At 66.7% G+C, this 44,487-nt stretch carries 42 protein-coding genes; 12 read left to right on the top strand and 30 right to left on the bottom strand.

The window, feature by feature from the left end:
• Positions 1 to 136 precede the first annotated feature (136 nt).
• The 13 genes from V3B25_RS16275 to V3B25_RS16335 all read right to left on the bottom strand — a co-directional run bounded on the left by V3B25_RS16275 (position 137) and on the right by V3B25_RS16335 (position 14,657).
• Positions 137 to 856, bottom strand: a complete 720-nt coding sequence (locus V3B25_RS16275; RefSeq protein WP_012510388.1) for a GntR family transcriptional regulator — start codon at positions 854 to 856, stop codon at positions 137 to 139.
• Positions 857 to 961: 105 nt separating this feature from the next.
• Positions 962 to 2,329, bottom strand: coding sequence for an SLC13 family permease (locus tag V3B25_RS16280; protein ID WP_032127621.1), 1,368 nt, complete (start codon positions 2,327 to 2,329; stop codon positions 962 to 964).
• 104 nt (positions 2,330 to 2,433) lie between these two features.
• Positions 2,434 to 3,354 carry a malonate decarboxylase subunit epsilon gene (gene mdcH / locus V3B25_RS16285; protein ID WP_329810852.1) on the bottom strand — a complete coding sequence of 307 codons (921 nt, stop codon included), beginning with the start codon at positions 3,352 to 3,354 and terminating at the stop codon, positions 2,434 to 2,436.
• Positions 3,351 to 4,208, bottom strand: a complete 858-nt coding sequence (gene mdcB / locus V3B25_RS16290; protein ID WP_329810851.1) for a triphosphoribosyl-dephospho-CoA synthase MdcB — start codon at positions 4,206 to 4,208, stop codon at positions 3,351 to 3,353. The genes mdcH and mdcB overlap by 4 nt, the downstream gene beginning before the upstream one ends.
• The gene (gene mdcG, locus V3B25_RS16295; RefSeq protein ID WP_329810850.1) at positions 4,205 to 4,846 is read right to left on the bottom strand and encodes a malonate decarboxylase holo-[acyl-carrier-protein] synthase; all 642 of its coding nucleotides are present in this window, start codon (positions 4,844 to 4,846) and stop codon (positions 4,205 to 4,207) included. Before mdcG ends, mdcB begins: the two co-directional genes overlap by 4 nt.
• Positions 4,839 to 5,543, bottom strand: coding sequence for a biotin-independent malonate decarboxylase subunit gamma (gene mdcE / locus V3B25_RS16300; protein WP_329810853.1), 705 nt, complete (start codon positions 5,541 to 5,543; stop codon positions 4,839 to 4,841). Before mdcE ends, mdcG begins: the two co-directional genes overlap by 8 nt.
• Before the next feature lie 2 nt (positions 5,544 to 5,545).
• Positions 5,546 to 6,454 (bottom strand): biotin-independent malonate decarboxylase subunit beta, encoded by a 909-nt coding sequence (locus V3B25_RS16305; RefSeq protein WP_329810849.1) that lies wholly within the window; start codon positions 6,452 to 6,454, stop codon positions 5,546 to 5,548.
• Positions 6,451 to 6,771, bottom strand: a complete 321-nt coding sequence (gene mdcC, locus V3B25_RS16310; protein ID WP_049398883.1) for a malonate decarboxylase acyl carrier protein — start codon at positions 6,769 to 6,771, stop codon at positions 6,451 to 6,453. The genes V3B25_RS16305 and mdcC overlap by 4 nt, the downstream gene beginning before the upstream one ends.
• Before the next feature lie 10 nt (positions 6,772 to 6,781).
• Entirely contained in the window at positions 6,782 to 8,425 is a 1,644-nt protein-coding gene (gene mdcA, locus V3B25_RS16315) for a malonate decarboxylase subunit alpha (RefSeq protein ID WP_100437532.1), read from the bottom strand.
• A 303-nt stretch (positions 8,426 to 8,728) separates the two neighbouring features.
• Complete coding sequence (locus V3B25_RS16320) at positions 8,729 to 10,936, bottom strand: TonB-dependent siderophore receptor (RefSeq protein WP_329811004.1); 2,208 nt, start codon at positions 10,934 to 10,936, stop codon at positions 8,729 to 8,731.
• Between the two features lie 268 nt (positions 10,937 to 11,204).
• Positions 11,205 to 12,893, bottom strand: coding sequence for a malate dehydrogenase (quinone) (gene mqo / locus V3B25_RS16325; protein WP_329811005.1), 1,689 nt, complete (start codon positions 12,891 to 12,893; stop codon positions 11,205 to 11,207).
• Between the two features lie 228 nt (positions 12,894 to 13,121).
• Positions 13,122 to 13,568: a GNAT family N-acetyltransferase gene (locus V3B25_RS16330; protein ID WP_049398889.1), complete on the bottom strand. Its 447-nt coding sequence runs from the start codon at positions 13,566 to 13,568 to the stop codon at positions 13,122 to 13,124.
• A 183-nt stretch (positions 13,569 to 13,751) separates the two neighbouring features.
• Complete coding sequence (locus tag V3B25_RS16335) at positions 13,752 to 14,657, bottom strand: LysR family transcriptional regulator ArgP (RefSeq protein ID WP_329811006.1); 906 nt, start codon at positions 14,655 to 14,657, stop codon at positions 13,752 to 13,754.
• Between the two features lie 138 nt (positions 14,658 to 14,795).
• Between V3B25_RS16335 and V3B25_RS16340 the strand changes: the two genes are divergently transcribed.
• Positions 14,796 to 15,431 carry a LysE family transporter gene (locus tag V3B25_RS16340; RefSeq protein WP_005408523.1) on the top strand — a complete coding sequence of 212 codons (636 nt, stop codon included), beginning with the start codon at positions 14,796 to 14,798 and terminating at the stop codon, positions 15,429 to 15,431.
• A gap of 167 nt (positions 15,432 to 15,598) precedes the next feature.
• Positions 15,599 to 17,581: a S9 family peptidase gene (locus tag V3B25_RS16345; protein WP_329811007.1), complete on the top strand. Its 1,983-nt coding sequence runs from the start codon at positions 15,599 to 15,601 to the stop codon at positions 17,579 to 17,581.
• A 58-nt stretch (positions 17,582 to 17,639) separates the two neighbouring features.
• Here V3B25_RS16345 and V3B25_RS16350 read toward each other — a convergent pair whose 3' ends face one another.
• Both V3B25_RS16350 and V3B25_RS16355 read right to left on the bottom strand, forming a co-directional pair.
• Positions 17,640 to 19,394 (bottom strand): oligopeptide:H+ symporter, encoded by a 1,755-nt coding sequence (locus V3B25_RS16350; protein WP_019336990.1) that lies wholly within the window; start codon positions 19,392 to 19,394, stop codon positions 17,640 to 17,642.
• Between the two features lie 79 nt (positions 19,395 to 19,473).
• The gene (locus tag V3B25_RS16355; RefSeq protein ID WP_201118399.1) at positions 19,474 to 20,622 is read right to left on the bottom strand and encodes a heparan-alpha-glucosaminide N-acetyltransferase domain-containing protein; all 1,149 of its coding nucleotides are present in this window, start codon (positions 20,620 to 20,622) and stop codon (positions 19,474 to 19,476) included.
• 200 nt (positions 20,623 to 20,822) lie between these two features.
• Between V3B25_RS16355 and V3B25_RS16360 the strand changes: the two genes are divergently transcribed.
• From V3B25_RS16360 to V3B25_RS16370, 3 genes are all read left to right on the top strand, one after another.
• Positions 20,823 to 22,787 carry an oligopeptide transporter, OPT family gene (locus tag V3B25_RS16360; RefSeq protein WP_032127608.1) on the top strand — a complete coding sequence of 655 codons (1,965 nt, stop codon included), beginning with the start codon at positions 20,823 to 20,825 and terminating at the stop codon, positions 22,785 to 22,787.
• Between the two features lie 286 nt (positions 22,788 to 23,073).
• Positions 23,074 to 25,152, top strand: a complete 2,079-nt coding sequence (locus V3B25_RS16365; RefSeq protein ID WP_329811008.1) for a S9 family peptidase — start codon at positions 23,074 to 23,076, stop codon at positions 25,150 to 25,152.
• Between the two features lie 141 nt (positions 25,153 to 25,293).
• A complete protein-coding gene (locus V3B25_RS16370; protein WP_125893773.1) occupies positions 25,294 to 26,538 on the top strand; it encodes a DUF819 family protein in 1,245 nt (414 codons plus the stop codon).
• Between the two features lie 87 nt (positions 26,539 to 26,625).
• On the opposite strand, the gene V3B25_RS16375 is transcribed toward V3B25_RS16370, so the two are convergent.
• From V3B25_RS16375 to V3B25_RS16395, 5 genes are read right to left on the bottom strand one after another with little or no spacing between them, the layout of a single operon-like run.
• Entirely contained in the window at positions 26,626 to 27,105 is a 480-nt protein-coding gene (locus tag V3B25_RS16375; protein ID WP_049422782.1) for a hypothetical protein, read from the bottom strand.
• Positions 27,106 to 27,151: 46 nt separating this feature from the next.
• Entirely contained in the window at positions 27,152 to 27,412 is a 261-nt protein-coding gene (gene minE / locus V3B25_RS16380) for a cell division topological specificity factor MinE (RefSeq protein WP_004148073.1), read from the bottom strand.
• Positions 27,413 to 27,414: 2 nt separating this feature from the next.
• Positions 27,415 to 28,224, bottom strand: coding sequence for a septum site-determining protein MinD (minD, locus tag V3B25_RS16385; RefSeq protein WP_010483375.1), 810 nt, complete (start codon positions 28,222 to 28,224; stop codon positions 27,415 to 27,417).
• 35 nt (positions 28,225 to 28,259) lie between these two features.
• The gene (gene minC, locus V3B25_RS16390; protein ID WP_050509775.1) at positions 28,260 to 29,108 is read right to left on the bottom strand and encodes a septum site-determining protein MinC; all 849 of its coding nucleotides are present in this window, start codon (positions 29,106 to 29,108) and stop codon (positions 28,260 to 28,262) included.
• Positions 29,054 to 29,650, bottom strand: coding sequence for a GNAT family N-acetyltransferase (locus V3B25_RS16395; RefSeq protein WP_032127604.1), 597 nt, complete (start codon positions 29,648 to 29,650; stop codon positions 29,054 to 29,056). Before V3B25_RS16395 ends, minC begins: the two co-directional genes overlap by 55 nt.
• A gap of 153 nt (positions 29,651 to 29,803) precedes the next feature.
• Between V3B25_RS16395 and V3B25_RS16400 the strand changes: the two genes are divergently transcribed.
• The 4 genes from V3B25_RS16400 (at position 29,804) to V3B25_RS16415 (ending at position 33,430) form a co-directional block, all read left to right on the top strand.
• The gene (locus V3B25_RS16400) at positions 29,804 to 31,006 is read left to right on the top strand and encodes a sensor histidine kinase (RefSeq protein WP_049461775.1); all 1,203 of its coding nucleotides are present in this window, start codon (positions 29,804 to 29,806) and stop codon (positions 31,004 to 31,006) included.
• A complete protein-coding gene (locus V3B25_RS16405; RefSeq protein WP_006424175.1) occupies positions 31,006 to 31,647 on the top strand; it encodes a response regulator transcription factor in 642 nt (213 codons plus the stop codon). The genes V3B25_RS16400 and V3B25_RS16405 overlap by 1 nt, the downstream gene beginning before the upstream one ends.
• A gap of 234 nt (positions 31,648 to 31,881) precedes the next feature.
• Positions 31,882 to 32,955, top strand: coding sequence for an SRPBCC family protein (locus V3B25_RS16410; protein WP_032127602.1), 1,074 nt, complete (start codon positions 31,882 to 31,884; stop codon positions 32,953 to 32,955).
• 103 nt (positions 32,956 to 33,058) lie between these two features.
• Positions 33,059 to 33,430, top strand: coding sequence for a DUF423 domain-containing protein (locus V3B25_RS16415; RefSeq protein WP_019659313.1), 372 nt, complete (start codon positions 33,059 to 33,061; stop codon positions 33,428 to 33,430).
• A 497-nt stretch (positions 33,431 to 33,927) separates the two neighbouring features.
• Here the strand turns inward: V3B25_RS16415 and V3B25_RS16420 are convergent, their stop codons facing one another.
• From V3B25_RS16420 to V3B25_RS16440, 5 genes are read right to left on the bottom strand one after another with little or no spacing between them, the layout of a single operon-like run.
• Positions 33,928 to 34,737 carry a M15 family metallopeptidase gene (locus V3B25_RS16420; protein ID WP_329811009.1) on the bottom strand — a complete coding sequence of 270 codons (810 nt, stop codon included), beginning with the start codon at positions 34,735 to 34,737 and terminating at the stop codon, positions 33,928 to 33,930.
• Between the two features lie 9 nt (positions 34,738 to 34,746).
• Positions 34,747 to 35,340: a PH domain-containing protein gene (locus V3B25_RS16425; protein ID WP_032127599.1), complete on the bottom strand. Its 594-nt coding sequence runs from the start codon at positions 35,338 to 35,340 to the stop codon at positions 34,747 to 34,749.
• Positions 35,341 to 35,343: 3 nt separating this feature from the next.
• Positions 35,344 to 35,523 (bottom strand): DUF4177 domain-containing protein, encoded by a 180-nt coding sequence (locus tag V3B25_RS16430; RefSeq protein WP_032127598.1) that lies wholly within the window; start codon positions 35,521 to 35,523, stop codon positions 35,344 to 35,346.
• A complete protein-coding gene (locus V3B25_RS16435) occupies positions 35,520 to 35,699 on the bottom strand; it encodes a hypothetical protein (protein ID WP_049461502.1) in 180 nt (59 codons plus the stop codon). The genes V3B25_RS16430 and V3B25_RS16435 overlap by 4 nt, the downstream gene beginning before the upstream one ends.
• A 45-nt stretch (positions 35,700 to 35,744) precedes the next feature.
• Positions 35,745 to 36,626 carry an SPFH domain-containing protein gene (locus tag V3B25_RS16440; protein WP_107433609.1) on the bottom strand — a complete coding sequence of 294 codons (882 nt, stop codon included), beginning with the start codon at positions 36,624 to 36,626 and terminating at the stop codon, positions 35,745 to 35,747.
• A gap of 137 nt (positions 36,627 to 36,763) precedes the next feature.
• Between V3B25_RS16440 and purT the strand changes: the two genes are divergently transcribed.
• Together purT and V3B25_RS16450 are read left to right on the top strand one after the other, a co-directional pair.
• On the top strand, positions 36,764 to 37,951 hold the full coding sequence (gene purT, locus V3B25_RS16445) for a formate-dependent phosphoribosylglycinamide formyltransferase (protein ID WP_201118404.1): 1,188 nt from the start codon (positions 36,764 to 36,766) through the stop codon (positions 37,949 to 37,951).
• 328 nt (positions 37,952 to 38,279) lie between these two features.
• Positions 38,280 to 38,690, top strand: a complete 411-nt coding sequence (locus V3B25_RS16450; protein ID WP_049424335.1) for an immunity protein YezG family protein — start codon at positions 38,280 to 38,282, stop codon at positions 38,688 to 38,690.
• Positions 38,691 to 38,800: 110 nt separating this feature from the next.
• Here the strand turns inward: V3B25_RS16450 and V3B25_RS16455 are convergent, their stop codons facing one another.
• Entirely contained in the window at positions 38,801 to 40,009 is a 1,209-nt protein-coding gene (locus V3B25_RS16455; protein ID WP_329811010.1) for an endonuclease/exonuclease/phosphatase family protein, read from the bottom strand.
• A 38-nt stretch (positions 40,010 to 40,047) separates the two neighbouring features.
• A complete protein-coding gene (locus tag V3B25_RS16460; RefSeq protein WP_049447050.1) occupies positions 40,048 to 40,803 on the bottom strand; it encodes an arginyltransferase in 756 nt (251 codons plus the stop codon).
• A gap of 156 nt (positions 40,804 to 40,959) precedes the next feature.
• Between V3B25_RS16460 and V3B25_RS16465 the strand changes: the two genes are divergently transcribed.
• Positions 40,960 to 41,523, top strand: a complete 564-nt coding sequence (locus tag V3B25_RS16465) for an EF-hand domain-containing protein (protein WP_049461453.1) — start codon at positions 40,960 to 40,962, stop codon at positions 41,521 to 41,523.
• Between the two features lie 51 nt (positions 41,524 to 41,574).
• Here the strand turns inward: V3B25_RS16465 and V3B25_RS16470 are convergent, their stop codons facing one another.
• From V3B25_RS16470 to tesB, 3 genes are all read right to left on the bottom strand, one after another.
• Positions 41,575 to 42,792, bottom strand: coding sequence for a sigma-70 family RNA polymerase sigma factor (locus V3B25_RS16470; RefSeq protein WP_182267434.1), 1,218 nt, complete (start codon positions 42,790 to 42,792; stop codon positions 41,575 to 41,577).
• A 106-nt stretch (positions 42,793 to 42,898) separates the two neighbouring features.
• Complete coding sequence (locus V3B25_RS16475) at positions 42,899 to 43,408, bottom strand: pathogenicity-like protein (RefSeq protein ID WP_329811011.1); 510 nt, start codon at positions 43,406 to 43,408, stop codon at positions 42,899 to 42,901.
• 4 nt (positions 43,409 to 43,412) lie between these two features.
• Positions 43,413 to 44,321 (bottom strand): acyl-CoA thioesterase II, encoded by a 909-nt coding sequence (gene tesB / locus V3B25_RS16480; protein WP_008265305.1) that lies wholly within the window; start codon positions 44,319 to 44,321, stop codon positions 43,413 to 43,415.
• Between the last annotated feature and the right edge of the window lie 166 nt (positions 44,322 to 44,487).

Here is a 44,487-nt window from a genome sequence, read left to right on the forward strand (position 1 = left end):
GTCGAGCCATGCTCGACTGCACTTCGCTCCAACGCCGCGGTGCCTGATCGAAAGGCAGTCGAGCATGGCTCGACTCTACAGAACAGCGGTTGGCTGCGGCCGGTAGTGCCGGCCGCTGGCCGGCAACCTCAACAGCTCAGCCGCCGCCTTCGGTCGGCAACGGCGCTGGCACATTCAACAGCCCGCCCGCCGCGACATAGGCGGCCAGTGCCTGGCCCTGGCTCAGCAGATGGCGTTCCATGGTGCGTTCGGCGGCCTGCGCGTCGCGGCGGCGGAAGCATTCCATCAGCTCGCGGTGTTCGGCCAACGACTGCGCGGTGCGGCCCGGCGTCAACAGCTGGCGGCCACGGTGCATCTTCAGGATGCGGTGCAGGTCGTGGGTGATGCGGATCAGCCACGGGTTGCCCGCGTAGTGCTGCACGGTTTCGTGGATCAGGTAGTTGTTGCGGTAGTACTCGGCGATGTTGCCCTCGGCCGCCGCTGCTTCCATCGCTGCATGCAGGTCTTCCAGCTGCTGCACGCCGGCGTCGTCGATGTGCTTCACCGCCTCATGCGCGCAGCGGCCTTCCAGCATCGCCATCACCGGGAACAGCTGGTTGAGGTCTTCCAGCGTCAGTCGCGTGACCCGGCTGCCACGACCCGCATCGATCTGCACCAGGCCTTCGGCGGCCAGCAGCTTCAGCGCCTCGCGCAGGGGCGTGCGGCTGATGCCCAGTTCTTCGCACAGCGCGGGCTCGTCGATCCATTCTCCCGGCGGCAGCCGGTAATCGTAGATGCGCTCGCGCACGTGTTCGGCCACCTCTTCGTACAGAGGCGCGCGCTTCTTCGGTGACCGCGGGGCAGGGGCAATGGCCATGGTGGAAGTGTACCGCCAGGTAGTGCCGGCCGCTGGCCGGCAACCCATGATTGCTGGATGGCTTCATGAGAGTGCCGGCCAGCGGCCGGCACTACCGTTGGGTGGTTACATCCAGCCTGGCACCACGAACACCAGCCAGGCCAGCAGCGGCCCTAGCGCCACCACCAGTCCGCTGTAGACCAGGAAGCGGCGGAACAGGGTCTCGCGCTCTTCCTTCGCTGCCGAGGCCACCACCAGTGCGCCATTGGTCGAGAACGGGCTGACATCGACAATGGTGGATGACACCGCCAGCGCGCAGATCACGCCGGCGGCGCTGAGGTGGCCCTGCATCAGGAACGGCACCGCCAATGGGATCGTCGCACCGAGTACCGCTGCCGACGAAGCGAATGCGGAAACGATGCCGCCGACGTAGCAGACCAGCAGCGCACCGAGCAGCGGGATGCCGATGTCGGAGACACCGTTGCCGATGAAGTCCACCGCGCCGGCATGTTCCAGCACGCCGATGTAGGTCACCACGCCGCAGATCAGCAGCACGGTGGACCAGCTGATGCCATCGACCGCACCCTTCTGGCTCTGCGGGGACAACAGCGCCAGCGCCACCGCCACGGTGATCGAGACCAGGCCGACGTTGAGGTTGTAGATCAGCGCGGCCACGCCCAGGCCGAGCAGGCCGATCAGGGTGAACAACCGCTCGCGGGTCAGGTTCACCGCATCCAGTGCCACCGGATCATTGCTGAGCGTGCCGCCGCCTGCCGCGACCAGCGCGCCATGACCTTCGATCGCGAACTGGCGCGACGACGCCTGCGGGCCACCGGCCATCGCCAGCTCGGCATTGCCGAGTGTTCCTGCTGCGGTGATCGAGCCACGGCGCAGCAGGGCGATGCCACCAAAGGCGAAGAAGCAGATCGTCGCCATCATGAAGTTGAAGCCCAGACTGGTCAGGAACACCGCCATCTCGGTCACTTCCAGCCCGGCTTTCTGCACCACGCCATTGGTGATGCTGCCGTACACGCTGATCGGCGAGAAGCCGCCCGCCTGCGCACCATGGATGACCAGCAGGCCCATCATCAGTGGATTGATGTTGTACTGCTTGGCAAAGCGCAGCGCGACCGGGCCGATGATCGCGACCGCCGCCGGGCCCAGTGCACCGAACGCAGTGAGGACCGCGGTGATCACGAACATCACCCACGGAATGGCCACGATATGGCCGCGCACGGCTTTCACTGCCCAGTGCACCAGCAGGTCGATGGTGCCGTTCTTCTGCGCGATGGCGAACAGATAGGTGATGCCGACCAGGGTCAGGAACAGATCGCCGGGGAAGCCGGCCAGCACCTCTTTGCCGCCCATGTCGACCCACAGCCCGCCGATGATGAAGGCCAGCGCGAAGGCGACGGCGCCCATGTTGATCGGCATCGCGGTGGCAACGATGAACATGATCACCAGACCGATGATCGTTGCGATTTGTGGACTCATGCGCCCTCCCAGACACGTGACTCACGTACAGCGCGGATGGAGACCCGCCATCCCGGGGTAAGGCGACGTACTGCGTGTTGCGTGATACGTACTGCTCGAACCCGTTACTGCAGCCGCTCCAGCGCACTGCGAACCCATGCCGCCGCGCCTTCAAGGCTGTGGAACTCTTCCACCGCGCGCACCTCGCAGCACGGATAGGCCGGCGCGACCATGCGTGCCAATGCGTTGCCCGGGCCCAGCTGCAGGAACACCCGCGCGCCACGCTCGAAGGCCTGGCGCATCACCTGCGCCCATTCGATGGTCTGCGCGAGCTGCGCCGACAGCGTGTGGACTGCCGTTGCGCGGTCCCGCACCGGTCGCGCATCGATGCCGGCCAGCAGCGGCAGGCGTGGGACCTGCAGTGGCGAGGCGTCGAGTGCGGCAGCGAACGGTGCGACCGCCGCTGTCAGCAACGGTGTGTGTGCAGGCACGTGCACCGGCAGTGGACGGATGTCCGCACCCTGCGGCCGCGCGGCATCGGCCAGCCGCTGCAATGAGGCGTGCGTGCCGCCCACGATGAAATGGTCCTGCCCGTTGGCGATGGCCACGTGCGCTCCGTGCAGATCGCACAGCGGCTGCAGTACATGGCGTTCCAGGCCAAGCACTGCCTGCAGGCCTGCATCGGCGGGGCTGGCACTGTCCATCAACAGCGCGCGCTGCGCAGCCAGGGCAAGGCAGGTGGCCGCATCGACGCCGCCGGCGATGGCATGTGCGGCCAGCTCGCCGATGCTGTAACCCGCGATCACCGTCGGCGTTGGCAATACCTCGCGCAGGCCCTGCCAATGCGCCAGGCTTGCTGCGCACAGCAGTGGTTGCGCCCGCACATTGTCGAAGCGGTCGTCGGCCGCCGCAGCGGCGAATACATCGCGGCCGAGCAGTTCGCTCGTGGCATCGAGCACCGGCCGCGCGGCAGCTAGATCGCGCACGCGATCGAACATCGCCGCGTGCTGCGCGCCTTGGCCGGGGCAGAGCAGGGCCAGGCTCATGCCTGCTCCTGCTGCAGCAGGAACACGCTGCAGGCCAACAGGTCTGCGCTGCCGCCCGGGCTCAGCCGGCGCATGACGAAGCCGTCACCGATGCGACGCAGATGTACCTGCCAGTCCGGCGCGAAGGTGCCACCGGCGTCCAGGAAGGTGCGTGCCTGCCGCTGGGCCCAGCGCAGGCCGTCGGCGCCGCCGCGGTGCAGCAGGTTGAGGTCATCCACGCACGCGATCAGCTGCATCAGGGTCTGGCACATCGCGGCCTCGCGTGGCAGGCCGCTGGTCAGTGCGTGGCGCAGGGCAGGCAGTGCCACTTCGCGCAGCAGCGGGTAGCCGGCGGCCGCTTGTTCGCGCACACCTTGCACGCCGTGCCGTGCACGCGCGCGCTGGCCAGGGCTGTTCGCATCCAGAGGCGCGTCGGCGAGCTCGGCCGTCCAACGGCGCACTTCCTGGCAGACCTGCTCGGCTGCGGCGACACGGCCCGCGCGGCCCCAGCAGGCAGCGGACGCGGCCACCAGCAGGCCAAGGCTGAAGATCGCACCGCGATGGGTGTTGATGCCCGCAGTGGCGTGCAGCATCGATATCTCGGCAGCGATGCCATGCCGGCGCAGCGTCTGGAACGGCGCCGCGCTGGCACCGGCGTCGGCCACGGCGATGAAATAGTGGCGCAACGCGAACAGGCTGCGCAGGAAGGTGCCGGCATCCATGTCGTGGTGGCTGCCGCGATCGAACGGTGTAACCAGTCCCGGTTTGGGGGCAAGGGCCAGTTCGGCGTGCAGGCTGGCGATGGCAAGGCGCCCCAGGCGCGCGCTGTCCACCGCCGGGGTGGACCGGGCGACGCGCTTCACGACAGCGTTCATGCGACAACTCCAGTGGCGTTGAACAAGGCCTCGCGCAGTTCCAGAGCGGCACCATCAATGCGTTTGACCAGTACTTCGCGGCTGCGACCGGCGTATTCGCGCCAGTTCACCGCGCCACCATCCACCAGGCACAGTTCGCCATCTACGCGATGCCCGTAGGCGCTTTCCCAGTGCTGCAGGCGTTCGACCAGCAGGTCGGCCTGGCGCGCGTCATCCACCTGCCACAGCAGGTCGATGTCCGAGCGCGGGTGCACATAGGGCAGTCCGCTGAGGTGCTGCCATGCGAAGGCGCCGAATACGCGGGCTGGTGCAAGCCGCAGCATTGCCTGCAACGCCGCCTGCCAATCCGCCGGAACGCCGCCGGCGAGAACGTGATCCAAGGGAGGGGGAGGCTGCAGCTGCTGGACGTCCTGCAGGGCCACGCGCAGCGCCAGCCGTTGCTTGCCTTCGCTTGGCGGTAGCGGTACCCCCAGGCGCAGCCGAGGGTCGGGGTCGTCCGCCGCACAGCGCGCCACCATGGCCGGTAGGCCCTGCGCGAACCACGCTGCCAGGCGTGGTTCCTGTGCAGTCACGTCAGCCCGCCAGTCGGCATCGGCCGACAGCCAGGCCAGCGTGTGGCGGGCGGGCCGCTCAGGCATCGCCGTGGGCCACCGCAGTCGAAACCCCTGCCGCCAGGGTACGACCGCCGCGATGTGCGCCGCGTGCGGCACGCAGGTCGCCTTCGGCGGGCGTGCGCAGCGCCTGCAGCAGGTGCTGGGCAAGATCGCCCTCCCACAGCGATTCCACCGCACCCATCGCCACGTAGTTCTCCACGCCCGGCGCGAACACCGGCGAGGTCTGGCTGAGTGCCTGCAGTTTCTCCAGCGGTTGCTTGGTCACCCGCGCCATCGCGCGCAGGTCCATCACCCGCACCTGTGCATCGGGCAGGGCGTGGATGTGGTCGGCCATCAGGCCGAACGACAGAAAGCCGCCGCTGACCGACTCGCCATAGACCAGGGTCACCAGCCGCGCACCGCGTCGGCGTGCCAGATCCAGCGTCTGCGCCAAGTGAGCGAAGTAGCCGTTGATGCCAAGCAGTTCGTCACGCCGCGCCAGGCGCTGGCCAGCGGTGTCCACCAGCATCACGATCGGTCGCTGTGGAAGCGCGGCGGTGCTGGCAAGCACGGTTTCGGCCAGTGCCAATGCGTGGTCCACGCCGACTTCGAGTTTGTCGGCGGTACCGATCACGGTCACCTCGCCATCCTCGGTGGTGGCGCTACCGGTCAGCACCGAATCGTTCACCGCAATGGCATGCCCATGCGGGAACAGGGCATCGAGCAGGGTCTGCAGCGGCATGCTCATGGCAGGCTCCGGTCGGCGGTGGCGATGAGGAACGCATCGGTGTCGAGCAGCGGCAGTCGCTCGGGGGTAGTGATACCCAGCCGCGCCCAGATCTCCAGGCCATCGCGGCAATCGCCCCAGGCCTGCACGCGCGCCTTCAGTGCCGCATGGCGTTCCTGCAGCGCGGCCAGTGCAGTATCTGGATCGGTGCTGCTGGTATCGGGCTGCAGCGCATTGCTGGCAGCCTGCGCGAACGCCTCGATGGCATCGGGCACCAGCACCTGTGCCTGGTCGATCAGGTAGCGGTGCTTGCCTCCCGTTACGCGCCAGACCAGCGCGCGATCGCGGGAATCGAACTCTTCCACACCACGCACGGTCTCGATTACTTCCGGCCCGGACAGTGACAGCCGGCCTTCCTCGGACATGACCAGCGTGCTGCAGCAGCGGGCGACGATGCCCATGCCACCGAATGCGCCGTTGCCGCTGCCGATCAGCGCCACCACCGGCACGCCTGCAGCGCGCGCATCCAGCGTGGCGCGCATGATCTCGGAAATGGCGATGAGCCCTGCATTGGCTTCGTGCAGGCGCACGCCACCGGTATCGAGCAGCAGCAGCACACCGTCAGGTCGGGTTTCCGCTGCACGGTGCAGCAGCCCGGTCAACTTGGCGCCGTGCACCTCGCCCACGCCGCCGCCCATGAATTCACCCTGCTGTGCGGCCAGCAGCACGCGTCGGCCGCGCAGTGTGGCTTCGCCGACAACGATGCCGTCGTCGAACGCCGCGGGCTGGTCGAGCTGTGCCAGGTGCGGGCTCATCATCCGCCGCGCTGGGCCGAGGAATTCACGGAACGAGCCGGCGTCGATCAGCCCGGCGATGCGCTCGCGTGCATCGGCTTCGTAGTAACTGTGGCGCTGCGTCCGGTTCATCGTGGATCTCCAGCAAGCAGCGTTTCCACCGCCTGGTCCAGGCGCAGGCTGACCACCGCCGGGGTTGCGCCGGCGTCGTTGATCGAGACGCGTACATCGCGCAGTGGATGGCGCTGTGCGAAATCACCGATCACCGCCTCCCAGACGCGGCCAAAGCCCTGCGCGGCGGTGATGATGCGCACCGTCATCGCGCCGTCCAGTGCGGCCGGTTCCAGCAGGATTTCCAGATTGCCCGAGGCCAGTACGCCGACCAGCACTGCATCGCGCGGAAACTGCACCGCCGTGTGTCCTTCGAATCGATAGTCGAGGGTTTCCATGCTCAGCCCCTTACCAGTTGCGGAAGCGCTTGGGCGGGTCGTACAGGCCGCCGGACCAGCGCACCAGGTCCTTCACCGAACGCGCCGCAAGCAGGTCACGGCTGGCATCGCGCACGGAGATGCCGAGGTCATCGGGACGGCGGATCACGCCGCGGTCGCGCAGGTTCTCCACCATCGCGCGGTCGCGCCCCATGCCCACGGCGGTATAGCCGGACACGCCGCGGATCGCTTGTTCGCGTTCCTCAGGAGTGCGGCACAGCAGCAGGTTGGCGATGCCTTCCTCGGTCAGCACATGGCTGACGTCGTCGCCATAGATCATCACCGGTGGCAGCGGCATGTCCGCGCGCTCGGCCAGCTCCCAGGCGTCCAGCCGATCGACGAAGGCCGGTGCCATGTGTTCGCGGAAGGTTTCCACCATCTGCACCACCAGCTTGCGGCCACGCGGCATCTCACCGGGGCGTGCGGCCTGCTGGCCGGCCTTGATCCAGGCCTCGCTGGCATGGCGGCGGCCACGTGCATCGGAGCCCATGTTCGGTGCGCCACCGAAGCCGGCGATGCGGTCGCGCGTGGCGGTGGAGCTGTTGCCCTGCAGGTCGATCTGCAGGGTGGAACCGATGAACATGTCACACGCATACAGGCCCGCGGTCTGCGAGAACGCGCGGTTGGAGCGCATCGAGCCATCGGCGCCGGTGAAGAACACATCGCTGCGTGCGGCGATGTACTTCTCCATGCCCAGTTCGGAACCGAACGAATGCACCGATTTGACGAAGCCCGATTCGATCGCCGGAATCAGTGCGGGGTGTGGATTGAGCGCCCAGTGCTGGCAGATCTTTCCCTTCAGCCCGAGCGATTCGGCGTAGGTCGGCAGCAGCAGCTCGATGGCCGCGGTGTCGAAGCCGATGCCATGGTTGAGGCGGTTCACGCCGTACTCGGCGTAGATGCCCTTGATCGCCATCATCGCCATCAGCACCTGGATCTCGGAGATCTGCGCCGGGTCGCGGGTGAACAGCGGCTCGATGTGGTTCGGCTTCGGGGCCTGCACTACGAAGTTGACCCAGTCAGCAGGGATGTCGACGCGGGGCAGGGTGTCGACGATCTCGTTGACCTGGGCGATGACGATGCCGCCACCGAACGCGGTGGCCTCGACGATGACCGGGGTGTCTTCGGTGTTCGGGCCGGTGTAGAGATTGCCGTGGCGATCGGCGGCCTGCGCGGCGACCAGCGCTACGCGGGGCGTGAGGTCGATGAAGTAGCGGCCGAACAGTTCCAGGTAGGTGTGGATGGCACCGATCTGGATGCGCCCTTCGGCCACCAGGTTGGCCAGCCGCACCGATTGCGGGCCGGAGAACGAGAAGTCCAGTTTCGAGGCGATGCCGCGTTCGAACACATCCAGGTGCGAGGGCAGCGACAGCACCGACTGCACCATGTGCAGGTCATGCACCCGCGCGGGATCGAGGTCAGCCAGGCACTGGGCGAGGAAGTCGGCCTGCTTCTGGTTGTTGCCTTCCAGGCAGACCTTGTCGCCCGGCTCCAGCAGTGCGTGCAGCAGCTCGCCCACGTCGGTGGCGGCGACCTCACGTCCCCGGGCCCACGGCGCGGCACGTTCCAGGCGGGCCTGGCGGCTGCGTTCCAACGTATCCCAGCTCGGGTTCATCGACCGGCTTCCGATTGGTGTCGATGTAATTACGGCATAATTACAGTCGAGCATGCAACCCGCACTGCAGCAAAAAGCAGGGCCCGCGCGAAGGCGGGCCCATTCAGATTGAAATGGAGGATGACCCGCATCGATCGGGGTAGTGCCGGGGGGGGGGCGGGGGCGCCGGGGGGGGGGCGAGCGTGGGGGCGGGGCGCGGCCCGCCGGGACGGGTGTTGTGGCTGGCGCGCCCGGTGCCCGGCCCCCCGAAATCTTTGACTCGGCGGGCGCCGCCCCGCGCCCGGCATTACCGTTTCTGGTGGCTCAGAACTTCCAGCGCAGGCTGGCCGACACGAAGCGCGGTTCGCCGTAGTTGTTGTAGTCCAGATTCGCCCAGTAGGTCTTGTCCAGTGCGTTGCGCACGCTCAGGGTTGCCGTCCAGTTGTCGCTGATGCGGTAGTTGGCGTTGAACTGCACCAGCATGTAGGCCGGCTGGTTCACCGTCACCGTGCCGCCCAGCGGGTAGGCGATGTTGTAGCCCTGCACCCTGCTCTGCCACTGCACGCCACCGCCAACGCTCAGGCGTTCCAGCGCACCGCGCAGCTGCAGCTGGGTGTTGAGCTGCAACAGATCCTCCGGCGGGTTGGCGTACAGCAGATCGGTGGCGGCGCGGGTGACCTTGACGTGGGTATAGCCGGCATTGACCGTCCAGCCCGGCAGGATCTCGCCATTGACGTCCATCTCCCAACCGCGCGCCTTGGTGCCGTTGACGCCGACGTAGGCGGAGGTGCCATCGCTCAGCGAACCCTCCGGCACGCCCATGTCACGCACCGCGTAGTTGTCCTGCTTGGCTTCGAACACGGCGGCATTGGCGGTCAGGCGGCCATCGAACCACTGCGTCTTGATGCCCGCTTCCAGGTTCGAGCCCTGTACTGGCGCCAGCAGGTTCTCGTTGCGGTCCTTGAAGTTCTGCGGGTTGAAGATCTCGGTGTAGCTGGCATACGCCGAGACGTTCGGCGTGATGTCGTAGACCAGGCCCACGTACGGGGTGACTTCATCACTCACCTTGTACGCACCGCTGGTGCCGGTGTAGGCGCCTGCGGCGTTGTAGGAGCGGCTGAGGGTTTCCCAGCGGCTCAGGCGTGCGCCGGCAATCAGCGACAGCGGATCGGCCAGGCGCAGGCGGGTGGCCAGGTAGATGCCACTCTGTGTGGTCTTGGCCACGCGGCGCGCGCCGGTACGGCGGTAGGTGACCTCGGAGATGTCGCCGTTCCAGCTGTACACGTTGGGAATGTAGTAGCAGCGTTCGCGTGCACCCGTGGCGCTGACACACGTTGCCCAGTCGGCCGGGAAGTTCAGTGCCAGGGTATTCGTCGTGCCTTCCAGGTCCGACCACTGGGCCCCCACAGTGAGGTCGTGCTCACGGCCGAACAGGTCGAAGCTTCCGGTCAGGTAAGCATCGACGTTGCGCCGGGTGTCCTTCGAATCACCGGCGGCCGCACGCAGGAAGATGCCCGAGCCGGTCACCGGGTCCGGCTCGCCAGTGCCGTACAGGCGCACATTCTGCACGTTGCCGCGGGTGTAGGCGGTGTTGATCTTCAGCAGCCAGTTGTCGCCGAAGCGCTGTTCCAGGTTGGCGAAGGCAGTGTTGCTCTCGCGCTTCCAGTAGCTCCACTTCGGCGACAGGTTGGTCGAGCGCGGCAGGTGCGCGAAATTGCCCTGGTTGTCGAAGAACGGCACGGTGCCCCAGGTCGAGCCGGTCGGATTGTTGTCCTGGCTCTGGTAACCGAGGGTGATCGTGGTGCTGTCGGTGACGTCGCCTTCCAGCACCGCCATGCCGGCCATCTTGTTCTCGTCGTAGCGGTCGTAATACAGGCCACGATCGGTATAGGCGGCGACCACGCGGCTGCGGAAACGGCCGTCATCGGTCAGCGGCGCGGTCACGTCCGCCTCCATGCGCCGATAGTCCCAGCTGCCGGCGCTGACCGCGAACGAGGCATCGAACTCCTTGCCCGGCCGCTTGCGCAGCAGATTCACCGTGGCCGACGGCACGCCGGCGCCGCTGAGCAGGCCGTTGGCACCGCGGATCACTTCGATGCGGTCGTAGAAGGCGGTGTCGTATTCCTGGTTGGTGGAACCGCTGTAGGTGGGAATGCCATCGACCTGGAAGTCGGTGATGGCGAAGCCGCGTGCGTAGTACAGCGGGCGCTGGGTGTCATAGAAGGACACGCTGACGCCGGTGACGTTGCGCATCACGTCGTTGATGCTGAACAGCGATTCGTCCTGCAGGCGCTTCAGGCTGATCGCAGTGGCCGACTGCGGGGTTTCCTGCAGTGTGATCGGCAGGCGGGTGGTGCTGGATGGCGGAGCGGACTGCTCGGCACGGACGCTGACCCGGTCCAGGGTCTTGGCATCGGATGCATCGGCGGCGGCCTCGGCGAACGCCGGAGACGCGACCAGCGCGAGCGAAGAGAGCAGGGCAGCCGGCAGCAGCGCACGGCGGGGCAGGCGGTTACGGAACGTCAGGGACATGGTGGGTTCGAAGCTCGGAGACGGGAAGGGGGCGGCAACAGTCGTCCAGCACCCGGGGCGGCGGCTTCGGGCACATCAGGTCCATCTGGGAGGGGCGCGGTCACTGCGCAGGACGCAAATGTAAATAATTCGTAACAACATTACAATTCGCGTCATTGTGCATAGGATTCCCGGCGCCGGGCATCGCTTTCTGCAGCAGGGAGCGGCCCAAACGCGAACGGCCACCCGAAGGTGGCCATCCGTGTCTGCTGCAGGGAATCTGCCAGGCTTACAGCGCCTGCAGTTCCTCGTTGGCGTTGCGCTTTTCCTTGGCCGGCGCCGGAACGGCTGCCGGCACCGGAGCCGCCGCATTGGCGTCCACCGGCACCTCCAGGTACGGCAGGCGCAGGGTCTGGCTGGTCAGCGTGCGGATCTCGTTGACCAGCGCGGCGTTGTCGTTGAGCTTGCGCCCGTACGACGGCACGATCTCGCGCAGGCGGGTTTCCCAGCCGGCCTTCATCTGGTCCGGGAAGGCCTTGGCCATCAGGTCCAGCATGATCGGCGGCGAGGTCGATGCACCCGGCGAGGCACCGAGCAGGGCGGCGATGGTGTGGTCCTTGTCGGTCACGATCTCGGTACCGAACTGCAGCACCGGGCCCTTCAGCGGATCACGCTTGATGATCTGCACGCGCTGGCCGGCGGTGACCAGCTTCCAGTCGCCCGGCTTGGCATTGGGGAAGTACTTGACCAGTTCGGCCTGGCGATCGGCATCGTTCAGGCGTGCCTGGGCCATCAGGTACTGCACCAGGTCCAGGTTGTCCTTGCCCACTTCCAGCATCGGGCCAACGTTGTTGTGGGTGACCGAGGAGTACAGGTCCCACCACGAGCCGTGCTTGAGGAACTTGGTGCTGTACAGCGCGAACGGCCCGAACAGGACCACCGGCTTGCCGTCCAGCTTGCGCGCATCCAGGTGCGGCACCGACATCGGCGGCGAACCGGTTTCGGCCATGCCGTAGGCCTTCACACCGTGGCGCGAGGTCACGTCCTGGCCCTGGAAGGCGAGGAACTGGCCACCGACCGGGAAGCCGGCGTAGTCCTTCGATTCCGGAATGCCGGACATCTGCAGCAGCTTCAGCGCGGCGCCACCGGCACCGATGAACACGAAGCGGGCGTGGGTGGTGGACTCGGTTCCGGCCTTGAGGTCCTTCACCGTCACGTTCCAGCTCTTGTCAGCGTTCTGCCGCAGTGCGCTCACTTCGTGGTTCAGGTGCAGGCTGAAGTTCGGGCTGCGCTGCAGGCCGGTGGTCAGCTGGCGGGTGATCACACCGAAGTTGACGTCGGTGCCCAGCGGCATCCAGGTCGCGGCGACCTTCTGCTTCGGGTCACGGCCTTCCATCAGCAGCGGTGCCCACTGCTTGATCTGTGCCGGATCCTCGGAGTACTGCATGCCGTAGAACAGCGGGTTCTTCACCAGGGCCTGCTGGCGCTTGTGCAGGTAGGCGATGTTGTCATCGCCCCAGACGAAGCTCATGTGCGGGGTCGGGTTGATGAAGTCGCTGGGCTGGCTCAGGCGGCCTTCCTTCACCTGGTGCGACCAGAACTGGCGCGAGACCTCGAACGATTCGGCGATGCCGACCGCGCGCTTGGTCTCGATGCTGCCGTCGGGCAGTTCGGGGGTGTAGTTCAGTTCGGCGAAGGCCGAGTGGCCCGTGCCGGCGTTGTTCCAGCCGTCGGAGCTTTCACCGGCGACGCCGTCGAGGCGTTCGTAGACCTGGATGTTCCAGTCCGGCTGCAGTTCCTGCAGGTAGGTGGCCAGGGTGATGCTCATGATGCCGGCGCCGACCAGCACAACGTCGACGGGCTTGTCGTTGCTGGCGGCGGGCACCGAGCGCTGGGTCAGCGGCCAGTACAGGAACAGCGCGGCGGCCAGCAACAGCAGCACGAGCAGGGCGAGCAGGGCCTTGCCAAATTTCTTCATGGGGGCGGGATCGTTGGCGGAGGGGAAGGGGTCAGGATGCGCGTGGGGCAGGGAAAGGGCGTGAAGAAACAACGCCTTGCGCCATCCATCCGCGATTCTAACCGGATCCGGTCCGTTTTTGATGCAACGCAGCATCCGACGTTTCGCGGCCCCGTCACGTGAGCGGCGGGCCCAAGCCTGGCGGTCGTAGCCCCAGTAGCGCCAGGCCATGCCTGGCGACGCCTTCAATCAGACCAGCTCCAGAATCTCGTCACCGGCCTCATCGATCTCCCCGGTCGGGCGCCAGCCCAGGCGCCGGTAGAAGCCATGCGAGCGCGAACGCGGGTCGGCCGAGCAGGCCAGGAACAACCGGGTATGGCCGGCATCGCGGGTCAGGCTCACCACCTCCTGCAGCAGCTGGCGGCCGATGCCACGGCCTTCGTAGTCCGGCAGCAGGGCCAGCACCAGCACCTCGCCGCTGTCGCGGTCGGCGAAGCAGTAACCGGCCATGCGTTCGCCTTCCCAGGCAACGCGGCCGATCGAATCGCCCTGGGCGATGCCGGCCGCCCAGCTTTCCGGCGTGATGCCCAGCTCCGCCAACTGCGCGGCACTGAAGGCGTTCTCGCGGGTGCGCCCGCGCAGGTCGATGCAGGCGGCGGCATCTTCGGGGCGCGCATCGCGGACGAATACAGGCATGCAGGGCATCCTTGCAGTGATCGGCCGACCAGTATCCGCATCACGCATGGACCCGGTGTGGAGACTTCGTGGAGATTGGATGGAGCAAAAAGGGGACGGAGGGGATTAAGTCGTCTTTGTCCAGAATGTCGTATGGGCCTTAAACGACTTAATCCCCTCCGTCCCCTTTTTTGCGGGGCTGCCTCAGCGCTTGCGCCGCACCAGCGCTGAGGAGGCATCCAGCACGGCGCGGGTCAGCAGGGCCATGGTCTGGACGTCACCCTTCCAGTGCTGCCAGTACAGCGGCACGTCTTCCCACGCGCGCTGGCGTACGTAGACCAGGCGGCCGGCGTCCAGGTGCCGTTTGACCAGCGGCAATGGGTTCATGGTCCAGCCCATGCCGCCCAGATTGGCCTGCACGAAGGCGCGGGTGGAGGGAATCCACCAGGTCGGCGCGGTGCTGGGCAGGTCGTCGCCCGCCATGCGCCGGGCGAAGCGCGACTGCATTTCGTCCTTGCGGTTGAACACCAGCACTGGGGCCTGCGCCAACGCCTGCGCGGTCACGCCCTTGGCAAAATGGCGTTCGCGGAATTCGTGGGTACAGGTGGCGGCGTAGCGGATGCTGCCCAGCGCGTGGATCTGGCAGCCCTGCACCGGCTCGTCCAGCGTGGTCACCGCACCCAGCACCGTGCCCTGGCGCAGCAGTTCGACGGTGTGGTCCTGGTCCTCCACGCGCAGGTCCAGGGTGGTGCCGGTGCTCTGTGCGAACTGCGAGGCGGCCTGCGGGAACCAGGTTTCCAGGCTGTCGTGGTTCACCGCCACCGGAATGCTGGCCTGCGGCAGGTCCTCGTCGGCCAGGCCCATCCGGTGCAGGGCATCGTGCTCGAGCAGGGCGGTCTGCTCGGCCAGCTGCACCAGCACCTGGCCCTCGGCGGTGGCGGTGGCCGGGGTGCCGCGCTTGACCAACAGGCGACCGACCCGATCCTCCAGTGCCTTGACCCGCTGCGAGATGGCCGAGGGTGTGACATTCAGCGACTGCGCGGCGCGGTCGAAGCTGCCTTCGCGGATCACTGCGGCGAGGGCGCGCAGTTGGGCATGGTCGATACGCATCGAATTAAGTTCCGCTAATGTTGGTTTAGGAAGTTTAGCTCGTCTTTTTCATGTTGCGGCGCGACAATGGCGCCCGTTCCGGTGCTGTCCGCCTTCGCGAGGCACCGTCCCCCCAAGCAAGTAAAGGCAGTGAATCCCATGTTCTCGGTCATCTCCGCCAGCACCGGCCTCGGTGCCTGGTTCTCTGGTGCAGCTACCGGCATCGGCCTGTTCGCCGTGGTCGGGGCCCAGAGCGCCTTCATTCTGCGCCAGGGCATCCTGCGCAAGCACATCGTGCCGGTGGTTGCCACCTGTGCGGCCATCGATGCGATCTTCATCTTTGCCAGCGTGGCTGGCCTGCGCACGCTCACTTCGGCGCTGCCGTGGCTGACCACCGCCGTGCTGTGGACGGGTGTGGCGTTCCTGGCCTGGTACGCCATGAAGTCGGCACGCCGTGCGATTGCCGGTGGCGGCGGCATGGGCGAGGCTGACAGCGACGACGGCAGCCGCCGCGCGGTGCTGATGGCTGCGGTCGGCTTCTCGCTGATCAACCCGCACTTCTGGCTGGACATGATGGTGATCGGCTCGATCGCCGAGAACTTCGGCAACGCCCGCATGGCCTTCGCCGCCGGTGTGGTGACTGCCAGCTGCCTGTGGCTGACCGCGCAGGGCCTGGGCGCACGCCTGCTGGCGCCGCTTTTCACCAAGCCCAGTACCTGGCGCGTGCTCGACGGCACCATCGCCGTGATCCTCAGCATCCTGGCCCTTACGTTGGCGGTGCGCGGGGTCCACTGACCCGGCGCACGCCCCCCGAACCCACGTCCTGACTCTCTCTCCAAGGTAGTGGTAACGACGGCACCGGTAACGGTGCCGTCGTTTTTTCTGCCGATGTGGCGCGGCAAACGGTCACGTGCCTAGAATCGTGCATCCGGACAGGGTGTCCGGTTTTCCATGGGGGAAGGATGCGCAGGATTGTGCTGGCTGTACTGTTGGGCGCGGTTGCGGGTGGGGCATCGGCCGCAACGCTGGACCTGGATCGCTATCTGCGGCAGGAGTCGTTTACCGACATCAAGATTTCACCAGGGGGCGAGTACATCGCCGCGACGGTTCCGCTGGAGGCGGGAACCGCATTGGCGATCTACCGCATTGCCGACATGAAAATGGTCGGCAGCTTCCGCCCGCCCCGCAACGATCACGCCCACACCTTCGACTGGGTCAGCAACGAGCGGCTGCTGGTGGGCATGGCACAGAAGCTCGGCGTGCTGGACCGGCCGACGCCGACCGGCGAACTGTTCGGTATCAATGCCAACGGCAAGGGCGGCGAGCTGCTGGTGGGGTACCGGGTTGCCGACCAGAGCCTGGGCACCAACATCAAGGTCAAGCCGGCAGGCCTGGTGGCCGCCTACCTCAGTGATGAGCTCAAGGACGATGACCGCAACGCGCTGGTGACGGTGATCCCGCTGGTCGGCAGTTCGCATGCGCAGGTCGAGCGCCTGGACGTGATCACCGGTCGCCGCAACGCCGTGGCGCGCGCTCCCATTCCCGATGCGGACTTCACGACCGATGAGCAGGGCGAGGTGCGTTTCGCACGCGCTGTCGTTACCGATGGCACGCAGAAGCTCTACTACCGCACGGGCAGCAACAGCGACTGGATCCTGCTCAATGATGAATCCCTGAGCAAGCGCATCGAGGCGCCGCTCGGCTTCTCGGCCGATGGTCGCCTGGCGTACCTGCAGGTCGAGCAGGCAGATGGACCTGATGCCATTGTCAGCTGGGACCCCCAGAGCAATGAACGACGCACCGTGCTGCGCGATGGGAGTGCCGACCCGGCGCGCATCATCCGGCGCCCCGGCAGCCGTGTGCCGGTCGGGGCCCTGTTCCTTGGCAGTGCGCCGCGAACGGCATTCTTCGATGACGCCTCGGACGACGCTCGCCTGTACCGCAGCCTCGAAGCCGGCCTGGGCGGAGCGGTCTACATCACCTCCAGCACGCGCGATGGCAAGACGGTGCTGGTGGAAACCTGGTCAGGCAGCAATCCGGGCGATTTCTATCTCTATGACACGGTTGGCAAGAGTGCACGGCACCTGATCAGCCGCAGTGACTGGATCGACCCCGCGCTGGCGGCGGAGGTGCGTCCGATCAGCCTGACGGCGCGTGATGGGCGTCCGCTGCATGGCTTCCTTACCGTTCCGCATGGCCGCGAGGCCCGTGCGCTGCCGATGGTGGTGGTGCCGCACGGAGGTCCGATCGGTGTCGCCGACCAGGGCGCCTATGACACCGAGACACAGATGCTGGCGGCGGCGGGTTACGCGGTACTGCAGGTGAATTTCCGCGGCTCTTCCGGCTATGGCCGGGCCCACATGCAGGCCGCGCGAAAGCAATGGGGGCTGTCGATGCAGGATGACGTCACCGATGCCACGCGCTGGGCGATCGAACAGGGCGTGGCCGACAAGAACCGCATCTGCATCTATGGGGCCAGTTACGGTGCCTATGCGGCGATGATGGGGGCGGTGCGCGAACCGGGCATGTACCAGTGCGCGGCCGGCTACGTCGGCATCTACGACCTGCCGTTGATGTACGCCCGCGGAGACATCCAGAGCGATGAGTCAGGCCTGGCCTACCTGCGGAACTGGCTGGGATCGCCCAAGGATCTGGCAGAGCGTTCCCCGGTGAATCTGGCCGCGCAGGTGCGGGTGCCGGTATTCCTGGCCGCGGGTGGCCAGGATCAACGTGCGCCGATCGTGCACAGCGAACGCATGGAAGCTGCGTTGAAGAAGGCCGGCACGCCGGTGGAAACCCTGTACGTCAAGAATGAAGGGCATGGTTTCTATTCCCCTGCCAACCAACGTGCGTACTACAGCAGGTTGCTGGCCTTCCTCTCGCGCAGCCTGGGGGGCCAGGTGGCCGGGCAGGCCGCACCTGCGGAGAAGAGCAGCGCGCCCTGAACAAGCCGGGGGCGGCGGATGATCGATCCGCCGCCCCCGGAGTTCGCCTGCATCGGGCTTACTTGACCCCGTGCATCATCTTCTTCAGCAGCGGCGCGGCGATGAAGGCGGCCAGCGCACAGCCCAGGCCGATCCACATCAGCAGCCAGAACAGGTGCGCATAGGCACCGGCCGCGGCCACCATGTCCAGCGATTCGCCTTCGGGCACTTCGATCGCGGCCAGCTTGCCGAACAGCGCGGCCAGTGTTTCCGAGAACGCGGTGGCCAGGAACCAGGTGCCCATCATCAGGCTCATCACCCGCGGCACGGCCAACTGGGTCACCGCCGACAGGCCGACCGGCGACAGGCACATCTCACCGCTGGCCAGCAGGAAGTAGGCCAGCACCAGCCACCACACGCTGGCCATCTCGCCAGTGGCGCCAACCTGTTGCGCGGCCAGCGCCAGCGGCACGAACGAGAGCGCGCCGATCACCAGGCCCCAGGCCGACTTCACCGGCTTGCCCGGCTCCCAGCCGCGGCGGTCCATCCAGGTCCACAGTGCGGCGAAGGCCGGCGCCAGCAGCACCAGGAACAGGCCGCCGAGGTAGGTCAGCGAGCCGGCGGTCTGCGGAATCACCAGGCAGTCGCGCACCAGCAGCACCAGCATCAGAACGACGATGGCGGCGAAGAACGTGCGCGGCGCGGCCGAACCCGGGCGCCGCTCGGACAGGCGCGCGCTGACCACGAAGCCCAGCGGTGCCAGCAGCAGCGAGATGATCGACCACGGCAACGGGGTACCGCCGGTGATCACCAGCGAGGGCACGATGTCCTTGGTCAGCAGGCGGTCGGTGAAGGTCACCCACGAGCCGTACGACTGCTCGTACATCGTGAAGAACACCAGCGCCATGAAGATCAGCACCATCAGCGCGATCATCTGCTGGCGCTGCACCGGCGTGCACTTGCTGCCGGTGAACCAGGCAAACCAGACCAGCACGCCACCCAGCACCACCAGCATCAGCATCAGCGCCAGGCTGATTTCACCGCCCAGCGCGAACGCGCCGTTGCCGGCCGCCCACATCAGCCACGCTACCGGCAGCACACCGAGCACCGCGCACAGATAGATGAGCCATTCGCGCGGCAGGCCCAGCACCTTCTGCTTCAGCGCAGCGGGTTGCGGCGGCTCGGCGTGGCCCTGCAGGTACTTCTGGCCCCACAGGAACATCGCCAGGCCGGCCAGCATGCCGATACCGGCTGCACCGAAACCGTACTTCCAGCCATAGGCCTCGCCGAGGAAACCGCACACCAGCGAGGAGAACAGCGCGCCCAGGTTGATGCCGGCGTAGAACAGCGAGAAGCCCGAATCACGGCGCGGATCGTCCTTGGCGTACAGCTTGCCGACGATGGTGGAGATGTTCGGCTTGAGGAAGCCGACGCCCATGATGATCAGCGCCAGCGACAGGTAGGTCACCGCCAGTGCCGAGGTGTCGCGCACCACTTCGCCGTTCACCCGATACGCGGCGTGGCCTTCGAAGGCCATGCCGAGGTGGCCGAGCACCAGCAGGATGCCGCCGAACAGCACCGCCCGGCGCATGCCCAGCCAGCGGTCGGCCAGCATGCCGCCGAACACCGGGATGCAGTACACCAGGCCGCCATAGGCACCGAGCAGGTCCAGGCCGGCCTTGTCGCCGAACAGGTGGTACTTGGTCAGGTACAGCAGCAGCAACGCCTTCATGCCATAGAAGGAGAAGCGCTCCCACATTTCGGTGAAGAAGCAGACGTAGACGCCCTTGGGATGGCCCAGGAAGTCGTCGGAAGCGATAGCGGTGGAATTCATCGCGGAATTATAGGCCTGTGGCCCGATCCGCTTTCAGTAGAGCCACGCCATGCGTGGATTGCCGGACTGGCCTGGGCGATCACAGGTACCGCAGCCACGCCAGATCGCGCCTTCGTGCCTTGAACCGCGCGAACGCCCGCGTCGGCGGGTACAGCACCACCGCCAGCGCACAGGCCACCAGCAGCAGGCCGGCCACAGAATCCAGTGCGTACAGATCACCGTGTGTCGGCCCCCAGATCGCCAGCGCGGCCAGGTACAGCCCCTTCAGCACATACAGGTGCAGCAGGTAGAAGAACATCGGCGCGGCGCCGACATCGGCCAGCGGGCGCAGCGCACGCGCCAGTGGCGGCCATTCGTACAGGCGCAGCAGCAACAATCCCACGCCCAGGGTCAACAGCAGGAACTGCAGCGACGGCGGGTACTTGGTGATGTTGAACACGCTCATCCAGGTGCGCAGCGTGCTGGTCTGGTACTGCCACGGTGCATCCCCGTACTGGTTGGCGAACCGCAGCAGGGCGAACAGGGCCAGCGCGCCGACGCCTGCGCACAGCAGCCAGCGCTGCCGCTGCTCCGGTGCGCGCTCGCGGGCGAACCACGGTCCCATCAGGTAACCCAGCGCGATCACCCCGATCCACGGCAGCACCGGATAGGAGCTGCGCAGGCGCAGCGCCCCCGCGTCGATCCAGTCGCGCTGGTGCAGCACCTTCCACAGTACTGCCAGCGCGCCATTGCCTTCCACGCGCACGCCGTCGAGCAGGTTATGGCCGGCCACCAGCGCAACTGCCAGCACCAGCAAGGCCGGGCGTGGCAGCCACAGCAGGCCGGCCAGCGCGATCATGCTCAGGCCGATGGCCCAGATCACCTGCAGGTACAACGTGTCCGGCGGCAACTGGAAGGTCCAGGCGAAGTTCACCAGGGTCAGTTCCAGCACCACCAGGAACAGGCCGCGCTTGAGCAGGAACGCGGCGGTGGCGCGGCGCGGGTCAGCCTGGCGCTGGCCGTACAGCCAGGCCGACAGACCAGTGAGCAGCACGAATACCGGGGCGCACAGATGCGCCAGCAGACGGCAGGCGAACAGCGCAGGGGAGACCGTCGCTGCGTCCATCGGGTCGCTTACCTGATGCTGCAGGAAGAAGGTCTCGCGCACGTGGTCCAGCAACATCAACAGCATCACGGTGCCGCGCAGCTGGTCGATGGAGGCCAGGCGAGAGGAGGGGGAAGGGGGCATGCGATGCAGTAACAGCAAGGTAGCATTAAGATATAACATATCATTTGCTCTGCGCCCAGCCGGACTTTGCCGGGTCGGTCGATTGCCGGTCCACGTACTGGCCCATTGCGCTGCAGCACACGCCCCCATCCTTTGGCACGCTGGACTTGATCTGCCCTGAACGCTAGCGTGGCAGGGATTTTTTGCCAGCAGGGGCTTCCATGAACCACGACGCTGCGCCCAAGCAGCTCACCTTCCGCGCAGTGGCCCTGGCCATCGTGCTGGCGGTGGTGCTGTCGGCCGCAAACGCCTACCTCGGTCTGTTCGCAGGCCTGACCATCGCCACCGCCATTCCCGCCGCGGTGATTTCCATGGGCGTGCTGCGCCTGCTGGGCGGTGGCTCCATCCTTGAAAACAACATCGTGCAGACCGGCGCCTCGGCCGGTTCGTCGATCGCCGCCGGTGTGATCTTCACCATCCCGGCGCTGGTGATCATGGGCTACTGGCCGGACTTCAAGTACTGGTGGGTGCTGGGCATCGCCGGCCTCGGTGGCCTGCTGGGCGTGCTGTTCTCGGTGCCGCTGCGCCGTTCGATGATCGTTGAAGACCCGCTTCCGTTCCCGGAAGGCAAGGCTGCGGCCGAAGTGCTCAAGGCCGGTGAGAACCCGGGCCCGGGCCTGAAGATCCTCGGCCTGTCGGCAGTCATCGGTGCCTTCGTCAAACTGGCTGCGGAAAGCGGCATGCGCCTGATTCCCGATGCCTGGGCCACCTCGGCCTATGTCGGCAGTTCCAAGGTCACCGCCTTCATCGGCACCAACCTGTCGCCGGCTCTGCTGGGCGTGGGCTACATCGTCGGCCTCAACGTCGGCATCGTGGTCGTGTCTGGCTCGATCCTGACCTGGCACATCGCCATCCCGATCTACCAGGCGTTCTTCATGAACACCGATCCGGCACTGGCCGCGTCGGTCGCCACGGCATCCTCCACCGAGGCGGCGTTCGCCATCTGGGGCGCGAAGATGCGTTACCTGGGTGTCGGCGCAATGCTGATCGGCGGCATCTGGACCCTGATCTCGCTGCGCAAGTCGCTGCTCAATGGCGTCAAGAGCGGCTTTGCCGCCGCCCGCAAGAGCGGTGGCCCGGTGCTGGCGCACACCGAGCGTGACCTGCCGATGAAGTGGATGCTGGTGGCCCTGGTGGTCTTCGTGCTGCCGCTGCTGGCCCTGTACCAGGCCATCGTCGGCCAGTGGCACGTGTCGATCCCGATGACCATCATCATGATCGTTGCCGGCTTCCTGTTCGTGTCGGTCTCGGCCTACCTGGCCGGCTTGATCGGTTCGTCCAACAACCCGGTGTCGGGCATCACCATCTCCACCATCCTGTTCGCCTCGGCCGTGCTGGTGGTGCTGCTGGGCGCCGATGGCCTCAAGCCGGTCGGTGCCGGCGGTGCGCCGCTGGGCGCGGTGGCGGCGATCATGATCGGCGCGGTGGTGTGCTGCGCCGCGGCGGTCGGTGGTGACAACCTGCAGGACCTCAAGGCCGGTTACATCGTGGGTGCCACCCCGTGGAAGCAGCAGCTGATGCTGGGCATCGGTGCGTTCTCGTGCGCGCTGATCATGGCCCCGGTGCTGAACCTGCTGGCCACCGCCTACGGCATCGGCGTGAAGTCCGAGCTGCACCCGAACGCGCTGGCTGCGCCGCAGGCCAACCTGATGGCCTCGGTGGCCAAGGGCCTGTTCGGTGGCGAACTGCCGTGGACCTTCATCGGCATCGGTGCCGTGGTCGGTGCCGCCATCATCGCCTTCGACAGCTGGCTGAAGTCGCGCAACGCACGCTTCCGCGTGCCGGTGCTGGCCGCCGCCATCGGCATCTACCTGCCGCTGGAGCTGATGGTGCCGATCTTCCTCGGCGGCCTGATCGCCCACCTGGTCGAGCGCTTCCACAAGGTGCGCGCCGATGACGAAGAAGGCCGCGACCGCGTGCACAAGCCGGGTGTGCTGTTCGCTGCGGGCCTGATCACCGGTGAGGCACTGATGGGCATCGCCATCGCGATTCCGATCGTGGTCAGCAGCCGCGCCGACGTGCTGGCCGTGCCGTTCCACCTGCCGGGCGCGCAGTGGATCGGCCTGGCCGTGCTGTTCCTGGTGGGCTGGCTGATTTACCGCACCGGCAAGTACACCAAGGCGTAAGGGACGGGTAGTGGCGGGGGGGGGGGGGGGGCGGCCCGCGGCGGGGGGGGAACCAGCGATGGGGGCGCGCGGCCCGGCGGGGGCCGCGCGCCGGGCCCGCAGCGCCGGACCCGGGGTGCCCCCGGGGGGCGCCCCCCCCCCCCCCCCACTACCGCAAACCGCGCTACGGCGCGGTTTTCTTTTTCTGGCGGCGGGGCCAACCCCGCGGGCAGCCATGACCGATGGCCTTGGCAGCCCCGGCCGCACGGGCCTACCATCGGTTTTTTGCCGTCCTGCGGAGACCCCGATGAAACTGCGTCATGCCCTGCTGCCACTGAGCCTGCTGGCTGCCCTGCCCAGCGTTGCCGCTGCCCGTGGCCTGGAAGTCCGCGATATGGTGGCCATGGACCGCGTCTCCGCGCCGGTACTGACCACGGACGGTGGCACTGTGGTGTTCGCCAAGCGCAGCGTGGACGCCAACCTGAAGGCCTCCACCGCGCTGTTCGTGCGCAACCTGCGCACCCGCGATGCGGCACCGCCGAAGCAGATCACCCCGGCCGGCTGGAGCGTCAATTCCGCGTCGCTGTCGGCCGATGGCCAGACCGTCTACTTCCTCAGCGCCAGGAACGGCAGCCAGCAGCTGTACGCGCAGCCGATCAACGGCGGCACCCCGCGCCAGCTGACCGACTTCCCGGTGGACGTTGACAGCTACCACGTGTCACCGCAGGACGACCGCGTGCTGTTCAGTGCCGGCGTGTTCCAGGCCTGTGCCTCGGATCTGGCATGCACCGAGAAGAAGCTGAAGGAAAAGAAGGACGCCAAGGCCAGCGGCCAGGTGTGGGATTCGCTGTTCGTGCGCCACTGGGATACCTGGAACGACGGCCGCCGCAACACCCTGTTCGTGGCACCGCTGCCGGCAGGCAAGGCCGGGGCGGTCAAGGGCGCCTCGGCGCTGAGCGCGACCATCGACGGCGATGCACCGTCCAAGCCGTTCGGTGGCAATGACGATTTCGCGTGGTCGCCGGATGGCGCCAGCGTGGTGGCCAGCATCCGCGTGGCCGGCAAGCAGGAGCCGTGGTCGACCAACTTCGACCTGTACCGCTTCGACGCTGCGGGCAAGCAGGCGCCGGTCAACCTGACCGCCTCCAATCCGGCCTGGGATGCCGGCCCGGTGTTCAGTGCCGACGGCAAGACCCTGTTCTACCGTGCGATGAAGCGCCCGGGCTTCGAGGCCGACCGTTTCGGCCTGATGGCGATGGACCTGGCCAGCGGCAAGAGCCGTGAGATCGCGCCGCAATGGGATCGCTCGGCGGGCGGCATCACCCTGTCCGCGGATGGCAGCAGCATCTACACCACTGCCGATGACCTCGGCGAGCACCCGCTGTTCCAGATCGACGTGGCCAGCGGCAAGGCCACCAAGCTGATCGGCGACGGCAGCGTGACCTCGGTGGACGTGGCCGGCACCAGCGTGGCGATCACCCGCAACAGCCTGAAGAGCAACGACCAGGTGCTGGTCGGCCTGCTGCCGGCCGCCGGCGAAGCCATCGGCGAGCTGCGCGCGCTGACCCCGGCCGCTGGCGACGTGCTCAAGGACGTCAGCTTCGGTGACTACGAACAGTTCGAGTTCAAGGGCTGGAACAACGACACCGTGCACGGCTATGTGGTCAAGCCGCACAACTACCAGGAAGGCAAGTCGTACCCGGTCGCGTTCCTGATCCACGGTGGCCCGCAGGGCAGCTTCGGCAATGGCTGGAGCTACCGCTGGAATCCGCAGACCTATGCGGGCCAGGGCTACGCCGTGGTGATGATCGACTTCCACGGCTCCACCGGCTATGGCCAGGCCTTCACCGATGCGATCAGCCAGCACTGGGGCGACCGCCCGCTGGAAGACCTGCAGAAGGGCTGGGATGCGGCGTTGAAGAAGTATTCCTTCCTCAACGGTGACAAGGCCTGTGCGCTGGGCGCCAGCTACGGCGGCTTCATGGTCAACTGGATCGCCGGCAACTGGAACGGCCCGTTCAAGTGCCTGGTCAACCATGACGGCGTGTTCGACCAGCGCATGATGGGCTACGCCACCGAAGAACTGTGGTTCACCGAGTGGGAGCAGGGCGGTACGCCATACCAGAAGGCGGCGAACTACGAGAAGTTCAACCCGGTCAACCACGTGGCGGACTGGAAGAAGCCGATCCTGGTCATCCACGGCCAGCAGGACTTCCGTATTCCGGTCGAGCAGGGCCTGGCCGCGTTCACTGCTGCCCAGCGCCAGGGCATCGAATCGAAGTTCCTGTACTTCCCGGATGAAAACCACTGGGTGCTGAAGCCGAACAACAGCATCCTGTGGCATGACACCGTCAATGCCTGGCTGAAGCAGCACATCGGCAACTGATGACTGCAGCGCCGCCCTTCGGGGCGGCGCTTTTGTTTCGCCATCTGCTGTACCGGTGGGTGCCGACCGTTGGTCGGCACACCTTCCTGATCTGCCGCCAACAGCAGCCGGCCAGCGGCCGGCTCTACCCAGAGCGCCTGCATGCCCTCGACCGCCCTGATCCAGAACGACATCGTCGTCTTCGGTTTGATCGCCGCCACCCTGGGCGCCGTGTTCTGGACTGCCTCGCGCGAGCAGGGCCTGTGGAAACGCTTCTACACGTTCGTGCCGGCACTGCTGCTGTGCTACCTGATTCCCGGCATCTACAACACCGTCGGCCTGATCGACGGCCAGAACACCAAGCTCTACAACCCGATCGCACGCGACATCCTGCTGCCGGCAGCGTTGATCCTGCTGACCCTGGCGGTGGACATCAAAGGCATCCTGCGGCTCGGCCCGAAGCTGGTGCTGATGTACCTGGGGGCGTCCGCCAGCATCATGCTGGGTGCGGTGGTGGCTTTCCTGGTGATGCGCGCGCTGCATCCGGAAACGGTGGCCGGTGACACCTGGGCCGGCATGGCCGCACTGGCCGGCAGCTGGATCGGCGGCGGTGCCAACATGCTGGCGATGCGCGAAGTGTTCGACGTCAACGCCACCACGTTCGGCCAGTTCGCGGTGGTCGATGTCGGTGTCGGTTACGTGTGGATGGCCGCGCTGATCTTCCTGGCCGGGCGCGCAGCGAAGATCGACGCGCGCAGCGGTGCCGACACGTCGGCCATCGATGAGCTGAAGGAGCGCATCGCGCGCTTCCAGGCCGAGCACGAGCGTATTCCCAGCCTCACCGACCTGATGCTGATCGTGGCGGTGGCCTTCGGCGGCGTGGGTCTGTCACACGCGATCGGTGCGCCGCTGGCGGCATGGTTCAAGGCCAATGTCAGCTGGGCCTCGCAGTTCAGCCTGGATGCGCCGTTCGTGTGGGTGGTGGTGCTGTCGACCACGCTGGGCCTGAGCCTGAGCTTCACCCGTGCACGCACGCTGGAAGGTGCGGGCGCCTCGCGGCTGGGTTCGCTGCTGCTGTACTTCCTGATTGCCTGCATCGGCATGCAGATGGATCTGCTGGCGCTGCTGGACCGCCCGTGGCTGTTCCTGCTCGGCCTGATCTGGATTGCCGTGCACATCGCGCTGCTGTGGTGCCTGGGCAAGCTGCTGAAAGTGCCGTTCTTCTATTTCGCGATCGGTTCGCAGTCGAACATCGGTGGCCCGGCTTCGGCGCCGGTGGTGGCTGCAGCGTTCCATCCGGCCCTGGCGCCGGTGGGCGTGTTGCTGGGCACGATGGGCTACGCCACCGGCACCTACCTGGCCTACATCGTCGGCATTACCCTGCGCGCGCTGGCAGGGCAGGGCTGATGGGGTAGTGCCGGCCGCTGGCCGGCAACCAGGTAATGCTGCACGGGTTCATGAGGTTGCCGGCCAACGGCCGGCATTACCGATGCGTTACGCCACCGGCAATCCGCGTTCGATCAACCACGCCTTCGCGTCTTCGGCATCCTGCTCGAACCACGCCTGTGTCGACCCCAGCCGATACGTATACCCCCAGGCATCCATGTCGGCCATCAACCGCGCACTGCCAACGCCAGGCAGCTGCCCGGCCAGCACGATCTGCAGGTAGCAGGTGGCATCTTCCTCGGCCACCGAGTCGGTGGCGTCGGTATGCACCTGCGCACGCCGCTCCGGCGGCAGCACGATCAGATGGCAGGCTTCGTGCAGCATCGAGTGCACGGGCGTGTCATCGCGCACGTACACGTTGCTGGCGATGATGCCGGCCTCGGGCTCGCCCCAGTAGCTGCCGGGAATCGGTTCACCGGCCGCGACGTGGTGCAGCTGCAGGCCATGCGCGGCGAGCAGGCACTGCGCATCAGCGAAGGCGATGTCGCCCACGCAGGTGATGTCCACGGCGGTTGTTGTATCGGTCATGCGGGTCAGGCAGCCCCGCCCGTGCAGGCACGGGCGGGGCAGAGCTTCAGGGTTTGTCCGGGCCTTCAGGCAGCGCCACGGAGATGTCCAGCACATCGTGCTGGCCATCCTTCACCAGGTCGACCTTCACTGCATCGACGTCGATGTTCACGTACTTCTTGATCACTTCCAGCAGCTCGCGCTGCAGCAGCGGCAGGTAATCGGGGCCGCCGCGGTTGCTGCGCTCCTGCGCGATGATGATCTGCAGGCGGTTCTTGGCGGTTTCGGCGGTGGTCTTCTTCGCTTTGAGGAAATCAAACAGGCCCATGCTTACCCTCCGAACAGCTTGCTGAAGAAGCCCTTCTTCTCGACGTTGGTGAAGCGCATCGGGCGTTCTTCGCCGAGGATGCGCGCGACGGCGTCGTCGTAGGCCTGGCCGGCTGCGGACTCGACATCCAGGATGACCGGCTCGCCCTTGTTGGAGGCGTTGAGCACGTCACCCGACTCGGGGATCACGCCGATCGCCTTCAGGCCGAGCACTTCCTCGACGTCGGCGATGCTGAGCATCTCGCCGCTTTCCACGCGCAGCGGGGTGTAGCGGGTCAGCAGCAGGAAGGCCGGCACGTCCTGGCCGGACTCGGCCTTGTGGGTCTTCGAGTCGAGCAGGCCGATGATGCGGTCCGAGTCGCGCACCGACGACACTTCCGGGTTCACCACCACCACGGCACGGTCGGCGAAGTACATCGCCAGGAAGGCGCCCTTCTCGATGCCGGCCGGGGAGTCGCAGATGATGTAGTCGAAGCCGTCGGCGGCCAGGTCCTTCAGGACCTTGCCCACGCCTTCCTGGGTCAGTGCGTCCTTGTCGCGGGTCTGCGAGGCGGCCAGCACGTACAGGTTCTCGAAGCGCTTGTCCTTGATCAGGGCCTGCTTGAGGGTCGCTTCGCCGTGCACGACGTTGACGAAGTCGTACACCACGCGGCGTTCGCAGCCCATGATCAGGTCGAGGTTGCGCAGGCCGACGTCGAAGTCGATCACCGCCACCTTCTTGCCGCGCCGTGCCAGGCCGCAGGCCAGGCTCGCGCTGGAAGTGGTCTTGCCGACGCCGCCCTTGCCGGAGGTGACTACGATGATTTCAGCCAAAGGACTTCTCCTGATGATTCTGTTTGGGTGCTGCGTCAGTCCAGCGCAGCGATCTTGATCTGGTCCTGTTCCAGCCACACCTGCACGGCCTTGCCGCGCAGGGAGTCCGGGACATCGTCCAGTACCTTGTAGTGGCCTGCAATGGCGACCAGTTCCGCATGGAAATCACGGCAGAAGATGCGTGCCGCGGTGTTGCCCTGTGCCCCTGCCAGCGCGCGGCCGCGCAGGGTGCCGTAGATGTGGATGCTGCCATCGGCGATGACCTCGGCGCCGGCGCCGACGGTGGCCATCACGGTCAGGTCGCAGTTTTCAGCGTACAGCTGCTGGCCCGAACGCACGTTGCCCAGCTGCATGCGGCCCGGCTGCGGTGCGGCGGCGTCGGCAACCTTGGCCACCGGCGTGGCCGGTGCCGGCTTCGGTTCGGCACGGGCTGCGCGACGCGGTTCCGGCGCGGGCGGCGGCGGCGGGGCCGGCTCGGCCTCGGCACGCTCGTACTGGGCGCGGAACTTGGCCAGCAGTGGCAGCCCGAGCTGCTGCGAGAGCAGGTCGACCGCGCTGGTGCCATAGGCCAGCGCCACCGGCAGCACGCCGGCACTGCGCAGGCCATCGACCAGCGCCTGCGCGGTGGCCACGTCCGGCACCTGGCTCAGGCCGCCGAAGTCGAGGATCACCGCGGCGCGGCCGAACAGTTTCGGCGCACGGGTGACGCGTTCGCGCATTTCCTGCACGAGGCGTTCGACATCAAGGGTACGGATGCGCAGGTTGGCGATGCCCACCTGGCCGATCTTCAGTTCACCGGCCTGTTCGTAATCGAAATTCACCGCCACGCTCAGGTCCCCGTCGGCCGCTGTGCCTGCGCCGGCAGATGCCGGGCACGTGTCCATGCCACATCCGGCAGCTTGCCGCCGTAGGTCTCCTGGACCCACGGGTAGCTGCACAGTTCCTTGGCCAGCATGCTGGCGCGCACGTCGACCTGCGGCATGGTGTTCTGGCCCAGCTCGCGGAAGCCGAAGCTGCCGTGGAAGAGCAGGGCGGCATCGGCGCCATGGTCGAGGAAGACTTCGCAGGTCATCTGCGGGTAGCGCAGCTCGGCAAAGCTCTGCGCGTCGGCATAGAACGCACGGCCGACGCCACCGCCACGACGGCGGCTGGCGACCACGATGCGGTCGATATAGAAGAACGGGGTGTCCAGCTGCTGCTTGAACCAGGCGAAGTTGCTGCTGTCGTGCTGGCTGTCGCTGCCGAAGCCGATCAGGAAGCCGGCCAGGTTGCCGTCGCGCTCGGCGACGCGGAAATACTCAGCGGTTTCATAGAACAGGCGCAGGCGGGCCGCATCCAGGGGAAGGATGGCCAGGCCAGCATTGTTGTTCAAAGCCAGGACGGAATCGAGCTCGTGCTCGCGCACGTCGCGGATGACAATCGACATTGTGACTCCGTGGGGTAACGCGGTTGGTCCGTCAAATTGGACCCTGCGCACGATTATTGCATGCCCGGGGTGGGCTGCGGCATGAACAGGGGACCTCGGATGCATGACTTCCGTGGGAGTGCGCGACGCGGGCCGGGCCCGTAGAGTGCTGGCATGTTGGGAGTCCTCAGCCATACCCGCGTCCTCCGTCTGGCCGGCCTGTTTACCTGGGTCATGGTCGGCCTGCCACTGGCGTACTCGCAATTCGAGAACCTGCACAGCCGCAGCGATATGGGCAGCTGGGCGATCCTGTTGTTCGTCGCCTACCTGTCCTTCGGCGCCGCGTACTACTGGCTGACCCGCCTCCTGCGCAGTGACAGCGACAGTCACACCACCTGGCTGGACCGCGGCCTGCTGCTGCTGCTGACGGTTTCGGCGCTGGGCGTCAGTTTCCTCAGTGGTTCGGGCCTGGGCAGCATCCTGATGATGGTGGCTGCCGGCGTCATTCCGTGGATGCTGTCGGCGCGTCTGTGCGTGCTGTGGCTGCTGGTCAGCCAGCTGGCGGTGGCCCCGGTCTATTACATACTGCTGAACTTCCCGCTGTTCGAAGCCGTGATGCAATCGCTGCTGTATGGCGGCTTTTCCATGTTCATCTTCGTGACCAGCCTTGTCGCGAGACAGCAGACCCAGGCCCGCGACGAGCAGCGCAGGCTCAATTCGGAGCTGCGTGCCACTCGTGCCCTGCTGGCCGAAAGCGCTCGCGTCAACGAGCGAACCCGCATTTCGCGTGAGCTGCACGATCTTCTGGGGCATCAGCTGACCGCACTGACCCTGAACCTCGAAGTGGCCGGTCACCTGGCCGAGGGCCAGGCGCTGGACCATGTGAAGCGCTCGCATGCCTTGGCCAAGCTGCTGCTGGGCAATGTGCGTGAGGTGGTCAGCCAGCTGCGCGAGACCGGCGCCATCGATCTGGCGGCGGCGCTGCGCCCGCTGACCGAGAACGTGCCCTCGCTGGACATCCAGCTGGAGATCGAGGATCCGCTGAACGTGGAGGACCCGCAGCGGGCCCACGTGCTGCTGCGCTGTACCCAGGAGATCATCACCAACGCGGTGCGCCATGCCGGCGCCCGCCACCTGTGGATCAAGGTGTACCGTGAAGCCCCCGACCGGGTGGTGGTGGAGGCCCGCGACGACGGCGTCGGCGCGGATATGGTCAATGTGGGCAATGGCTTGCGCGGCATGCGCGAGCGCCTGCAACAATGTGGTGGCCAGCTGCAGGTCGAAACCCGTCCCGGTGAAGGCTTCCGGCTGCGGGCGACGGTGCCGGCAACGGTGCTGGTGGCCGCCCTTACCAAGGTTCCTGAAGGAGTGCGTTGATGATTCGCGTCTGCCTGGTCGACGACCAAACCCTGGTGCGGCAGGGAATCCGCTCCCTGCTGGCGCTCGACGACGGTATCGAGGTGGTGGCCGAGGCCGGCGATGGCCGGCAGGCGGTCGAACTGATACCGCAGGTGCGCCCGGACGTGGTGCTGATGGACATGCGCATGCCGGTGATGTCCGGGCTGGAGGCGCTGCAGGTGCTGTCGCGCCAGGAGCAGCTGCCACCGACCATCATCCTCACCACCTTCGACGACGACCAGCTGGTGCTGGCCGGGCTCAAGGCCGGAGCCAAGGGCTACCTGCTCAAGGACGTGACCCTGGCGCAGCTGGTCGGTGCCATCCGCACCGTGGCCGACGGCGGTTCGCTGGTGCAGCCGGCCGTGACCCAGCGCCTGCTGTCCGGCCTGGAGCACATGCGCAACGAGTTCGTCAGCCTGGACCGCCCGGACCCGTTGACCGACCGCGAGACCGAGATCCTGCGCCTGATGGCCAGTGGCTTCTCCAACAAGGAGATCGCCAACTCGCTGGGTGTGGCCGAAGGCACCATCAAAAACCACGTGTCCAACATCCTGTCCAAGCTGGGCGTGCGCGACCGTACGCGCGCCGTACTGAAGGCGTTCGAACTCCAGCTGGTCTGAGGAAAACCTTTTCAGGACAATGACTTGAGGTCCAGTCATGGCCCTCGGGTGGGGTTGCCCCCTACTTCACGGGTATCGGTATGCGGTACCCTTCGAATTCTTTGTCCATACAAATACGCAGCCGGCAGGGAAACCGGTGCGCCAATCCCGATAAACAATGCCCGCGAAGCCTGCTAGGATTGGCGCTTCGCTTCAATCAACCCGGCCGTGGGATCGGCCCCGGAGACTCTCTGAATGACCCGTATTATCGAGTTCCTGATCGCCTTGGGGATCGTGGCTGGCCTGTTCGTCATCATTGGCGTATGTCTGCCGGGCGAGCGTCACATCACCGAAAGCATCGAGACCAACCGCAAGATGACGATCGTGTACGACACGGTCAGCAGCCTGCGCCGCTTCAAGGACTGGAACCCGCTGGTACTGCGCGATCCCGCCGTTGAACTGAAGCTGTCCGGCCCGGCCTCCGGCGTCGGTGCCACCCTCGACTTCACCTCCAAGGACCTGGGCACCGGTTCCTGGAAGATCACCGAAGCCGAAGAGAACAAGCGTGTTGCGATCGCCATCGATGACGCCACCAAGGGTCACGACAAGATCACCACCTTCACGCTGGAGCCGACCGGCAAGGGTGGCCGCAACGTCAAGATCACCCAGGACTACTCGGTGAAGTACGGCTTCGACCTGTTCGGCCGTTATGCCGGCCTGTATGTCAGCCGCCAGATCGGCGACGACATCAAGATGGGTCTGTCGCGTATGGCCAACATGCTGGCCAGCGTCCCGAACGTGGACTACCGCACCCCGGAAGCCCCGCTGACCGATCTGGCCATCGTCAATGTGCCGGCTGAAGACCTGCTGGTCGTCAACGCCGGTAACGTGGACCGCGGTCAGGACACGATCACCAAGTCCATCAAGGACAACCAGGAGTGGATCAAGCGCGTGATGGAGGCCAACGGCCTTGAAGCCGCCGGTCCGTTCCGCATCATCACCACCGATTTCGGTCAGGAGAAGTACGCCTTCGACATCGCCCAGCCGGTGAAGAAGAAGGGTGCTGAAGGTGCCACCGCTGAAGAGTTGACCGTCAAGATCGACGGCGGCGCTCCGGTCAAGTACGTGCACGTGGCCCCGCACCGTTCGGCGCATGCCGCCTACACCGGCCACATGGCGGGTCTGGACGTGGCCCGCAACGGCCTGCGTGCCTGGGCTGTGACCAACGGTTCGGAAGTGGTCGATCGCCCGTACGAAACCTGGAAGGACGGTCTGGACAAGTCGTTCACCCCGGAAGCGACCTACGACATCTACTGGGCCGTCAAGTAAGCCTCGGCTGACCCATGTAGTGTTGGACACGAAAACGCGCCGCTCATTGCGGCGCGTTTTTTTTCATCTGGCGCCCGGCAAGGGCGCTGCGCAAGGAGCCCACATGTTCAATCTCGAACGTCGCGCACGTAAGCCATCACTGCTGGCCTGCCTGGGGGCGCTGCTGGCCGCCGCCTCTATCGGCCTGTCGGCCTATGCCTCGCACGGTGTGGCCGACCCGCTGGCGCAGCAGCATCTGAACATGGCGGCGCTCTATGCGTTCGCGCATGGCGCGGTACTGGTGGCGCTCGGGCCGCGCGCGCAGGGCGCGATCGCGCACCTGGCGTTGTACGTGCTGCTGCTGGGCGTGCTGCTGTTTTCCGGCAGCCTGGTGGGTGGTGCGTTGTGGCAGTGGCCGACGCGGATGGCACCGATCGGTGGCACCAGCATGATGGCTGGATGGGTGCTGCTGGCGATCAATGCGTTGAGGCGGTGACGGTCGCAGGGCTGTCGCTTCGATCCATGCCGATGCGATCCTAAGGGTTCATGGGCGTTACTTTTCTTTTCGCGCGAAAAGAAAAGTAACCAAAAGAAACGCGCCGCCGGCCGCGAGCCGGTGCTGCGCACCGGTCCCCTGTGCTCCTCGGCCCGTCGAGGGACGGTGCGGGAACTCGCTGCGCTCAGACACCCGCACCTCTTCGCCCTCGTCGGACCTGCGGTGCTCGGCTCGCTTGAAGGCGGACCCAACAGCTGCGCGCTGATCCGTTACAGGGGCTTCGAGCGAAGCGACCCGCGTTTGCCTTTGTTCTCTTGTTCCATTCCGTGGCGGACGCACGCGGAATAATTCCAGGACGCGGGCGGGGTGGGCTTGCGGGGGTGTAAGCCGCATGGATGCGGCGCCCAAGCCTCCACGGACGGATTCACGGCGGCCCCCGCAAGTTCATCCCGCCCGCGGCCATGCATTGACTGCTTCAGGCTTTCGCCACGAGGGGCTCAGCCGTTGGCCGGTCTCCAGCACCAGTGCCAAGGTTCGTAGACGATCCCATGCGGGTTGTCGCGCGGGTAGCTCAGCTGGAAGCCATGCCTACCGGCATTCGCCTGCAGCCACGCAAACGCGTCGGTGGCTTCGAACGATTCTTCAGCCGGGGCGTCGCCCGGTGTACCGATGTCCAGCGCATGGCCGCTGTGGTGTTCACTGAAACCCGGTGCGGCATTGACCTTCAGGATCTCCGCCACGCTCAGGCCGCGCGCCAGCTTTCGTTCGAAGATGCCCAACTGGTAGGCATGGCTGCGGAAGCCGGAGATGGCGTCCAGCGCAATGCCATCCTGTGCCGCATGCAGTCGCATCCGTCGCCAGCCCTGCGCGGCGCCACGGCGCAGCCATAGCGGGCGGGCGAAGCGATCACGGCCGGCGAAGTGCAGCAGGCAGGGTTCGGGTTCCAGCGGCAGGCCGCTGTGGTCGGCATAGCGCTGTGCATCCAGGCCAAGCTGCTGCAGGCGCTGCTGTAGCCCCGTCAGCGGCAGCCACTGATCTTCCAGTCCGGCGCCGAAGGGCCGTGCAGCCGCGGTGTCCAGCAGCGCCAGTGCATCCTCGACCCCGGGCTCGCGCGGCAGGCGAGGCACCATCGAATGCACGCCGTGCGGCAGTACCGCCGCCAGATAGCGGCCATCACGCTTGCGCCGCAGCACCCACTGCGCCTGCGACAGCAGGCGTGCATCCGGGTTGCTGCGTGCGCGCAACAGGTGGGCGGGCCACAGCTCGATGGCCTCGGTATTGATCAGCAGGGGCGGGCGTCGTTGCATCGCCTCAGCTTACTGCCGTGGTGCCGACGCGGCCACCTTGCGCAGCGCATCGAGCAGCGCCTGCGGCCGGTCCACGCTGAGCAGCAGCGTGCTGCCATCACTGACCGGCAGGGCGAGGACACGCGCACGGTCGGTGACCAGCGCGAAGCCCTTGCCGCCTCCCTGCAGGCGGAAGTGGCCCGAGTAGAAGCCCGGCATTGAATAGCCATTGGTTTTGACACGGATGCCATAGCGGCGGTCACGCTGCAGGTCGACCACCTCGGCCTGGTCCAGCCGCAGCTGCGCCACCGGCACGCGCCGCCGGTACATCGTCGAGCGCACGTCCAGCACGTTGCCGGCCAGCTCCACCCGGCGGCGGAAGAATGCGGCCCCCAGCCCGACAGCGAGTACAGCGATGACGATCAGGCTCCATGCCGCACTGCCGCCCATCCGGAACCAGGGCGGCGACAGCGTTACTTCGATCCAGGGTGCGTTCGCCGGTGCCTTGTACAGCTGCGCATACAGGCAGGCCACGAAGGCAGCCAGCAGCGGCAGCACGATCCACAGCACGCGCAGCGGCGAACTCTCGGCCACGTCAAAGGGTTTCGGGTCACTGCCGCCCATGGTTCAGGCCTCCTTCTTGAACACCAGCATCGCCGGGCGCATCGGCGCCGGGATGATGATGTTGACCAGCTCCCAGCCCAGCTGGCCCTGCCGGCTCAGCTCAGCCTGGACATCCTCGGCCTTGAGTACGCCCATCATGGAGGTCTTGACCTCGATCGTCTGGTAGCTCCAGCGCTTGCTCATTCCTTTTCCTCCGACGATGGCGTTGGTTTCGGCAGGCGTCCTGCCTTGCGCAGGGCGTCGCGCAGCACGTACTCGATCTGCGCGTTGAGGCTGCGCAGTTCGTCATCAGCCCAGCGCTGCGCCGCAGCCAGGACGTCGGCGTTGATGCGCAGCGGGTAGGCTTTCTTCTCACTCATGGGGGCTCCTGGCGGGGCGGTGGGGCGCCCCGTTGCGAGTGTGGCTCAATACAGCGAGCCTGCATTGACGATCGGCTGGGTGCCGCGGTCCGAGCACAGCACGGTCAGCAGGTTGCTGACCATGTGCGCCTTGCGTTCCTCGTCCAGCTGCACCACGCCGTTCTTCTGCAGTTCGGCCAGGGCCATCTCGACCATGCCGACCGCACCGGCAACGATGCGCGTGCGTGCGGCGATCACCGCGTTGGCCTGCTGCCGCTGCAGCATCGCCTGGGCGATTTCGGCGGCGTAGGCGAGGTGGCTGATGCGTGCGTCGATGACCTGCACGCCGGCGTCGGCCAGGCGCTCGGCCAGTTCGTTCTTCAGGTGCTGGGAAATCTCGCTGGCATGACTGCGCAGTGCCAGCTGGCCATCCTCATGCTGGTCGTAGGGGTAGCTGGTGGCCATCGCGCGCAGTGCCGATTCGGACTGGATGTGCACGAAGCTCTCGTAGTCGTCCACGTTGTAGACCGCCTCGGAGGCATCGACCACCTGCCAGACGATGACCGCGGCGATCTCGATCGGGCTGCCGTCCAGCTCGTTGACCTTCAGCTTGCCGCTCTCGAAGTTGCGCACGCGCTGGCTGACCCGGCGCTTGGCATAGAAGGGGTTGTTCCAGCGCAGGCCGTTGTCCTTCACGGTGCCCACGTATTTGCCGAACAGGCTCAGCACCGCCGCCTGGTTGGGCTGGACGGTGTACAGGCCGGCCAGGGCGAAGATCGCCAGCGCCGCCACCAGGATGCCGGCCACCATCAGCAGCAGGTTGGGGGAACCGGTGCTGGCCTTGGCTGCTGCGCCCAGTACGAACAGGGCGCCGCCGGCGAGGGCGACAAGCAGGGCGCCGGCCAGCGTGCCGAGGCCGTTGAGCGAAGACAGCGACTTCTCTTTCATGGCGGTACGTCCTTGAGGGTTCGGAATGAAGATATCAAAGTGATATCACTTGTCGACTACCGTTCGTCGGATGCCATGGCCGGGGTGCCCGGCCAGCTAGAATGCCCACCCGCCTTCACATCGCTGCTGGAACCGCCATGGCCAAGCTTGGAACTCCGTTGTCCCCCTCCGCCACCCGCGTGCTGCTGCTCGGCTCGGGCGAACTCGGCAAGGAGGTGGCCATCGAGCTGCAGCGGCTGGGCGTGGAAGTGATCGCCGCCGACCGCTATGCCGATGCCCCGGCCATGCAGGTCGCGCACCGCTCGCACGTGATCGACATGCTCGATGCGATGGCGCTGCGTGCCCTGATCGCCCAGGAGCAGCCGCACCTGGTGGTACCGGAGATCGAGGCCATCCATACCGAGACCCTGGTCCAGCTGGAACAGGAGCAGGGCCTGCGGGTGATCCCGACCGCGCGTGCCGCACGCCTGACCATGGACCGCGAAGGCATCCGCCGCCTGGCCGCCGAGACCCTGGGCCTGCCGACCTCGCCGTACCGCTTCGTCGATACCGAAGCCGAGTACCGCGCCGCCGTGGCTGCCATTGGGCTGCCGTGCGTGGTCAAGCCGGTGATGTCGTCCTCGGGCAAGGGCCAGAGCACCCTGCGCAGCGAGGCGGACATCGCCCCGGCCTGGGAGTACGCGCAGACCGGTGGCCGCGCCGGAGCCGGTCGCTGCATCGTCGAAGGCTTCATTGATTTCGATTACGAGATCACCCTGCTCACCGTGCGCCATGCCGGTGGCACCTCGTTCTGCGCGCCGATCGGCCATCTGCAGAAGGACGGTGATTACCGAGAAAGCTGGCAGCCGCAGCCGATGTCGAGCAAGGCGCTGGCGCGTGCCGAAGAGATCTCGCGTGCGATCACCGATGACCTCGGTGGCTGGGGCCTGTTCGGTGTCGAGCTGTTCGTGAAGGGCGACGAGGTGTGGTTCAGCGAAGTGTCGCCGCGCCCGCACGACACCGGCCTGGTGACGCTTGTTTCGCAGGAACTGAGCGAGTTCGCGCTGCACGCGCGCGCCATCCTCGGCCTGCCGATCCCGGTGATCCGCCAGAGCGGCCCGTCGGCCTCGTGCGCGCTGCTGGCGCATGGCGAGGGCGTGCCGTACTTCAACAACGTCGCCGCCGCCCTGCAGGTGCCGGACACCGCCGTGCGCCTGTTCGGCAAGCCGAGCGTGCATGGCCACCGCCGCGTCGGCGTGACCCTGGCGCGCGCGGAAACCATCGACGAAGCGCGCGCCATCGCGCGTGATGCCGCCGAAGCGATCGGCGTCGAACTGCGCCCCTGAAAAAGCAGCGACGACCAACGGTCGTCGCCTACCGCATTCCGGTGGGTACCGACCGTTGGTCGGTACCGATCTCCTGAAGCGCTGAGCCATGCTCGGCTGCTTTACCAGGTGACGCTTTCAGCCCGTCGAATGGCCCGTACCTTCAACTATGAGCAATGGGTTAATGGATTGCTGTTGGTGGCTGGGGCGAGCCGGCAGAGGGCCTGCTACAAGACCACTTGGAGTTCACGCCAGACAAGCGAGTTGAAAGCGACATCTGGTTGAGCGTCAGAATCCTACGTGCTTTATCTTCTGACGGATGAATGCCAAAGACACCTCAGGAGAAGGCTTGGACGAGCGGCTTACATCAGCGCTACCAGCCTTGTATCACCGAATTGGCCAATCACTGATTGATGCCGTACCTACCGACCAATGCGGGATCTGGTTGAACTTCGAGATCATCAAGAATGCCTGGTCGGGTTGGGTGTTCTACCGCAAGCCGTCAGGTTCATACGGCTATCTAGAGCTTCCAGATGTTGCGGAAGCAGCGCTTCTGGAGATGCATCAGCTCTTTGCGCAATGGCACCATGCACTCTGGACGAGTTTGACGTTTCATCTGGATCCAGAGAACAAGATGGAAATCGAGCTTGGATATGAGCCACTTTCTGAAGAAGCGTTCATCGATTCCCTGGGCCGGGAACAGGCTTGGCAGGATCGCTATCTTGGAGCAGGGGCGCAGATAGACTGGCAGGGCTACTGAGCCTGGTTGGTTGAAGCAGCCGAGCATGGCTCGCCTCTACAGGGCCCTTGGAACGCGGTGGCTGCATTCCGGTGGGTACCGACCGTTGGTCGGTACCCCATCGACACCGGTTACGGCTTCACGTCCACCCACACCAGGTGGTGGTCGCTGCCGTCGGCGATCTTCGCTTCGGGGCTTTCATTGGCCGGCCAGAAGATGCCGCTGCCCACGTATTCGAAACCGGTCGAGGGCAGCACGTAGTCCAGGCGCATGGTGCCGGACTTCGGGCCGAAATCGCCGGTGGCATGGAACGGTGCGCCCTTGCGCTCGATGCCCTTGGCCGCATAGGCCAGGCTGGTCTGCTCGCCGCCGACGCTGCGCGGGGTGGGGTAGCGCAGCACGCGGGCGTTCTCGATCAGTTCGACGATCGCCTCATGGCGGCCATCGCCGTCGACCGGGTCGTTGTTGAGGTCGCCGAGGATCACGAAGCGCGCGTCCTGCGCCAGGCCGCCGCACTGGCCCTTGTCGTCGCACAGCCACGGCTTGTCTCCCTTGGACAGGTATTCCTGCCACAGGCGCAGTTCGTCGTGGTTGCGCGCGGCGTTGCGCTTTTCCGGGCCATCGAACACTGGCGGGGTCGGGTGCGAGACCAGCGCGTGGACCACGCCGGCCGGGGTCTTCACCGGCACGTCCCAATGTGACTTCGACGACAGCCGCAGCTGGGACCACACATGGTCGTTGTAGAAGCTCTTGCCGGTGCGCGGGTCGACCGGACGGATCGCGCCCGGCATCGCGCTCCACTTCAGCAGCTGGAAGCTGCGCACCTTGGCTTCATCGATCGGGTAGCGCGACAGCACCAGCATGCCGTACTGGCCCGGGTGCAGGCCGTAGCCCCAGGCATCGTTGCCGCGGCTGCGGCCTTCGCCGCCGACCACGCCGTTGTTGTCCAGGTCCAGGCCGCTGGGCACGCCGGTGTTGACCGGGGCCAGGTAGCGGTAGGCGAAGTGCAGCGGCTTGCCGCCGCCGGGCTGGGCCACTTCCAGGTAGCGCTTCTGGAACAGGTCGGCGGCGCGATGGGCGTCGTCGAAGTCGAATTCGTTCAGCAGCACCAGGTCCGGGCGCACCTGCTGCAGCACCGCGGCGATCTTGCGCGCGTGCTCGCTGTCGCCTTCCAGTTCCTTGATCAGGCCACCGGCGTCGTCGGAGTACAGCGAGGTGTTGTAGGTGGCCAGGCGCAGCGCAGCGGACGGCGTTTCGGTCATCGCGGGGGACGTGGCGAAGGCGGGGGCAGTGGCGCCGCAGAGCAGGGCCAGGGCGAGGATCAGGGGTTTGGCGTTCATGGGCCGTATTGTGCACCCGGCCCGGTGTCAGCGGTTTGTCAGCGCCCGTCCAGATCGTTGTCGAAATCGTGCCAGCGGCGGCCATCGTAGGCCTCCAGCGGATGGAAGCGGCGCTTGTAGTCCATCTTCTGGTGGCCGCGGATCCAGTAGCCCAGATAGACGTGCGGCAGGCCCTCGCGGCGGGCCCACTCGATCTGCTGCAGGATCGCGAAGGTACCCAGCCCGCGCGCGGCGTGGTCCGGGTCGAAGAAAGTGTAGACCGCCGACAGGCCGTGTTCGGTGACGTCGGTCACCGCCACCCCCAGCAGCTGGCTGGGCTGGCCGTCGTGGCCGGGCAGGCGCATCTCCATGAAGCGGGTGTGCGACCAGCTGCCGATCAGGAACTGCTCGAACTCGTGCGGGCCGTGGTCATCCATGCCGCCGTTGGCATGGCGGTGGGTGAGGTAGCGGTGGTACAGCGCGAACAGGTCGTCGCGGGCGGTGGCGGCGGTGATCCGCACCTCCAGGTCGTCATTGCGGGCGGCACAGCGGCGTTGGCTGCGATCCGGGGCGAAGCGCGCCACCGGGATGCGCACTGCCACGCAGGCCTGGCAGTGCGCGCAATGCGGCCGGTAGACCAGGTCGCCACTGCGGCGGAAGCCCCAGCTCAGTGCCAGCGGGTACAGGCCGCCAAGGCGGCGATCGTGCGGGTCCAGCACCAGGTCGCGCGCCACCCGGTCCGACCAGTACCCGCAGGGGTGCTCGCCGGTCTGGAAAAGTCGCAGTTCGTCGTCTCTGTCGCCATGTATCGCCATAGGCACAGCATAGCCCCAGCCTGTCGCAGTGGTGGCGACTGTCCGCCGGATGAATGGAACTGGCAGAGGCGTCAACCGACGTCGCGCCCGGGCGTTGTTGTCCCCCGAGGGTGAAGTGATCACCCCGACGCTGTTCCCATCCCCAGGAGTGACCTCATGATCCGTACCCCCCTGCTGCTGGCCCTGCTGCTCGGCACTTCCGCTTCCGGTATCGCGCTGGCCGCCGACACCCCGACCACGCCGGCGCAGCGCCCGGCCAAGCTGGACACCAACGGCGACGGCGTCATCGACCGCAGCGAAGCCGCTGCCAACCCGCGCCTGGCCGCGAAGTTCGACGAGCTGGACAAGAACAAGGACGGCAAGCTCTCGCGCGATGAGCTGCCGCGCTGGCAGCATGGTCGCCGTGGTGGCCACGGCGGTGAGCGCTGGGCCAAACTGGACGTCAACAAGGACGGCCGCATCAGCCGCGAGGAAGCCAAGGCCGATCCGCGCCTGGCCGCGCGCTTCGACCAGCTCGATCTCAACAAGGATGGCTACCTGGACAAGGCCGACCGCGAGCTGCGCATGAAGCAGCGCCGTGACGCCTGGTTCGCTGCCGCTGACACCAACAAGGATGGCCAGCTGAGCAAGGCCGAGTTCGATGCGGCCAAGGGCCCGATGCACGGTGGCCCGCGCCACGGCGGTCCGCGCGATGGCGAGGCGCCGAAGCCGCAGCGCTGAGGTTCAACGCAGTGAATGACGACAACGCCGGCGCACTGCCGGCGTTGTCCGTTACAGGCGGCCGCTGCGCATCAGTGAGTACACCACCAGCGCGATGACCATCAGGTTCATCGCGATGATGCCGGTGCGGCCGTACATCGATTCGAACTTCCAGTTGATGCCGGTGCGTCCGCGGCGGGCCGAATCGCGCGCGATCATCGGTGCCATCACCCGCTGCAGCGGCACCAGGCACTGGTAGTTGACCACGCCCAGGCCTACCGCCAGCACCGTCAGCTGCGTCCAGACCGGCGCCTGCAGCATCACAGCCAGCAGGATCGCCAGGCACCAGAACATGCCGGTGATGATGTTGAGGTAGAGGAAGCGGCGCACGTCGGCGCGCTCGGATGCCGTTTCGGTGTACGACATCAGGAAGCGTCCGCCCAGATAGCTGCCGATCGCTCCACCGACCACACCGCCGATCACCGCCCCCCAGCTTTCGGCCGGCAGCACGTGCAGCTGGCCCAGCGTGGCAGTCAGCGAGCCCATCGCGGTGCCGCCCGCAGCGCTGGCACCGCCGAGGCCAAGCTTGCTGCCGCCGATGCCGACACCGGTGCCGAGCAGCACCGCAGCACTGGCCGTGCCGGGCGCAGCCACCAGTACCATCGAAACCACCGCCGTAGCGAACGCGGCACTGGGTGCGCTGCTGCGCGCGAACTCGCCGAAGCGTTGCAGCAGGCCGTCGCGCACCAGGGCGCGGGCACGCGACAGGCGCTTGCGCACGGCGGCGTCACTGAGCCCGAGCAGGTCAGCCACCTGCTGCGAGCGCTGGCCTTCGCGGTAGTACAGCAGCAGCACTTCGCGGCTGTCGGCCGGCAACGCGGAAATGATGTCCTCGGCGGCGATCTCTTCTTCCACCCGTTGCAGTCGGTCGGCCGCGCCCGGGGCCGGGTCGGCCGCCATGCCCATCGCCACCTCGGCGGCCTCGCCGGTCAGAGGCCGGCCGCGCTGTGCGCGCAGCCAGTCGCGGGCCAGGTTGCGGGTGATCTGCCGCAGCCAGGGCAGGAAGCTGGTCGAACTGCGCAGCTGGTGCAGCTGCTGCCAGCCCTTCACGAAGGCCTCCTGGGCGATGTCCTCGCTGGCCTGACGATCGCGGGTGATGGCCAGTGCGATGGCGGTAACCGTGTTCTGGCAGGCCAGCACGATGCGGCCATAGGCGTGCTGGCAACCGCTGGCGGCGGCAGGCAGTTCGCGTTCCAGGGTCTGGTCGATCGATGCGGCGAACGTCGTCATGGCGGCGGCTCTCCTGCTGGGATTGTGTCCCAAGACGGAGCCGCGCGCCGAATGTGACCGGCCTTCTGCACGGTAGTGCCGGCCAGCGGCCGGCACTACCCGTGCGTCACTTCGAGGGCTGGATGCGAACCCGGATTTCTTCCACTTCCGGTGCGGCCTGCGGAGCCGGTTGCGCCTGCTGCGGCTGGGTCTGCGGGGCAGGGGCCGGTGCGACCGGCGCCGGGGCGCCGCGATGGCGCAGGCCGATCACCAGCGCCACGCCGGCGATCACCACCAGCAGGGCGATGCGGATGCGCCAGGCCCAGCCACGGCCGCCGCCGGTCGTCTCTGCGGTGTCGCGGAAGGCGAATTCGGCGGTCGGATGGTCGCGGCGGGTGGTGTCGAGCAGCCGCGCCTCGCGCAGGATTTCACGCGCGCGCGGCTGGTCGTCGGCGCGCACGATCCACACCGCTGGGTAGGCGTTGGCGTTGCCCAGGTCGGTATAGCTGAACTGGCCGCGGCGACGGGTCTTGTACGAGCGCCCATTGGTCACCTTGACGTCGATGCCATGCTCGCGCAGGAGCTCGGCGACGCCTTCGACGGTTTCCACGCGCTGGCTGCTGAAGATCTGGCGCATCGGATCAATCCTTGGCCGGCACGGCGGCCGCTGCTGCCTGGTCGGGAACGACGCGGATCAGGCCTTCCTGCGCGGTGCTGGCCACCAGCACGCCATTGCGGGTGAAGAACTGGCCGCGGGCCAGGCCGCGCGAATCCTGCGCGCTGGGGCTGTCCAGCGAGTACAGCAGCCAGTCGTCGGCACGGAACGGGCGGTGGAACCAGATCGCGTGGTCGAGCGAGGCCATCTGCACGTGCGGGTGGTAGTAGCTGATGCCATGCGGGAACGTCGCCGTGCCCAGCAGGTGGAAGTCGGAGGCGTAGGCCAGCAGCGCCTGGTGCAGCTCCGGGGCATCGCCGACCGGCTCGCTCAGGCGCAGCCACACCTGGTGGTACGGGGGGCGCTTGGGCGGATTGAGTTCATCGCGCGGGTAGACGTGGCGGAACTCGAACGGGCCGCCGCGTGACAGCCAGCGCTGCACCTTGATCGGCAGCCGCTCCAGCACTTCGGCCGGCAGCGGACGGTTCGGTTCGATGTCTTCCGGCTGCGGCACTTCGGGCATCTTGTGCTGGTGCTCGGCGCCGGTCTCGGCCTGCTGGAACGAGGCAGCACAGAAGAAGATCACCTTGCCGTGCTGGATTGCGGTAACCCGGCGCACCGAGAAACTGCCGCCGTCGCGGGTACGGTCCACGTCGTAGACGATGGGGTGGTCGATGTTGCCGGCGCGCAGGAAGTAGGCGTGCAGCGAGTGCACGTGGCGCCCGTTGTCGACCGTGGCCTGCGCCGCAGCCAGCGCCTGGCCCAGCACCTGGCCGCCGAACACGTACTTGGTGCCGATGTCGCGGCTCTGCCCGCGGAACAGGTTGTCCTCCAGCCGCTCCAGGGTGAGCAGGTCGATCAGCTCGGAGACGACGGGTTCGGGCGTGTCGTTCAAGGGGGCGGCCACAGCAATGAAGAGGCCCCGATTATACCGTTGCAGGCCAGTCCATCATTGGTAGTGCCGGCCGCTGGCCGGCAATCTCATGATCCTCCTGGGACACCTGCGGTTGGCCGGCCCCCGCCGGCCCCCCCCGGTGACTTGCCACCCCGGCGGCCCCCGC

Origin of the sequence: Stenotrophomonas sp. SMYL8 (genome assembly GCF_036320065.1) — a bacterium.
Classification (GTDB): Bacteria; Pseudomonadota; Gammaproteobacteria; order Xanthomonadales; family Xanthomonadaceae; genus Stenotrophomonas; species Stenotrophomonas maltophilia_A.

Bases quoted from the DNA above. Each gene is read 5' to 3' on its own strand.
- V3B25_RS16275 (WP_012510388.1), bottom strand. From the start codon at position 856: ATGGCCATTGCCCCTGCCCCGCGGTCACCGAAGAAGCGCGCGCCTCTG.
- V3B25_RS16280 (WP_032127621.1), bottom strand. From the start codon at position 2,329: ATGAGTCCACAAATCGCAACGATCATCGGTCTGGTGATCATGTTCATC.
- mdcH (WP_329810852.1), bottom strand. From the start codon at position 3,354: ATGAGCCTGGCCCTGCTCTGCCCCGGCCAAGGCGCGCAGCACGCGGCG.
- mdcB (WP_329810851.1), bottom strand. From the start codon at position 4,208: ATGAACGCTGTCGTGAAGCGCGTCGCCCGGTCCACCCCGGCGGTGGAC.
- mdcG (WP_329810850.1), bottom strand. From the start codon at position 4,846: ATGCCTGAGCGGCCCGCCCGCCACACGCTGGCCTGGCTGTCGGCCGAT.
- mdcE (WP_329810853.1), bottom strand. From the start codon at position 5,543: ATGCCGCTGCAGACCCTGCTCGATGCCCTGTTCCCGCATGGGCATGCC.
- V3B25_RS16305 (WP_329810849.1), bottom strand. From the start codon at position 6,454: ATGAACCGGACGCAGCGCCACAGTTACTACGAAGCCGATGCACGCGAG.
- mdcC (WP_049398883.1), bottom strand. From the start codon at position 6,771: ATGGAAACCCTCGACTATCGATTCGAAGGACACACGGCGGTGCAGTTT.
- mdcA (WP_100437532.1), bottom strand. From the start codon at position 8,425: ATGAACCCGAGCTGGGATACGTTGGAACGCAGCCGCCAGGCCCGCCTG.
- V3B25_RS16320 (WP_329811004.1), bottom strand. From the start codon at position 10,936: ATGTCCCTGACGTTCCGTAACCGCCTGCCCCGCCGTGCGCTGCTGCCG.
- mqo (WP_329811005.1), bottom strand. From the start codon at position 12,893: ATGAAGAAATTTGGCAAGGCCCTGCTCGCCCTGCTCGTGCTGCTGTTG.
- V3B25_RS16330 (WP_049398889.1), bottom strand. From the start codon at position 13,568: ATGCCTGTATTCGTCCGCGATGCGCGCCCCGAAGATGCCGCCGCCTGC.
- V3B25_RS16335 (WP_329811006.1), bottom strand. From the start codon at position 14,657: ATGCGTATCGACCATGCCCAACTGCGCGCCCTCGCCGCAGTGATCCGC.
- V3B25_RS16340 (WP_005408523.1), top strand. From the start codon at position 14,796: ATGTTCTCGGTCATCTCCGCCAGCACCGGCCTCGGTGCCTGGTTCTCT.
- V3B25_RS16345 (WP_329811007.1), top strand. From the start codon at position 15,599: ATGCGCAGGATTGTGCTGGCTGTACTGTTGGGCGCGGTTGCGGGTGGG.
- V3B25_RS16350 (WP_019336990.1), bottom strand. From the start codon at position 19,394: ATGAATTCCACCGCTATCGCTTCCGACGACTTCCTGGGCCATCCCAAG.
- V3B25_RS16355 (WP_201118399.1), bottom strand. From the start codon at position 20,622: ATGCCCCCTTCCCCCTCCTCTCGCCTGGCCTCCATCGACCAGCTGCGC.
- V3B25_RS16360 (WP_032127608.1), top strand. From the start codon at position 20,823: ATGAACCACGACGCTGCGCCCAAGCAGCTCACCTTCCGCGCAGTGGCC.
- V3B25_RS16365 (WP_329811008.1), top strand. From the start codon at position 23,074: ATGAAACTGCGTCATGCCCTGCTGCCACTGAGCCTGCTGGCTGCCCTG.
- V3B25_RS16370 (WP_125893773.1), top strand. From the start codon at position 25,294: ATGCCCTCGACCGCCCTGATCCAGAACGACATCGTCGTCTTCGGTTTG.
- V3B25_RS16375 (WP_049422782.1), bottom strand. From the start codon at position 27,105: ATGACCGATACAACAACCGCCGTGGACATCACCTGCGTGGGCGACATC.
- minE (WP_004148073.1), bottom strand. From the start codon at position 27,412: ATGGGCCTGTTTGATTTCCTCAAAGCGAAGAAGACCACCGCCGAAACC.
- minC (WP_050509775.1), bottom strand. From the start codon at position 29,108: ATGGACACGTGCCCGGCATCTGCCGGCGCAGGCACAGCGGCCGACGGG.
- V3B25_RS16395 (WP_032127604.1), bottom strand. From the start codon at position 29,650: ATGTCGATTGTCATCCGCGACGTGCGCGAGCACGAGCTCGATTCCGTC.
- V3B25_RS16400 (WP_049461775.1), top strand. From the start codon at position 29,804: ATGTTGGGAGTCCTCAGCCATACCCGCGTCCTCCGTCTGGCCGGCCTG.
- V3B25_RS16405 (WP_006424175.1), top strand. From the start codon at position 31,006: ATGATTCGCGTCTGCCTGGTCGACGACCAAACCCTGGTGCGGCAGGGA.
- V3B25_RS16410 (WP_032127602.1), top strand. From the start codon at position 31,882: ATGACCCGTATTATCGAGTTCCTGATCGCCTTGGGGATCGTGGCTGGC.
- V3B25_RS16415 (WP_019659313.1), top strand. From the start codon at position 33,059: ATGTTCAATCTCGAACGTCGCGCACGTAAGCCATCACTGCTGGCCTGC.
- V3B25_RS16420 (WP_329811009.1), bottom strand. From the start codon at position 34,737: ATGCAACGACGCCCGCCCCTGCTGATCAATACCGAGGCCATCGAGCTG.
- V3B25_RS16425 (WP_032127599.1), bottom strand. From the start codon at position 35,340: ATGGGCGGCAGTGACCCGAAACCCTTTGACGTGGCCGAGAGTTCGCCG.
- V3B25_RS16430 (WP_032127598.1), bottom strand. From the start codon at position 35,523: ATGAGCAAGCGCTGGAGCTACCAGACGATCGAGGTCAAGACCTCCATG.
- V3B25_RS16435 (WP_049461502.1), bottom strand. From the start codon at position 35,699: ATGAGTGAGAAGAAAGCCTACCCGCTGCGCATCAACGCCGACGTCCTG.
- V3B25_RS16440 (WP_107433609.1), bottom strand. From the start codon at position 36,626: ATGAAAGAGAAGTCGCTGTCTTCGCTCAACGGCCTCGGCACGCTGGCC.
- purT (WP_201118404.1), top strand. From the start codon at position 36,764: ATGGCCAAGCTTGGAACTCCGTTGTCCCCCTCCGCCACCCGCGTGCTG.
- V3B25_RS16455 (WP_329811010.1), bottom strand. From the start codon at position 40,009: ATGAACGCCAAACCCCTGATCCTCGCCCTGGCCCTGCTCTGCGGCGCC.
- V3B25_RS16460 (WP_049447050.1), bottom strand. From the start codon at position 40,803: ATGGCGATACATGGCGACAGAGACGACGAACTGCGACTTTTCCAGACC.
- V3B25_RS16465 (WP_049461453.1), top strand. From the start codon at position 40,960: ATGATCCGTACCCCCCTGCTGCTGGCCCTGCTGCTCGGCACTTCCGCT.
- V3B25_RS16470 (WP_182267434.1), bottom strand. From the start codon at position 42,792: ATGACGACGTTCGCCGCATCGATCGACCAGACCCTGGAACGCGAACTG.
- V3B25_RS16475 (WP_329811011.1), bottom strand. From the start codon at position 43,408: ATGCGCCAGATCTTCAGCAGCCAGCGCGTGGAAACCGTCGAAGGCGTC.